The organism is Muricoccus vinaceus (genome assembly GCF_042433125.1).
GTDB lineage: Bacteria > Pseudomonadota > Alphaproteobacteria > Acetobacterales > Acetobacteraceae > Roseomonas > Roseomonas vinacea.
In genome coordinates, this window is record NZ_JBHLVZ010000003.1 from 1 (window position 1) to 56216 (window position 56216).

At 65.8% G+C, this 56216-nt stretch carries 52 protein-coding genes and 4 pseudogenes; 29 read left to right on the top strand and 27 right to left on the bottom strand.

Annotated features, from left to right (window positions below):
- The 3 genes from ACFFIC_RS06150 to ACFFIC_RS06160 all read left to right on the top strand — a co-directional run.
- A partial coding sequence (locus tag ACFFIC_RS06150) for a hypothetical protein (RefSeq protein ID WP_377049290.1) occupies positions 1 to 1018 on the top strand: 1018 nt, incomplete at its 5' end.
- Between the two features lie 1181 nt (positions 1019 to 2199).
- Positions 2200 to 3651 (top strand): hypothetical protein, encoded by a 1452-nt coding sequence (locus tag ACFFIC_RS06155; protein ID WP_377049291.1) that lies wholly within the window; start codon positions 2200 to 2202, stop codon positions 3649 to 3651.
- A gap of 375 nt (positions 3652 to 4026) precedes the next feature.
- On the top strand, positions 4027 to 4644 hold the full coding sequence (locus tag ACFFIC_RS06160) for a DUF4145 domain-containing protein (RefSeq protein ID WP_377049292.1): 618 nt from the start codon (positions 4027 to 4029) through the stop codon (positions 4642 to 4644).
- A gap of 82 nt (positions 4645 to 4726) precedes the next feature.
- Here ACFFIC_RS06160 and ACFFIC_RS06165 read toward each other — a convergent pair whose 3' ends face one another.
- The gene (locus ACFFIC_RS06165; RefSeq protein ID WP_377049293.1) at positions 4727 to 5437 is read right to left on the bottom strand and encodes a recombinase family protein; all 711 of its coding nucleotides are present in this window, start codon (positions 5435 to 5437) and stop codon (positions 4727 to 4729) included.
- Positions 5438 to 5640: 203 nt separating this feature from the next.
- On the opposite strand from ACFFIC_RS06165, the pseudogene ACFFIC_RS06170 reads away from it, so the two are divergent.
- From ACFFIC_RS06170 to ACFFIC_RS06190, 5 genes and pseudogenes are all read left to right on the top strand, one after another.
- Positions 5641 to 6645, top strand: a pseudogene (locus ACFFIC_RS06170) (DNA-binding protein); the annotation flags it as partial.
- A 1322-nt stretch (positions 6646 to 7967) separates the two neighbouring features.
- Positions 7968 to 8408, top strand: coding sequence for a hypothetical protein (locus ACFFIC_RS06175; protein WP_377049294.1), 441 nt, complete (start codon positions 7968 to 7970; stop codon positions 8406 to 8408).
- A 124-nt stretch (positions 8409 to 8532) separates the two neighbouring features.
- Positions 8533 to 9579: a hypothetical protein gene (locus ACFFIC_RS06180; RefSeq protein WP_377049295.1), complete on the top strand. Its 1047-nt coding sequence runs from the start codon at positions 8533 to 8535 to the stop codon at positions 9577 to 9579.
- Entirely contained in the window at positions 9579 to 9857 is a 279-nt protein-coding gene (locus ACFFIC_RS06185; RefSeq protein ID WP_377049296.1) for a helix-turn-helix transcriptional regulator, read from the top strand. Before ACFFIC_RS06180 ends, ACFFIC_RS06185 begins: the two co-directional genes overlap by 1 nt.
- Before the next feature lie 432 nt (positions 9858 to 10289).
- Positions 10290 to 11366, top strand: coding sequence for a hypothetical protein (locus tag ACFFIC_RS06190; RefSeq protein WP_377049297.1), 1077 nt, complete (start codon positions 10290 to 10292; stop codon positions 11364 to 11366).
- A gap of 178 nt (positions 11367 to 11544) precedes the next feature.
- Here the strand turns inward: ACFFIC_RS06190 and ACFFIC_RS06195 are convergent, their stop codons facing one another.
- On the bottom strand, positions 11545 to 12273 hold the full coding sequence (locus ACFFIC_RS06195; protein ID WP_377049298.1) for an AAA family ATPase: 729 nt from the start codon (positions 12271 to 12273) through the stop codon (positions 11545 to 11547).
- 1366 nt (positions 12274 to 13639) lie between these two features.
- On the opposite strand from ACFFIC_RS06195, the gene ACFFIC_RS06200 reads away from it, so the two are divergent.
- Both ACFFIC_RS06200 and ACFFIC_RS06205 read left to right on the top strand, forming a co-directional pair.
- Positions 13640 to 14101 (top strand): hypothetical protein, encoded by a 462-nt coding sequence (locus ACFFIC_RS06200; protein ID WP_377049299.1) that lies wholly within the window; start codon positions 13640 to 13642, stop codon positions 14099 to 14101.
- Between the two features lie 325 nt (positions 14102 to 14426).
- Entirely contained in the window at positions 14427 to 15083 is a 657-nt protein-coding gene (locus ACFFIC_RS06205) for a hypothetical protein (RefSeq protein ID WP_377049300.1), read from the top strand.
- A gap of 344 nt (positions 15084 to 15427) precedes the next feature.
- On the opposite strand, the gene ACFFIC_RS06210 is transcribed toward ACFFIC_RS06205, so the two are convergent.
- The gene (locus tag ACFFIC_RS06210) at positions 15428 to 17011 is read right to left on the bottom strand and encodes a hypothetical protein (RefSeq protein ID WP_377049301.1); all 1584 of its coding nucleotides are present in this window, start codon (positions 17009 to 17011) and stop codon (positions 15428 to 15430) included.
- A gap of 298 nt (positions 17012 to 17309) precedes the next feature.
- On the opposite strand from ACFFIC_RS06210, the gene ACFFIC_RS06215 reads away from it, so the two are divergent.
- Positions 17310 to 17573: a helix-turn-helix domain-containing protein gene (locus ACFFIC_RS06215; protein ID WP_377049350.1), complete on the top strand. Its 264-nt coding sequence runs from the start codon at positions 17310 to 17312 to the stop codon at positions 17571 to 17573.
- Positions 17574 to 17609: 36 nt separating this feature from the next.
- Here the strand turns inward: ACFFIC_RS06215 and ACFFIC_RS06220 are convergent, their stop codons facing one another.
- Positions 17610 to 17894 carry a hypothetical protein gene (locus ACFFIC_RS06220; RefSeq protein WP_377049302.1) on the bottom strand — a complete coding sequence of 95 codons (285 nt, stop codon included), beginning with the start codon at positions 17892 to 17894 and terminating at the stop codon, positions 17610 to 17612.
- A 373-nt stretch (positions 17895 to 18267) separates the two neighbouring features.
- Here ACFFIC_RS06220 and ACFFIC_RS06225 point away from each other — a divergent pair, with 373 nt between their 5' ends.
- From ACFFIC_RS06225 to ACFFIC_RS06235, 3 genes are read left to right on the top strand one after another with little or no spacing between them, the layout of a single operon-like run.
- Positions 18268 to 18588, top strand: coding sequence for a nitrile hydratase (locus tag ACFFIC_RS06225; protein ID WP_377049303.1), 321 nt, complete (start codon positions 18268 to 18270; stop codon positions 18586 to 18588).
- Complete coding sequence (locus ACFFIC_RS06230; protein ID WP_377049304.1) at positions 18585 to 18953, top strand: SH3-like domain-containing protein; 369 nt, start codon at positions 18585 to 18587, stop codon at positions 18951 to 18953. The genes ACFFIC_RS06225 and ACFFIC_RS06230 overlap by 4 nt, the downstream gene beginning before the upstream one ends.
- Positions 18954 to 19556, top strand: coding sequence for a nitrile hydratase subunit alpha (locus ACFFIC_RS06235; protein ID WP_377049305.1), 603 nt, complete (start codon positions 18954 to 18956; stop codon positions 19554 to 19556). It abuts the gene before it with no gap.
- Between the two features lie 497 nt (positions 19557 to 20053).
- Here the strand turns inward: ACFFIC_RS06235 and ACFFIC_RS06240 are convergent, their stop codons facing one another.
- Positions 20054 to 20896 carry an IclR family transcriptional regulator gene (locus tag ACFFIC_RS06240; RefSeq protein WP_377049306.1) on the bottom strand — a complete coding sequence of 281 codons (843 nt, stop codon included), beginning with the start codon at positions 20894 to 20896 and terminating at the stop codon, positions 20054 to 20056.
- Positions 20897 to 21527: 631 nt separating this feature from the next.
- On the opposite strand from ACFFIC_RS06240, the gene ACFFIC_RS06245 reads away from it, so the two are divergent.
- The 3 genes from ACFFIC_RS06245 (at position 21528) to ACFFIC_RS06255 (ending at position 25590) form a co-directional block, all read left to right on the top strand.
- The gene (locus ACFFIC_RS06245) at positions 21528 to 23345 is read left to right on the top strand and encodes an NAD(P)-binding domain-containing protein (protein ID WP_377049307.1); all 1818 of its coding nucleotides are present in this window, start codon (positions 21528 to 21530) and stop codon (positions 23343 to 23345) included.
- A 70-nt stretch (positions 23346 to 23415) separates the two neighbouring features.
- Positions 23416 to 24402, top strand: a complete 987-nt coding sequence (locus ACFFIC_RS06250; RefSeq protein ID WP_377049308.1) for a Bug family tripartite tricarboxylate transporter substrate binding protein — start codon at positions 23416 to 23418, stop codon at positions 24400 to 24402.
- A 231-nt stretch (positions 24403 to 24633) separates the two neighbouring features.
- Positions 24634 to 25590, top strand: coding sequence for a Bug family tripartite tricarboxylate transporter substrate binding protein (locus tag ACFFIC_RS06255; protein ID WP_377049309.1), 957 nt, complete (start codon positions 24634 to 24636; stop codon positions 25588 to 25590).
- 488 nt (positions 25591 to 26078) lie between these two features.
- Here ACFFIC_RS06255 and ACFFIC_RS06260 read toward each other — a convergent pair whose 3' ends face one another.
- The 4 genes and pseudogenes from ACFFIC_RS06260 to ACFFIC_RS06275 all read right to left on the bottom strand — a co-directional run.
- Positions 26079 to 27275, bottom strand: a complete 1197-nt coding sequence (locus ACFFIC_RS06260) for an IS91 family transposase (protein WP_377049310.1) — start codon at positions 27273 to 27275, stop codon at positions 26079 to 26081.
- 5 nt (positions 27276 to 27280) lie between these two features.
- Positions 27281 to 28204, bottom strand: a complete 924-nt coding sequence (locus tag ACFFIC_RS06265; protein WP_377049311.1) for a tyrosine-type recombinase/integrase — start codon at positions 28202 to 28204, stop codon at positions 27281 to 27283.
- A gap of 144 nt (positions 28205 to 28348) precedes the next feature.
- Positions 28349 to 29099 (bottom strand): IS5 family transposase gene (locus ACFFIC_RS06270; RefSeq protein WP_377049312.1). Its coding sequence is split into 2 segments (ribosomal slippage): positions 28349 to 28816 and positions 28818 to 29099, totalling 750 coding nucleotides; the frame shifts between segments, so codons are not numbered across the junction.
- A pseudogene (locus ACFFIC_RS06275) lies at positions 29008 to 29628 on the bottom strand (MFS transporter); the annotation flags it as partial. The gene ACFFIC_RS06270 and the pseudogene ACFFIC_RS06275, both read right to left, overlap by 92 nt.
- A 117-nt stretch (positions 29629 to 29745) precedes the next feature.
- Here ACFFIC_RS06275 and ACFFIC_RS06280 point away from each other — a divergent pair.
- Positions 29746 to 30651, top strand: a complete 906-nt coding sequence (locus tag ACFFIC_RS06280) for a LysR family transcriptional regulator (protein ID WP_377049313.1) — start codon at positions 29746 to 29748, stop codon at positions 30649 to 30651.
- Positions 30652 to 30701: 50 nt separating this feature from the next.
- Here ACFFIC_RS06280 and ACFFIC_RS06285 read toward each other — a convergent pair whose 3' ends face one another.
- The 13 genes from ACFFIC_RS06285 to ACFFIC_RS06345 all read right to left on the bottom strand — a co-directional run bounded on the left by ACFFIC_RS06285 (position 30702) and on the right by ACFFIC_RS06345 (position 42518).
- Positions 30702 to 31649, bottom strand: a complete 948-nt coding sequence (locus ACFFIC_RS06285; protein ID WP_377049314.1) for a Bug family tripartite tricarboxylate transporter substrate binding protein — start codon at positions 31647 to 31649, stop codon at positions 30702 to 30704.
- A gap of 56 nt (positions 31650 to 31705) precedes the next feature.
- Positions 31706 to 32152 (bottom strand): PaaI family thioesterase, encoded by a 447-nt coding sequence (locus ACFFIC_RS06290; protein ID WP_377049315.1) that lies wholly within the window; start codon positions 32150 to 32152, stop codon positions 31706 to 31708.
- 30 nt (positions 32153 to 32182) lie between these two features.
- A complete protein-coding gene (locus tag ACFFIC_RS06295; RefSeq protein WP_377049316.1) occupies positions 32183 to 33232 on the bottom strand; it encodes a zinc-dependent alcohol dehydrogenase family protein in 1050 nt (349 codons plus the stop codon).
- On the bottom strand, positions 33229 to 34419 hold the full coding sequence (locus tag ACFFIC_RS06300) for a CaiB/BaiF CoA transferase family protein (protein WP_377049317.1): 1191 nt from the start codon (positions 34417 to 34419) through the stop codon (positions 33229 to 33231). Before ACFFIC_RS06300 ends, ACFFIC_RS06295 begins: the two co-directional genes overlap by 4 nt.
- Positions 34406 to 35131 carry a haloacid dehalogenase type II gene (locus ACFFIC_RS06305; protein ID WP_377049318.1) on the bottom strand — a complete coding sequence of 242 codons (726 nt, stop codon included), beginning with the start codon at positions 35129 to 35131 and terminating at the stop codon, positions 34406 to 34408. The genes ACFFIC_RS06300 and ACFFIC_RS06305 overlap by 14 nt, the downstream gene beginning before the upstream one ends.
- Before the next feature lie 332 nt (positions 35132 to 35463).
- Positions 35464 to 36267: a hypothetical protein gene (locus ACFFIC_RS06310; RefSeq protein ID WP_377049319.1), complete on the bottom strand. Its 804-nt coding sequence runs from the start codon at positions 36265 to 36267 to the stop codon at positions 35464 to 35466.
- Complete coding sequence (locus ACFFIC_RS06315) at positions 36264 to 36947, bottom strand: haloacid dehalogenase type II (protein ID WP_377049320.1); 684 nt, start codon at positions 36945 to 36947, stop codon at positions 36264 to 36266. Before ACFFIC_RS06315 ends, ACFFIC_RS06310 begins: the two co-directional genes overlap by 4 nt.
- A 578-nt stretch (positions 36948 to 37525) precedes the next feature.
- Positions 37526 to 38074: a transposase gene (locus tag ACFFIC_RS06320; protein WP_377049321.1), complete on the bottom strand. Its 549-nt coding sequence runs from the start codon at positions 38072 to 38074 to the stop codon at positions 37526 to 37528.
- 116 nt (positions 38075 to 38190) lie between these two features.
- The gene (locus ACFFIC_RS06325) at positions 38191 to 39000 is read right to left on the bottom strand and encodes an enoyl-CoA hydratase/isomerase family protein (RefSeq protein ID WP_377049322.1); all 810 of its coding nucleotides are present in this window, start codon (positions 38998 to 39000) and stop codon (positions 38191 to 38193) included.
- 10 nt (positions 39001 to 39010) lie between these two features.
- Positions 39011 to 40015: a tripartite tricarboxylate transporter substrate binding protein gene (locus ACFFIC_RS06330; protein ID WP_377049323.1), complete on the bottom strand. Its 1005-nt coding sequence runs from the start codon at positions 40013 to 40015 to the stop codon at positions 39011 to 39013.
- A gap of 63 nt (positions 40016 to 40078) precedes the next feature.
- Entirely contained in the window at positions 40079 to 40657 is a 579-nt protein-coding gene (locus ACFFIC_RS06335; RefSeq protein ID WP_377049324.1) for a cupin domain-containing protein, read from the bottom strand.
- A gap of 11 nt (positions 40658 to 40668) precedes the next feature.
- Entirely contained in the window at positions 40669 to 41634 is a 966-nt protein-coding gene (locus tag ACFFIC_RS06340; protein ID WP_377049325.1) for a tripartite tricarboxylate transporter substrate binding protein, read from the bottom strand.
- Positions 41631 to 42518: an amidohydrolase family protein gene (locus tag ACFFIC_RS06345; protein WP_377049326.1), complete on the bottom strand. Its 888-nt coding sequence runs from the start codon at positions 42516 to 42518 to the stop codon at positions 41631 to 41633. The genes ACFFIC_RS06340 and ACFFIC_RS06345 overlap by 4 nt, the downstream gene beginning before the upstream one ends.
- A gap of 96 nt (positions 42519 to 42614) precedes the next feature.
- On the opposite strand from ACFFIC_RS06345, the gene ACFFIC_RS06350 reads away from it, so the two are divergent.
- From ACFFIC_RS06350 to ACFFIC_RS06400, 11 genes and pseudogenes are all read left to right on the top strand, one after another.
- Positions 42615 to 43523, top strand: coding sequence for a LysR family transcriptional regulator (locus tag ACFFIC_RS06350; protein WP_377049327.1), 909 nt, complete (start codon positions 42615 to 42617; stop codon positions 43521 to 43523).
- A 46-nt stretch (positions 43524 to 43569) separates the two neighbouring features.
- Positions 43570 to 44235: a TetR/AcrR family transcriptional regulator gene (locus tag ACFFIC_RS06355; protein WP_377049328.1), complete on the top strand. Its 666-nt coding sequence runs from the start codon at positions 43570 to 43572 to the stop codon at positions 44233 to 44235.
- A gap of 327 nt (positions 44236 to 44562) precedes the next feature.
- Positions 44563 to 45720, top strand: coding sequence for an alpha/beta hydrolase family protein (locus ACFFIC_RS06360; protein ID WP_377049329.1), 1158 nt, complete (start codon positions 44563 to 44565; stop codon positions 45718 to 45720).
- Entirely contained in the window at positions 45717 to 46028 is a 312-nt protein-coding gene (locus tag ACFFIC_RS06365) for a hypothetical protein (RefSeq protein ID WP_377049330.1), read from the top strand. Before ACFFIC_RS06360 ends, ACFFIC_RS06365 begins: the two co-directional genes overlap by 4 nt.
- Positions 46016 to 46858: a DODA-type extradiol aromatic ring-opening family dioxygenase gene (locus ACFFIC_RS06370; protein ID WP_377049331.1), complete on the top strand. Its 843-nt coding sequence runs from the start codon at positions 46016 to 46018 to the stop codon at positions 46856 to 46858. The genes ACFFIC_RS06365 and ACFFIC_RS06370 overlap by 13 nt, the downstream gene beginning before the upstream one ends.
- Positions 46851 to 47990, top strand: a complete 1140-nt coding sequence (locus ACFFIC_RS06375; RefSeq protein WP_377049332.1) for an FAD-dependent oxidoreductase — start codon at positions 46851 to 46853, stop codon at positions 47988 to 47990. Before ACFFIC_RS06370 ends, ACFFIC_RS06375 begins: the two co-directional genes overlap by 8 nt.
- A gap of 6 nt (positions 47991 to 47996) precedes the next feature.
- Positions 47997 to 48779, top strand: a complete 783-nt coding sequence (locus tag ACFFIC_RS06380) for an alpha/beta fold hydrolase (protein ID WP_377049333.1) — start codon at positions 47997 to 47999, stop codon at positions 48777 to 48779.
- Positions 48780 to 48834: 55 nt separating this feature from the next.
- The gene (locus ACFFIC_RS06385) at positions 48835 to 49836 is read left to right on the top strand and encodes a tripartite tricarboxylate transporter substrate-binding protein (protein ID WP_377049334.1); all 1002 of its coding nucleotides are present in this window, start codon (positions 48835 to 48837) and stop codon (positions 49834 to 49836) included.
- Complete coding sequence (locus tag ACFFIC_RS06390) at positions 49833 to 50843, top strand: Bug family tripartite tricarboxylate transporter substrate binding protein (RefSeq protein ID WP_377049335.1); 1011 nt, start codon at positions 49833 to 49835, stop codon at positions 50841 to 50843. The genes ACFFIC_RS06385 and ACFFIC_RS06390 overlap by 4 nt, the downstream gene beginning before the upstream one ends.
- Positions 50844 to 50943: 100 nt before the next feature.
- Positions 50944 to 51489, top strand: coding sequence for an aspartate/glutamate racemase family protein (locus ACFFIC_RS06395; protein WP_377049336.1), 546 nt, complete (start codon positions 50944 to 50946; stop codon positions 51487 to 51489).
- Between the two features lie 155 nt (positions 51490 to 51644).
- Positions 51645 to 51860 (top strand): annotated as a pseudogene (locus ACFFIC_RS06400) (transposase); the annotation flags it as partial.
- 72 nt (positions 51861 to 51932) lie between these two features.
- On the opposite strand, the pseudogene ACFFIC_RS06405 reads toward ACFFIC_RS06400, so the two are convergent.
- From ACFFIC_RS06405 to ACFFIC_RS06425, 5 genes and pseudogenes are all read right to left on the bottom strand, one after another.
- Positions 51933 to 52196 (bottom strand): annotated as a pseudogene (locus ACFFIC_RS06405) (IS6 family transposase); the annotation flags it as partial.
- Between the two features lie 69 nt (positions 52197 to 52265).
- On the bottom strand, positions 52266 to 53240 hold the full coding sequence (locus ACFFIC_RS06410) for a Bug family tripartite tricarboxylate transporter substrate binding protein (RefSeq protein WP_377049337.1): 975 nt from the start codon (positions 53238 to 53240) through the stop codon (positions 52266 to 52268).
- 27 nt (positions 53241 to 53267) lie between these two features.
- Positions 53268 to 53687 carry a VOC family protein gene (locus tag ACFFIC_RS06415; protein WP_377049338.1) on the bottom strand — a complete coding sequence of 140 codons (420 nt, stop codon included), beginning with the start codon at positions 53685 to 53687 and terminating at the stop codon, positions 53268 to 53270.
- Positions 53688 to 53696: 9 nt separating this feature from the next.
- Positions 53697 to 55394 carry a thiamine pyrophosphate-binding protein gene (locus ACFFIC_RS06420; protein WP_377049339.1) on the bottom strand — a complete coding sequence of 566 codons (1698 nt, stop codon included), beginning with the start codon at positions 55392 to 55394 and terminating at the stop codon, positions 53697 to 53699.
- Between the two features lie 9 nt (positions 55395 to 55403).
- Positions 55404 to 56171: an SDR family oxidoreductase gene (locus ACFFIC_RS06425; RefSeq protein WP_377049340.1), complete on the bottom strand. Its 768-nt coding sequence runs from the start codon at positions 56169 to 56171 to the stop codon at positions 55404 to 55406.
- Positions 56172 to 56216: the final 45 nt, after the last annotated feature.

The window sequence follows — 56216 nt, forward strand, 5'->3', positions numbered from 1 at the left end:
TTTCACCCGCGGCTCTCGCCGCATAGGCTTCACTCAGGTGTCTCAGAAACTGCGGGCGGTACAGCTGATCGGCCGGCAGGAACGCACCTTGCACGCCGGCCGCATCGACCTGCTGGCCATCGCCCCCGACGGCAGCCTCATCCTCATTGAAATCAAGCGCGATCGTACCCCGCGCGACGTAGTTGCTCAGGCGCTCGACTACGCAAGCTGGGTAGAGGGCCTGCAGCCCGACGAGATCGCCGCCATCTATGGCCGGTTTACCTCTGGCCGCAGCCTCGCCGCCGATTTCCAGGCGCGCTTCGGCGAGCCGCTGGACGAGGACCAGCTGAACAGCGACCACCAGATCGTCATCGTCGCTGCGGCGCTTGACGCTGATTCAGAGCGGATCGTCGAGTACCTAGCTAGGCGCGGCATCGACATAAACGTGCTCTGCTTCCAGGTCTTCAGCCAGGGGGGGCAGCAGTTGCTCAGCCGCGCTTGGCTGAGGGATCCCACAGCTGAAATCGCCGTGGACGCAAAGCCAGCCCCTGGTACCCCAGCGGAACCCTGGAACGGCGAGTTCTACGCTTCTTTCGGAACCGGCCCCGAGCGGTCTTGGGATGATGCCGTCAAGTACAGCTTCATCAGTGCAGGCGGCGAAAGTTGGTACAGCAAGACGCTCAACCTCCTGCATCCTGGCGACCGCATCTGGGTGAAGGCGCCGGCTCATGGCTTTGTTGGCGTCGGCATGGTGATGGGCACTCCGGAGCCTGCCAAGAGCTTTAAGGTAAAGACTTCCGAGGGAGTCGAGGTGCCTGTCCTCGATGTCGCCAAGGGCGGCCACTATCACCGGGATCGGGTGGATGACCCGGAGCGCTGTGACTACTTTGTGCCGGTGAAGTGGCTGCACACGGTACCTGTTGACCAAGCTGTCAAGGAAATCGGTCTCTTTGGCAATCAGAACACGGTTTGTCGCCCGACAACGCCGAAGTGGCGCTCCACGGTGGAGAAACTGAAGGAGCGGTTCCCGCTCCCCTGATCGTTTTCGAGTTCGGCTGGTTATTTTTTCGCGGCCGGTCCTCCCGAATTGAGCCAGATCGAGGAGGGGCGGATCTTAGCAAGGGTGGCCCGATCCCTCCTTTCTTTCTTCCGCTGCTAAGGGGTTGCACATGCGCCAGATTGCAGTGTTCCCGGTGCTTATGCTGGTGGCATGCGGCAGCGGGCCAAATACGTCTGCAACGCCGTACACGTCTCGGACGTATGATGCGCCTAGCGATACGAGCCCGGAAACCATGGCTTCTATCCGGCGCGCTATGGCCGAGAACGAAGCTAGGCGCGAGGGGTATCGCTACCGCCAGAAGACCCCGCTGACCTTGATCGACGGTCGGCCCACACAGCCCAGGAGCGTGAACTCCTCGAGCGTGCCCTGACCAACTCCCCCGACTATCCTCAGGCCGTTCGGCGAGCCGCCATCGCAAACGTTGACGCCGAGCCTCCCTCACCGGTTCCTGGCCGTCGGTCCCGCCCTGAATTCGTCGAGGCTAGAGAACAACGGATTGCTGTTGAGGAGGCCCGCATTTCGGACCTGATCGAGAAAAGGCGCCGGGAGCGGTTGGGAAGCCTTGCAGTACAAGATCAGGCTGCCCGGCTTTCGGCTGCCCGTGCGGCTTGCGATGCGCAAGCTTCGGCTGTTGGAGCGGGGGTGTACACGCCCTACTCCCCACGCGCAGGGATTCTAGGCTCTGCTCTAGTGGGTGCAATCAACTCGAGCGCCGCGGAGGAGCAAGCGAGAGCGGGCTGCTATCGCGCTATGGGACTCTAGTTCTTGCAAATGACCCGATAAAAGAATGGTTATTCGAGCCACGACCTGCGCGCTTGCTTCTACACTGGCAATGGCCAGTGGCTCGAGCAGTTGCCATGCGGCCGAAGAGTTCCGGCTCCATTGTGTCGGTGCCATACCAGGCAACCCGGCCACCGACCTGATTGTAGAAGAGGCTGTTGTCCCCTTTCGGAAGCCAACCATCCGGCACGTCGACAGCACACGAATTGGCAGCACCCGTGACGCCGAGGTTCAAACCTATACCCGTGACCGAATTACCGTGAACCTGCCCGTTGCGTACGGCCCTGAAAACAGTCCAGGCCGCTGGCAAATCGACATCGACAGGAACACGGGACGAGCAGAGATTTCCCTGACGGCCCAAGAGAGAGAAATGCCGCAAGGTGTCCGATACCGGCCCATTATTGACACTTGGTCAGCCCAATGTCGGCGCGAGGCGGGAAAGCTATAGCAGTGGAGTGGTCAGAGCTGTCTGGACAGTCGCTCCCGCATTTGCGGTAGCTGCGAGACCACAAGATTTAGTCAGACGTCCCGACGAGCCGCTTTGGAGTTCAGTTAGGACACCCGAAACACCTCTAGGATGGATAGAAGTGCAATCCTCTCGTCGACGTGCGCTCAGAGCCATAATAGTAAAGCTTCATCGATTGCAGAACGATGTGTGGGGAGAAAAATACCTAGCCCTTGAAATTCAGGAAGAACTTCTATGCCGGATTACACGTGCTGAGCGTGTAATTCAGTCGAAACGCGCGCAGGTTAAACAACTCAAAAACGAATTGAAAGCTCGCAATCATGATCGCCAAAAAGTGCTAGTAATCCGTAGCGCGATGGCTGACCAAGAGAAAATTGTACTATCCGAGAAAGGCTGGATAGTAACCCTCAAGTCAATTGGCGATGGAATCGCATTTATCTACGCAGATCGCTTCGACCTAAAGAATTTCGCATTCCATCCTGCACCGGGCTTTATTACCGGCAAACGGGGTGCCCGACTAGAACGCTCAATTCTTCGCCACACTTTTCATTTGGGCTTGGTCGCAGTTCTCCATGATCTCACGCACACTCTACGTCATGCCGATCTGACAGTGTTTCACCCAAACAGGCCTCCTATGATGATTGAAGCCAAGTCTGGCCGAGGCGGGAATTTTGCTCGACTGCAGCGGCAAATGGAGGCCATGACAAAAATTTCTGATTACCTGAGGACTGATGAGCTAATTGAGGAACACGGCATTCGCCGGCGGGTAGAAGCCCACAATGATATTGTGGACCATGGGTCTAAGGTGACCCGCTTGGCTGCATCGTTGGAACCTGGAAGCTCGATTATCGAGGAGGTTGAGCCCGGTTTGCACTATTGGCTTACTGATTGGTACTGTCCGAACAGTTCGATAGAATCAACTATGCGAGAATTTACTGGCCGTCGCATCATGTTTTTTCAGGTCAACCAGATGAAGCAAGTACATCAAGGTTATTTGCCTTTCGTGCTCACTTTGGTAGATGCTGATGTTGCTACCCGCTTCTATGCTGGCGAACTTTTCATCACTATCATTCTTGATCTGGATTTAGTTACTGAAATAATGCGAAAGAATGGACTTGATTTCAGCGTAATAGAAGATTCTGCCACTTTCTGGACTGTTCGTCCGCTAGAAAAACCCGGTGCAACAAACGAGGGACTAAGTTATATACCATACCATCCAATCGGTCGAATCGCCGCTGAGTTTGTGACATTGGATTGGCTGCTGAAGAGCATTATTCATCTGCACCGATCCACCACTCAACTTTATGATGACATTAAAGCTTCGCCACCGTCTATCGATGTCATGCGCAAAATTTTTGGTTTGTAAAATTCTATAAAATTCGCTTGTTCTTACTTGTTTTTGCGTAAAGCGTAAGATCTCTCGCCGGCGCTCGCCATGCTCGCTTCGCTGAGTGTGGCTCTGCGCCGCCTGCAGGACTCATTAGTACGTCTATCACTGTCTGGGGTAGACCCGAGACCCGGAGCCTGGTTGTACGAGGGGCAGCAATGAGCGGCTTCGATGGCTGCTTGGGAATGCAGTCTAGGCCCCCTGGTAGATCGGCTGGTGCTTTGGTAACACTGAGGAATGCACGAATCGTCATCAGAAGTTGGAAATAGCCGAAAGGCCCAATGTTCTCGGTGTGGAGGACAACGAAACTGCGATGTCCGAGGCCATTATCGTACCAGCTACTCAGAGGATGGCATGTGGGGGCGCACCGACTGGTACATTCTTCAATGTAAGGAGTGCGACTATGTTTTTGCTCAGACTGACGACACATGGTCGGAAGCTTACAGTCATCATGACGAAGACGGCCAGGAGCACTATGAACTGGAGCATATGTACGACTACTGGCCCGCTCTTTCCAAACGCGATAAGCCTGAGTGGATAGGAGATAATAGCATCAGCGGCGTGAAAGATGTAGACGCGCTTCACACCGCGATGATGGAATTATACGGCGCCTTGAACAGCAATCTTCCTATGCTCTCAGCTATTGGCATCCGGACGTGCTTCGACGTGGCCTCAGAATTGTTGGAAGTTGATCCGGCTCTAACGTTCGTTGAAAAGCTCGACGCGCTTATGGAAGCCAAGCACATTCGAGAAGTCGATCGCAAGCGCCTGGAAGTAGCCGTTGAGGCAGGAAACGCATCCGCTCATCGCGGCTGGAAACCTACTGCCAACGATCTTGCTACTACCATGACCATTCTAGAGCACTTCATCTTTGATGCGTTCGTACAGCCAAATCGCCGAAAGAAGCTTGACGAGGACGCTTTAAAAATGAAAGGTACTGTGCCCCCTAAGCCATTCAGACGGAAAAAATAAAGGGGTCGGAAACCAATTAAGAGTAATTAGTTTGCATGAATCAGATAATTTTTGTGTTTACGCTACCTCTGAAGAAAATTAATCATATTTCTACCTTGTCTTTCGCGGTTCCATGCCGCCTGAGCACCCTGCGCACCTGCTCTGGCCGCCAGGTCGGCGACACTCTGCTTGGCGTGGGGACGCCGCGTGCCGTCAACGCATTCGCTATCTCCTGAAGAGTGGTCGCCCCTGCGCGCTGTGCGGCGGCTACATAGGGGAGTACCTCTGCCGATCTCTGGATTATCTTCTTCGCGTAAGCGTTGCGCGCCGCTGCGGCTCCGACCGCATTGCCTGGGCGAAGTTGCGGGTTCCCAAGTTTGATGCTCCGCGCCTTCGCTGCTGTCAGCGCCGCCTTTGTACGCGCCGAGGCCATCCGGGCCTCTTCCTCTGCCACAAGAGCCATGACACCAATGGTGAGGCGGTTGGCAAACGGCATGTCGGCCGCGATGAATTCGACGCCAGCTTTCTTCAGCCCAAGCAGAAAATGAGCGTCGCGAGCCAAACGATCTAGTTTCGCAATCAGCAACATGCAGTTCCGAAGCCGACACTCGGCCATGGCTAGGCTGAGTTGAAGACGATCGTTCTTCCGGCCGCTCTCGACCTCTTCGAAGGTCGCGATGACCACACCCCCAGCTGAGCTTGCGTACCGCGCGACCGCTTCACGTTGGGCCTCCAAGCCCAGTCCGGAGCGCCCTTGCTTGTCGGTAGAGACTCTAAAGTAGGCGACGAACCGAGGTCCAGCAGCGGCATTCATGGGTCGAGGATACCTCCTGCACGCCGTTTTCACACTTCCAAACGCTCGTTTGAAGAGACGTGAAACCGTCTCTCGGCCTCAAAATAATATGGGCATAATATTATCAGGCTAGTAATATTACATCATCCTTCATGTGGTATTATCTTGATAGCATCGAGGAAGACCCGTGATGGCGTCAGACGACGAGAGAGGCAGAAGTTGACACCGCGTGCGTGGCAATCGCTGTTCGTGGCGAACGACCTACCGTTGATCGCGTACGCGAACTTCTCGGAGGCGGGTCTCCCAACAAGCTCACGCCCCTGGTGCGAGGCTGGAAGGAGCGTCAACGCAATGCAGCCGCAGCTAAGTCACCGTCGTTGGACACGGCTCAACAAGCAGACGACATGCCCATAGCCGCTAGGCCGCTCATGACAACGCTGACCAATGCAATCGGAGCGTTGCAGACTGCCCTTGATCGGCTGCCAGAAATGTTCGTCGAGGCTGCAGCCTCCGCTGTGGAGACAGGGCGCCGCCGATCGAACTTGGAGATTCAATCGATCCAGGCGGGCGAGGAGGCGCAGGTAAGGGACGCCGTAAACGAGACTGCGGAAGAACGCGCGCTTGTAGACCTGCTCCGCCAGGAGGTCGCCAGCAAGGGTAGTGAGATTTCCGGACTGGCCGGGAGGCTGTCGGCAGCGTCTACCGAGGCCCAGGACCTACGGACTAGACTCGATACAGAGATCTCCCAAGCGGCGGCCCTCCAATTTTCTGTTACCCAAGCCACAGCAAGGATCGTGGAGCTTGAAGACCAGTTGCAAGCTGCGAAGGCCGAAGCTGCGGTAGCTTCGGAAACTGCTGAGGTGCTGCGATCTGAACTGAAGGATGGTGTTCAGAAGATGGAGGGACTGCAGTTACAGCTCACCCGCCGCGCAGAAGAAGTCGCAGACTCACAAACCAAGGTTGCGCTTGCAGAGCAAGCAAGAGCGAGTGCTAACGCCGCGGCCGTCGCAGCCGAGGCAGGCCGCGATACAGCCATTCAGCAGGCCCGTGCAGACGCTGAGCGTGCGGGCGCCGCGGAGGCGCGGGCTACCGCTCTTGAGGAGCCTTTGGCACGGCCTCCGACCACTCAGGGTGCGGCGGTGGATCCCGATGGCTCCGCCGCCGCAGCCAAGGCAACACCGGTCCGATCCACTACTCGCAGGAGGGAACCCGTCCGTGGGTCCGTTTGATTACGATTTGGGCTTTGACGCGCTTGAGCGTCAGGGCTGGAATGTTCGCCAGTCCATAGTCCACAGCCCGCCGCGCGACGGCGGCCCCTCGCTAGACGGCCACTTGGCGACCAAACGTGTCAACGCTGCTCGGCTAGAGATCTACCAAGGCTGCGAGGCATCTTACGAGCTCCGTGGTCAGGGACGTGGAAGGCCGAAGATCTGGGTTGTGACCAGTTACGAATGGTTCCCGCTTCTCAGTTGGACCCTCCGTGTTGGAGGGAAGATTGTCGCGGAGGGTGTGGCGGATGATGCCACTGCTGCAGCTGCGGCCCTTTATCAGCACCTTCAATCATGCTGTCCGGCGCCGATTGACGGTGTCGCTTCGTGCTTGCCGCATTCCGCAAAGCCAGGGAGAGATCCAAAGGATGATGGCGTTGCTTGAACATTTCGACCGAGCTTGGCCGACGCTGAGTTAGCGATTGGCTCATGGCAGATTGCTCCAGCCTTTACCGTTCTGAGGTGCCGTCATCATCAGCATCAGCGCTCAGCCGTCCTGGTGCGCCCGACGTGCGGCTTGACCGGCGCCTTGTGTGGTTGGTTTGTTCGCTGCGCTGAGCAGCTTGCTGGATCTTTTCGCCTTGCTGGCGCAGTACCTTCCAGCGGCTGTCGGGCGCCAGCTTCTGCCCATCCGGCCTCCCGCTCCCTCCATGCTTTGCCTCGGCCCCCCCACGCTCTGCCATTCTCTGAGCCGCGACGAGTTTGTCGGTGACATCCTTCATCTCTGCCCGGCGATACACCATGGGCAGTCCCACGAGCATTGCCGGCATCCCGGGCGAGAAGATTACCGCTTCATCGTCGCCGAACTCGCGGTCAAAGCGTTTTCAGGGGGTCTACAGCCTCGTAGGCTAGGCGGGGTGTGGTCTTCCCGTGCGGAGCACCCTTCGGGGCTCCTGCGTGCTCCTAGCCCCCTTATCTGCACTTTCCTTTTCCCGCCATGCACCCCCACCCCTACCATCGTCACTGCCGACTGCAGGTTCGTTGCTCTTTTCAGCGTCTCCCCTCAAGGCCCTTCTTTTTTTATACTTCTGCTTATGTGTTCCCCTCACCTGTCGGAATGACACTTCGATGATGGGTTCAGCAAAGTTTCGCGAATGTAGGGCCAGAATACTTATCCAGAGCGGGGTACACCATTATCCACCAGATAAGCGTGCACTCCCACCCAGACGGCAGCTGCCCTCTCAGTCGGCGCCCTGGAGGCACAACCCTCGGACAGTTCCCGGGTTAAGAAACCGATGGTACAAAATGCTGGGTTTTGGTTCGTGGCAAGGGATTCTGGCGGCATGAGGGCTCACGCGCAGTTCGACCGACGTGCTCTGGCCACCCTTCGCCGTCAGGTGGGAAATCGGCCGCGCAGCGCCGCCTTTGCTATAGCGCTGTCGATCACAACATCCATTGAGCGTCGCTTCCAACTGCGCGGCCCCGACATGACTGCATCCTTGGGGCAGCTCGCCAGGGAGCTGCAGCTACCCAGCGATACGGTCGCCAACTACCTCGCCATGCTCCTCGAAATCGGGATCGTCTGGGCGCGTCGTGACGCTGCAGGCAGGCAGCATTTCCTGCCAGAGCCGGACGCCTTGTGCTGGTTTGCTTCGGCTGGCAATTCCGAGGACCCGGAACCGGGCGAGCCGGCGGCGGTAGCGCATAGTGGGGACAACGTGGTGGTCCTGCCCGTCCAGCGGCCCGTTTCCGCCCAGGCTGAGTCCGCCCGCCACCACGCCTGAGCAATTAGGAGTGTTTTCAAGCGAAAAATTTCAGATTTTTTGCGCACGGGATTTGAGTTTTCTTGATGTCCGGGTATATGATTGTTCCTGAGACAGCGGTTCGGCCGCTCCAGGGGGGCGGCAGGTGCCAATTTTTTCGAAGTCGGAACGCCAACGTTTTCACGTAACTCGCACCGAATTTAACCAGCTGCGCCAGATTTTCCGGGAGGACCCGGATCTGGGCGAGCTGCACCAGCTGCAGATTGAGGCCGAGGCCAAGCAGCACGGCGTGAATCGCCGGAAGGTCTGGCACATCACGCAGGGCGTTGCGCGCCCGGAGCCTCGGAAGGCCTTCGGCATGCGAGGCCTTTCTGAGATTGCTGCGACGGCTGAGCAGAAGCGCGCCCAGAGCGAGGGCCGGCTCAATATCCTGTCGCTCGAATTGCACCAGCTTTCAGCCAAAACGGCCCGGGCCGCCCGGCTAGCACCGAACGAGCATGCCGGTGAGGTAATTGCTGGTCATGCCCGCGGCCTGCGCCTCGCCGCGCCCGTTCAGCGACCGGTTATCCAGTATCGCCTGATGGCCGCCTTCAAGCTGCTGGGCGACGCATATCAGGATGCGATGCACGACCGGGTCCTCGAAATCTGCCCGACGCCAGCGCAAGCCGGGTTGGCAACAATGGTTCTGCTGCGGCTAATTCGGCATGTCGGCCTGAGCGGAGATCACACCAGTTCTCTGTCCGAGGTCGGCATGGATGCCCTCGCGACGCAGTGCAAAATTACCGCGCCCCAGCTGTCTAAAAGTTTGCGCTACCTGGAGGCCGCCGGCGCGATCTCTCGCCAGAGGATTGGGCGCAGGGCGGCGATCCATCTGACCCCGGAGGGGGTTTACCGCGGCACACGCACCGCCCACGCCGGAGCGGTCTTGCGGTTCCACCAGTTGGTGAACGGCATAGATGACGACAGCGACGTGGCTGAGGCTTGGGACCCTGACGCTGACCGCGATGATATATGCGCCAGCGATGTGCCCGCAGCGCAGCCCGTGAGGCAGCCTTTCATTCCGCATGTAGTTGACCGAAGGACTGAGGAGGTCAACCGGCGTCTGCGAAACGTGTCGCCCAGTATGCAGGACGCGGAGGAGGACAGAATCCGACGCTCCATGGCGCGTGGTTACAATAGGAGGTCCGACTGATGAGGGCAGATATCGCCTACACGTCAGCAATCCGGGCACTGACTGCCGCCCCGATGCCTGCCGGAAAATACAGGGATGCACGCCTCGCGCTTTCGATCCTGCGTGAACATTGCACGCAAGACGGCCTGTGCGAGATTGGTGCGCCAGAGTTGGCCGAGGAGCTGAAGGTGGATTCAGCCCGGATCAGTCGGATCTTGTCAGCCCTGGAAGAGGTTGGCGCGATCCGCCGCGAGCTCACGGGGCGGCGCAAGGAAATCCGGTTGCCGGTGCGGGCTTAGATCACACAGCCGGGCGGCTACCCTGTACCACCACCGACACGGATCACTTCACCAAGCACGACCTGCACCGACCTGCACAATGGCCTGCAAGAGCCCCTCCATCTGGCCGGAGAGGAGTGGTCCCCGGCGCCACTAGGGACAACCCTGCTGTCGGTGGACGACTGCTCGCGAGCCGCGGCTACTCAGGTCCAGCTGGAATGCCCCAGAAAGACGGGCCGGCTTGCGTCAGAAGCTTCGCTTGGCGTTCGTCGGAATGCGCAGTTCTGCCTCGTTCGAGGAATGTCCCACGCCGACGAGCCGCAGTTCAGACGGTGGCGTTGTTCATGGCGGCCGTGGAAGAGTCGGTTCGGTCTCAGGGATCTGCCATCCTGTACTGATGATCTCCGCAGCAGTTTGCGGGTCGGGCGCCCTAAGTCCAGCGACCATGCCCTCATGCAGCCCACGCGCAACGCGTCGTACCGCCTCATCGGGATGCTCTATCAGATGGTCGTGGAGGACTTGCCGGGCTGCAGAGAACACGCTGGCCATAAGCTCGCCGGCTCGCCGAAGGCGCACTTCCGCCTCCGCGACCCCATCCTCGCGCGCTTTGAGGCGGTGCTCGCGCTGGTTCAGCGCACCGCCCCGCTGAGCGAGTTCCTCGGCAGCTCTGGTGAGGAGCACTCGCTGACGGTCCGCTCGAGTCTGCAGTTGCGCAGCTTCGGCTTGGGCTGCACCGGCCCTCGCACACCGCTCGTTGGCCTCGGCGAACGTCGCCTCAGCGCGGCGGAGCCCGTCGGCGACGGCTCCCAGCGCCTGCTGCTCCGCGTGCCAGCCGGCGCGCGTCAGGCGTCGCCGCCGAGGCCCGACCCGGGCGAGCCCACACATCGCCGACACCCCCCGGTAGACTTCGTCCTGCCATGCCCGCATGGCAGCGCGATAGGCGCGTGCCTGGCCCCTTCTGTCCTCCCCCTTGCTCCTTGCTTCCGCTTGCACCCGGCGGCCGTCATGCAGCAGGTCAGCGCGGAGTTGCGGATCGTCTCGCGCTACCGCGGCGAGGTGGACGTGGATGTACGGCTCGTCGACGTGCCGCCAAACCCCGAGCACCTGCCCCCCTCGCGCCCGGACTGCTTCCACCCGGCTTGCAGTGATCCGCCGCAGCCAATCCTGGACGTCCGGGCGGTCCACCTCGGATGGCGGTCGAGGATGCGAATGCACCTCGGTGTAGAGGGTCCGCTGGTCGGTCCGGATGCGGTGGCCCGCTGGTGTACGCGCCTCGGCAGCGAGCCGGTCGTGCTCGGCCTCAGCCTGCTCGGGTGGCATGCCGTACAGTACGACCGGGCGGGACGGGTCGAGCACGTGCTCGCAATGTGCTGGCTCCCGCCCAACTTCCGCGAAGATCTGACGCGTGGTACGCGCCCCAGAACCAGCGAGGCGCGAGATCCGGCGAGCGTATGTCTCGGTGTGTGCAAACTGATATCCCATGTGCCCATGGTCGCACCTCTGGGGGAAACCTTAGTGAAAACCGACTAAGGGATCGTCCTGGCAGCCATCGACGCGAGGGCGGACAGGGCCGAACCGTAGGGACATCATGGTACCACCATGGCTCCATGGTGGTACCATCCAGGGCGCCGGCGATAGGCGTCCTGACCGCTCTTGCGAGCCACGGCCAGCCGCATCCTCCCGAGCGGCTTGCCCCAAACAAGACGCATCAGTTCAGCACGAGAGGACACCGCGCCGCGGCGGCGCCGAGCAGGCGCTCGGTGAGCTTGCGCAGGATGCGTGGGCTCCGTGACGCACGCCACCTGCCCTCCAGCCAGTCGAGATCGGCGTCCTCAAGCCGGGGCAGGAACTCCGGTGGGCAGCCGAGTTCCTCGGCAAGGTCGCCCTGGATGGCCGCAAGGATTGTCCTGAACGCCCCCGCGGGCGGTGGCTCCACCTCGACCACGCGCAGGCGCGACAGCAGCGCACCGGGCAACCGAGTGGCGTCATTGGCGGTCAGGATCCAGGAGATGACCGACAGGTCGCAGGGTGCTCCGAGCACAGGGTCACGGTGCACCGCAGCCGAGCCGGGTTCCAGGAACCCCAGCAGCACGGCGAGAGGATCGCCGTTGCGGCCGTCACGCCCGCACTTATCCACCTCGTCGACGCATAGGAGAGGGTTGCCAACCCTGAGCGTCGCAATCTCCTCCAATGGCCAGCAGGGATGCGCCGAGCCCCAGCCCTTGGCCGTGCCCTCGAGCGCTCGGGAGTCGCTCACCCCCGCCAAGCTCATGCCGGCGAAGCGAAGGTCGAGGGCGGAGGCCAGCCGGCGTGCGAACCGCGTCTTACCGACGCCAGGTGGCCCCACAAGCAGCAGCGGCCGCAGCGAGAGGGCCGGCGTACCCGTCGCGATGCGCAGGCGCACCTCGTCGCGCAGGCGAGCGATGGCGGCCGACATGTTCGGGAATTCCGCCCCGAGGGCATCCAGGCGTGCCTCAAGGCCGGCGCGGACTGGCGTGAGTGGCAGGGGCTCCGCCAGCACTTCCAGATAGCCGAGACGTGCCCGATCCTGCCTGTCGAGCCGCGCGATGGCGTCTCGCGCCTGCGGTGCTACGGCCCTCTCCGGGGGTTCCGTGCACCCGAGACCCTCCAGGGCGGGCTCTTCCCATCCCGGTGGCGCAGCCGGCAGGGTAGCGAATGGGGCTTGCTCCCGCTGCGCAGGCTGCCCGTCGTGCCCGCCACCTTCTCCGACCCCACCTGCCTTTGCTGCAGGGTCCTCCCCCAGACCAGCAGGGGCGTCCACGATGGGACCGAACAGATCGGGCACCTTCATCCCGGCGCCTGATCGGAGCGTCGTTGCAAGGGCCCAGAGCGCAGCCCGCAGGCCACGATGGGCGCGCTGCCGCTCCCCAGACGCAACCCGACTTCGCGGCCTGCTACGTGCCCGCACCGCCCGATCGACGGCAGCCGCCGCAAGTTCGAGGACGGTCGCGAGTTCACTACTTGCCCCTGGTGTCGCCGGAGAGGCACCCGGCGCGGGCACCACTGCCCGCACGGCGCGCCAGGTGAGCCAGAGGCAGCAAGGGGCATGGTCGCCACCTGGATGCGCGATGTCGAGCTGACGCGCGAGGAAGCGGCCAGCTGCAGCGTCGTGGTGGAGGAGCAATCGGCGTGCGGCCGTCGCCTCCCCTGAACCCAGCCATTCGGCCGCCGTCTGCAGAGCCGCCCATGCTTCCACTTCACCGGACTGCCAGCGATGTGGTTGCCGCCAGGTTGCCAGGGCGGCTGCCTGGGAAGCTGGGAGCATCTCAGGCCATACAGGCTTGCCACTCATGCCTGTACGGCTCCGATGCCGGCGCTCGGGCCAAGGCCCTGCCCGCTGGCTGCCACAGCGGCGGGCAGACCAGGGCTGCGCGGGTCGAGCAGCGGAGCGTTCCTCGCGCCCGTGATCAGGTGAGTGGAAAGGCTGGGGTGATGATCCATCCGGGAGCTGCCCTCGTGGCGGCCCCGGTGCAAAGCGGGGCTGCTAGTTTGTCGTCATATCCTCGGTGCGCAGGACCGCGGCTGCGCGTGTGATGGGCGCCGTCTCGGAGCATGATATTGAGATGTGCGCTGCGGAGTTCATGCAGTGAGTGTAACCTCAAACCGACTCGGACGCGATCACAAGACGCTCAGTTCGATGCTGCCTACTCCGTCGCAGCGGATGTCTGCGGGACGCAGAAGCATTATTCAGCCTGCAGATCACCTTGTCCCCGAGAGCAAGATTGATGCGCCCCAAGCGTCATCTTCGGCGATGGTTTCATGCAACCGCGGTAGGCTGAAGTATGGAAAACAAAACCTCCCCCACGGTGTCGCACGCCGTCGCCCCGCCCTCTCTTGACGCCGTCTATCAGGAGTTCGCCGACGCCCTTCTAAAGGGCTGGCGTGCAGATTTGCCTGTCGGCCAGTGGTTGGCCAGTCGCTGGGATCTCTTTGTCGCCTTGCGCGACACGCACGAGCAAAACTGGTTCCAGATGGCCGAGCGGCTGGGGGCCCTGGGCGTGGGCCGCAACCACCACCTGGCGCTTACCGGCGCCTGGCTCCGACGCCATCACCTCGGAGCGGTGCTGTACGCCGTTGATGCCCGTACCCGTGCACAAACCCGCGAATGGGGACTCGCGGGTACCGGCGGAGTTGGCACTGCCGAGGTGAATAGCGAGGAAACGGGGCATCCCGAATGGTTCCCACCAGGCCAGTTGCTGGGCGGCCCGGGCCGGCGTGAAGCCGGACGGAGGGCACGAAAATAACGCGGCTGACGTTGCCATCTGTGACGATCGTCGCGGGCCAGACTGGGCAAGGGCCTCCTCGCGCGCCACCGGACGGGTGGTCTGCCGCACCAAGCCCGTGAGTGAGGTGGGACGGTTCCTCAGTCACTCCGTTCAAGTGAGTTGCACGAGGCCTGCAAGAGAGTTGCGGCTGGGTAACCGGATCGGGTCCTCGGCTCCGCGCTTGGACGAGCCTGTTTAGTCCGAATGCGAAAGATTCTGCGTTGTACACTGCACGTTAACCATTCGGGCCGGATGACCCTTCGCGCTGCAGGGCAGGACGTCGGACGCAGCATGGAGGTTCGGTATGGAACAAGATGTACTCAGCGGCGACACGATCGCGGATAGTGGCAGGTCTCCCCAACGGCGCCACCTCGCTTGGCCGGAAGACCTGGATCACGTGGCGCTATCAGGTGGCGGCGCGGGCGGAGCGGCAGCCTGTCCGAGCTACAAGGCCTTGGCGCGCCGCTTTGCCGGCACAGCGGCCGAGCAGTTTGCCTACACCCTAGTTTGGATCGCTGGGACGGAGCCGACTCGGCGTGCGCGACGCCGCTATCACTCAACGTACGAGTTCCTGCTGCGCGAGGGTCAGCACTACGAGCTGAAAGACCGCCCATCGAGTTTAGATGCCGGCATCCCTGGGCGTTGCTACGCCAATTGCTACAAGGTCGCCATGCGCGCTCCGGAACGCTACGCGTACTGCGAGGGCATGGCAGAGGCGGATGGAATCCCGTTTGAGCATGCGTGGCTGCTCGATCTCCAAGACGGCCGCATCGTGGATCCCACGTGGCTCGACGACACGGCGGGGGCTTACATCGGTGTGGCAGTGGCGCGTAGCTATCTGGCGACAGCGTTCCGCCGCTCCGGCCGCGTCTTTTTAGAACAGGGCTCGCGGAACCCGATCCTGACTGGAGAGGCGGGCGAAACCTGGCGCCACGGCCAGCACAGCCATGCCTCGTGCTGACACACTCGGCGTTAACGCGGCCATTGGCCCGAGACCTTCCTGTCAGGAAGTTTACGCGAGACCTGTTCGCGCCCACCCGTTAACCCGTGGCACAGAGGTTGAACCCGCGGCAGACGTCGTCCCCTTTGCTCTGCTTCGGATGTCAGGCTCGCGAGGAGGCATACAGAACCGCCAAGAGCGGTGCGCTTGGGTTACATCGCGAGCGGCAGGTCCGAACAGCACACCTGGATCGGAGCACCGCCGTCGGAGGTCCCTGCAGCCAGAACCGGCCGGTTCTCGGGAGGGCTTCAAGCCTGACACTCCCAGTGAGCAGCAATGTGGATCGTGGCACCATGATCCAGGAGCTACAACTGGACTGCTCCCACCAGCACACATGCAGCGGCCGCCGCCACGAGCCAGACGAACGGCCTCGCTCCCTGCTGTGGCAGCCTGGTCGCTCGCGCATGCGCTGAGGCCCGTGCCTCGATGAGGCCCGCAAGGGCGGCAAGGAGCCAGGCAGCCCCGATCGGGACTGCTACCGATCCAGTCAACACTGCTGCACGCCATACCGCGGCAGAACCGGCAAGGTTTGGTTGGTTCAGTACTCTGGTGGCGAGTTCTGGCGTGACCAAAGTGGACGCGGTCGCAGCCATGGCAACGGCGGTGGGTCCGAGCCACCGCCAGACCCGTGCGGCGGCGGCACGGGTGATCTCATCGTACGCGCGACCTAAGCGCTCCCGCCACTCGCGGATGCAGCCGGTGCTGGCCGCTCCCTCAAATTCTTTCGCGATCGCTTCGTCTGGCGTGCTCCTGCTGGTTGAGGCTTCCGCGAGAAGGCGGCGTCCAAGCCGCGAGCGTCGCGCTGCTGCAAGCATATCGGTAGGCGAGCATCCCACAGGGTTCCGGTCCACTGCCAACACGCAATCAAGAAAGGGCGGAGGGGTGTGCACGTGCCCGGCTGCTCCGATCGCCTCCAGAGACACTCGGTGGCTACCGAGCCCGACCTCCAGACAGATGTGCGGCACTCGGCACGAGAGATCGATCCAGGCGGCCGACGGTGCACTCTCGGCCGCTGTCAGTCTGACCTCAAGCGCGTGCTCGCGGGCTAGCTGGGCCATAGGCGTGCCCACCAAGGCGGCCCGGAGCGAACCAGTGATCTCGGCGCCGAACAACCACGATCGTTCGGCCTCCATCGTGAGCGACCCGCGAAAGAGGCGGGTGAAATAGCCGGAGGCCTCGCAGGGCTCACAGTCGTGCCAAGCCGACCCGCCACAGCCCGGGCAGTACCACCAGCCGTCCCCATCACAGGAATTGCAGGGCGCCCAGCCGCTGCCGCAGCACAGGCCGCAGGTGATTTTGTAGTATGAGGTAAAGCCGCCGTATCCGACGTGCTCGTACTCGGTATAGCCCTTGGCGCTGCAGGGCCAGCAGTACACCTGACCGCTGGCGGCGCAATGCCGGCAGTCGACCTTTCCGTCTCCGCAGGCGCATGGCGTCCCCTTCTCGCTTCGGCAATGGAGGCAGATCTCGTGGCAGTAGAGCCTGGTACGTAACGGCTGCTCGCGTCGGACCGCGGTGCTGAAGGTTTCCAATGCGCCGACCGGGTCGGCGCGTAACGTGGCGAGGAGATGGGCGCTCTCAACGGGGTCGCTGGCCGCCGCGCGGCCTTCACGCTCCATCACCACCCGCGCCGTCGCGTCGTCCCTCACTTCCCGGTATCCGTCATTAGGCTCGAGGCGACCCGGTACGACTTCGTCGCTCCAGCACCAGCCAAGTTGGACCCGGAGGCGTAGCCGAACTTCGCGATCGATCCGGCTGGTACGCAGCGCGCGGATATCGGCGGCAGCGACGCCATTGCCGTCAGCGATGCGCCGAACCCTCTCGAACAGCGCCGCTACGAGCGGATCACTGGCCGCGCTGCTCGCTCTGTCCAGCCTGTCGTCCGGCATGCTTCTTCCTCTATCTCCCGCACGGCGGCGACCCGGCGCGGTATGGGTTGCAGGGTCGATTGCTGTTGCGCCCGCTACCTCCAGGCAGCAGCTACCCCCGCGAGCGAGGCCGTACCTGCACTCGGCTTGATCCGCGTGGAGCCCTTACGGCTCAGGCTTAGGACCCGCGCCGGCCAGTGGCCTGTTCCTCTGCCTGCTTGCCCGCGATCATACAGCAGCACAGGGCAGGCAGCCGGCAGATTACATATTATAGTTGATAAACTTTTCGGGCGTACTGTGTCGCCTTACGCGCATGGTGATGGAGGACATACGCCGGCTGGTCGGGCGCAACTTTGGGCGCCTTCGCCGGGAAAAGGGGCTGACGCAGGAGGAGGTCGCGGAGCGTTCCGGCCTCTCGCAGCAGTACTTGAGCGGCCTTGAGCGAGGAGGACGAAATCCGACGGTGGTGACGCTACAGGAGATCGCCACCGCCCTGGAGGTTTCCTTTCTCGAACTCCTGCGTCCTCAGGATGACGAGTGCAAAGAGGGTGGTTGCCCTTCACCGGTCGCCCCAATTCGATAGCCGAAGGCCGCGGGGACTTCTTCCCCCCTCTCCCCACTACCCCTTCTGAAGTTTCCTCGCATTCGCTCGCACACGATGGCGGGCGGGTGCCATGGCGGCTTTTGCGATGGCTTCCGGCTTTGCCCCACGCATGGCGGCGGCGCTGGCCTTCATCGCGCCTTCAGCGAAGGCTTTTTGCTTTTCGGCTCCCAGGGCGGCCAAGCGTGCACTGGCCTTGGCGGGGTTGGCCCAGAGCTGAGCGCTGTGCATTGCGAAGACCCAACCGGCCTCCGCAAGCCAGGCATAAGCGGCGAAGGGGTTAGTGGTGTTTTTGCGGGCCATGCGTTCCAGATGGGCATAGCTGCGCGGGGAGACGAGGGGCGCTTCGGTGTCCCTCGCGGCCGTAGGTACCGAGCAAGGCGGCAGAGGCTTCCTGGCGTGACCAGCATCCGGCGCGGCATCCTCGCCCCCTTGGGCGCCGTTACGGGTCGGGGCATCGGCGTTTGTATGCGGTACGACGGGCGCGCACCATCAGGTGCTGGCCAGCGAGGTCCGGCGTGGTGTCCCCTCTTCCGTACACTCGAAGCAGCCTCGCCGCTGACGGCCATCAGCGGCCCGCCTGCAGGGCCACAGCCGCTGTACCGCGGAGCTGGGCGAGCAGTCCCTTTGAGACGGACAAGTGGACGCCCTTGCCCCTCCGTCCTAGCCTTCCACGATGAGCGACCCCGACATCAACACCCGGTCCCCAGCTGGGTCGCCCATCCCCGCCACGCACGACATGGGTGGCGCCTCGCGCTTCCGCTGCACAGCCGTGGAGCGCGATGAGGCGCCGCCGGATGACTTCGGCAAGCGCGTGGATGCCCTTCGCCAGCTTCTTGCACAGAAGGAGCTGATGACCGTGGACGAGCTCCGGCGCGGGATCGAGGCCATCCCGAAAGACGAGTACCTGACACTCACCTATTACGAGCGCTGGCTGCGCTCCATGACCACGTTGATGGTGGAGAAGGGCGTCGTCGGGGTGGAGGATCTGCGATGACCCCCGCCGAGGGCACCAGCGCCGCCGCTTCCGATCCGCCCGGCGAGCCCACCCCTGCCATGCCACGTTTCCCGCCCGGCACTCGGGTTCAGGTTCGGGACGACTGGCCAGAGCGCCGCGGGCCCTGCCACATCCGTACGCCACATTACCTGCGAGGGCGTACCGGCACGGTGCACCGCCTTCTCGGCTGCTTCGCGAACCCAGAGGATCTGGCCTTCGCACGTCCGGCCTCGAAGCGGGCGCTCTACCACGTTCTGTTTGAGCAGAAGCCGATCTGGCAAGAAGGACGCCCCGGCGACGACGTGCTGGTCGAGATCTTCGAGCACTGGCTTGAACCTGCTGAGCCCACAAAGGAGGCGGTCTGAATGAGCGCGCCCGCTCGCCCCGACTCTCCTGCCCGGCTGGAGGCGCTAATCGGCGCCTTGAAGGCAAAGGGCATCCTGACCGAGGAGGAGCTGACCGCCCGCCAAGCGCAGACCGATCGCGCGAGCCCCGAGATCGGCGCCCGCATGGTGGCCCGGGCCTGGCTCGACCCAGAGTGGCGCCGCCTTCTGCTCTCGGATGGCTCCGCCGCCGCAGAGGTGATGGGCGTCTCCATGGCTGGTGCGCCCCCGCTCGGCGTGCTCGAGGACACGCCGGGGCGGCACCACCTGGTCGTCTGCACCCTCTGCAGCTGCTACCCGCGCGCGGTGCTCGGCTACCCGCCGCACTGGTACAAGAGCTTCGCCTACCGCGCCCGAGCCGTGCGCGACCCGCGCGGCGTGCTGGCCGAGTGGGGCACGGCCCTGCCCGAAGGGGTGGAGCTCCGTGTGGTGGACAGCACCGCCGATTACCGTTGGATGGTGTTGCCGCTGCGCCCCATCGGAACCGACGGTTGGTCGGAGGATCGTCTCACGTCCATCATCACGCGAGACGTGCTCGTTGGCGTCGCACTGCCGCAAACGCCGCCGTCTGCCGAAGCTGCCTAGCAACAGAATGGCGCCACGGTGGGCGGCGCTTAGGTTTACCGGCTTATTGCCGTCCCTCTGTTTTGGCCAGCTTCGGTCATGGCAGCATTGCTCCCGCCCACACCAGCCGGCGACGACACAGGACGCGGAAAAGCGGTCATGGATCTCTAACTGCGAATAGCTGGGATGGGTGGAAAGCAGACATAGGCGTGCATCGCCTCAATGGCGGCTTTGCGCCCAATACGGACTTCTTGCGCCGTCGCAGGGGTGCCTTGAAGCGGACGTGACACCGCCCGTCCCGCTTGGCTACCTCGGCAGTATCATTGCGCGACAAGCCGATAAGGAAGGTCAGGTCATTCCGACGGCCCGCGTCAGGGTAGATTGCGGCGGGTGGTCGGCCCTGGGTTGGTAGGCACGCCCCCGAAACCGTCCAATAAGGCGGCAGCGTCCTCAATCCAAAAGGGGCGCTTCCAGCTGGCCGCAGGCCACGTCCCGCACCAGCAGAACAGTCCTTCCCGTCATTCCGATTTCCCGGCCCCAAAGAGCGTGTCGGTCAGCCGGCCGGCCATGTCGCATGTCGCTCTCCGGACGAGATCGAGAGTACCGCCCGTCAGCCGATGAGCGGGACCGAAGCTGATGACTATACCGACGAGGTCACCGACCCTACCCGGAACCGGCACAGCCACGGCGTTCACGCCGTCGATCCATTCGCCTTCCACGACCGCGTACCCATCGCGTCTGACCGCCTGAACGCGGGCGACCTGCTCGTCGATAAAGGCGGCTGGGCGGCCGAGATCGCGGCCGATCGCCTCTAGTGAACGCCGAACCTCGGCCTCCGGTCGGAAGGCGTAGGCGACCTGCTGGAACGCGCCCACGCCACGACCGGATTTCACGATCTGGTCGAGGGGGTGAGAGTCGCCCACGGAGAAATACACGCGAACGGTATGCCGCGTCTCCACTTGGTCGATCCAGATGACGGTGTTTTCTTCGACGATCGCGAACGAAGCGGTCTCGCCCGTCACGGTCACCAGTTCGCTCAGCAGCGGGCGGACCGACGCGGCGAGGGTATCGTGCGGGCGCTGCAAGCGCGACAGACGCCACAGCTTCGAGGTCAGAATGTAGCGGTCGCTCCCGGCCTCCCGTGAAACAAAGCCGCTGGAGATCAACGTTTGAAGAAGCCGGTGGACGTTGCTCTTCGTGAGCGAAAGCTCGCTCGCGAGATCCGAGACACCGCGCGACCGAGGGCTACGGCAGAGTGCCTCAATGAGCAGCAAGCCCTTCGTCAGGGTCTTGTCTACGCCGGGCGCTGGGTCCGTGCCGGTGCGCGCTTGTGCGACAGATGGTTCAGAGGGGTGCTTCATCGGAACAGCATTCGCGATTCTCACAGGATATGATCAGGTCCCGAGCTGCGCAGTCGCGTGGAAGGCTTGCGACACGGAGCGACTGGCCCGTTTGGGCATTGCCGGCAGAAAGTTCTCCGTGGCCTGCTGGATCGGTTCACCACGACGCCGACACCTACACCAGTTCGCGACCGCCGGCGCGGCTGCCAACGACGGACCGCGGTATGACGCACAGCCCGGCGGTGTTCGTGAAAAACCTTGACGACAGACGCGGCGTCCTGGATATTGGAGTTAAGTTCTATATTTCAGAACAACGAGGAACGCAAGCGCTTGCTTAGAGGGAAACGCTCCCCGCCGGGCTCTGCCACTATGACAACTGCGACGGTTATGGATGGCTCGACGGTTGAGCAGGCCCGGCGGGTTGCCCTGGTTCCGTGTGGGTCGGGCTCATCCTCGCATACGCGCTTGCCGTCATTACCGGTCCATACAGGCTTCAGGGCTGACCGAAGGCTGCATACCGACGAAGCGCCTCCCCCTTCCGCGCGAGATAGGGGTGTCGAAGGGTTCGGCGGACCGAGTGATAGGCGGGGCCGCTGTGAGCAGCCCGCCACCGCCTGGAAAAGGTGAGACGACCTTGGAGAGTGCACCGCACATGACCATCACCGGGATGACCGCGGACGATCGCGATCGCGTCGTCACGACCTGGCTCGCAGAGTTAGAAGCCATGCTCGCCGGGGGCGGCGCGGCGACGCCCGCTCACCTGTTCCATCCCGATGGCTACTGGCGCGATCTTCTCGCCCTGACCTGGGCGCTCAGGACGTTTCACGGCCATGCCGAAGTGCAGGACGGCCTTCGGGGCATCGGGCCAGCCATGCGTCCGCGAACCATCCGCCCGCAGGGGCAGGCGATGGCGGGCGTCCTCGGGGAGTTCGGCCCGACGGTCGAGGCCTTCTTCACCTTCGAAACCGACCTTGCCACCGCGCGCGGGCACCTGCGGCTCGTCGAGGAACCGGGCCGGCCTGGTCTCCGGGCGGCGACCTTCCTGACCGCCATGGTCACGCTGAAGGGCTTCCCCGAACGGTCGCGCGGCAACCGCGATGAGACGTTCATGAGGCCGGTGGATGAGGGGACGGACAACTGGCTCGACCGCCGCCGCGCGGACCTCGCCTATCGCGATCGGGATCCGCAGGTTCTCATCGTCGGGGCCGGTCAGGCCGGCCTCATGCTGGCGGCACGGCTACGGCACCTCGACGTCGACGCACTGGTGGTGGACCGGGACGAACGGGTCGGCGACGTCTGGCGCAAGCGGTACCACTCGCTCACGCTCCACAACGAGATCGCCAGCAATCACTTCCCCTACCTGTCCTTCCCTGAAAGCTGGCCCGTCTTTCTGCCGAAGGACAAGCTTGCGAACTGGATGGAGTTCTATGCCGACGCAATGGAACTCAACATCTGGATGAGTACGGAATTCCTCGGCGGCCACTACGACGATGCTGAGGGGCGGTGGACCGTGCGGCTCAGGACGATCGACGGGGGCGTGCGGGTCATGCGGCCCCGCCACCTGGTGATGGCGATCGGTGTCAGCGGCCTGCCGAACATCCCGGAGATTGAAGGCCTTGAGACCTTCGAGGGCACCGTCATCCATTCGAGCGGCCGGACGGACGACGTGGCGACCCAGGGCCGGTCGGCGCTCGTGATCGGCGCCGGCACGAGCGCCCACGACATCGCGCAGGACCTCTACATGCGGGGCGCCGAGGTCACCATGCTTCAGCGCTCCTCGACAACAGTTGCCAGCATCGTGCCGAGCGCGATGAAGGCCACCCAGATCTTCCGTGCGAACGAGGGCGTCCGCCCGATCGAGGACGTTGATCTCATGGCGGCGTCGGTGCCTTACGACCTCGTACGCCGGCTGCACGGACCCTTGAGCCGGCAGATGGCATCCGACGATCGTGACCTGCACGAACGGCTGCGGAAGGTCGGCTTCAAGCTCGACAACGGCGAGGACGACACCGGCTTCTTCCTGAAGCTCCTGCGGCGCCTCAGCGGCTACTACCTGAACGTCGGCGCTTCCGACCTCATCGCCGACGGCCGCATCGGGCTGAAGTCTAGCGTTGAACTCGATCGCCTCGAAGGCAAGCAGGCCGTCTTCTCCGATGGCTCGCGCATGGACGTGGACCTGCTCGTTCTGGCGACAGGCTGGAAGCCGCTGCAGGAGGCCGTGCGCGGGATGCTTGGGGACGAGATCGCCGAGCGTGTCGGACCGATATGGGGGCTCGGCACGGATGGCGAGCTCCGCAACATGTTCGGCGCCACGCACCAGCCCGGCTTCTACGTTGCCGGCGGGACGATCACGATGTGCCGCTCCCTCTCACGTTATACGGCGCTGCTGATCAAGGCCGAGCTCGAAGGGGTCACCGGGAAGCTCCCGGCCCTGCAGGGTGCGAGCGACCACGCGAGGATTGATGCGTAGCCGTCGTCCCGCCGGCGACCCTGCGCCGTCTGAGGGTGGGGACATGGTCCAACAGGGTCCGGGAGAGAACATGAATACGAACAGACGGATCATGGCGGCGGCCACGGTTGCCGCCCTCGCCGCATGGCCCAGCAGGGGACGTGCGCAGCAAACCTGGCCCAGTCGGCCCCTGCGCTGGATCGTCGCTTACCCGCCCGGCGGCGGCAGCGACTTCATGGCGAGGCTCCTGGCGCAGGAGCTCTCCGCCTCCCTTCGCCAGCCGGTCGTCGTCGAGAACCGCCCCGGCGCATCCGGCGTGATCGGTGCGGATGCGGCCGCGAAGGCCCCAGGAGACGGCTACACGGTCCTCTCCGGCGACAGCGGTACGCTGGCGTTGAACGCCGCCCTGTTTCGGCAGCTCCCCTATGATCCGGAGCGCGATTTCGCGCCAATCGGCACCATCGGCCGCCTCGACCTGGCGCTCGTCGTGCGGCCCGATCTGCCGGTTCGCTCCGTCCGGGAGCTGCTCGACCGTGCCCGTGCCGACCCCGGGCGGATGACCTTCGCCTCCGTTGGTATCGGGACGCCGCATCACCTCGCAGCCGAGTTGTTCCTGCAACGGGCAGGGGCGACCGGCGTGCATGTGGCGTATCGTGGCGCCGCGCCGGCAGTGAACGACCTCCTGGCGGGGCGGGTCGACATGATGTTCCTCGATCTGCCGCCGGGCCGAGAGTTCATCCTCAGCGGACGAATTCGCGCGTTGGCCGTAGCCGCACTCGAACCCTTGCCGCTGCTGCCCGGTGTTCCGACGGTGGCGGCTGAGGCCGGGTTGCCGGGCTTCGAAGCCTATGCCTGGCAAGCCCTGGTCGCGCCCGCATCCACGCCGGAAGCCATCATGACGCCGATGCGCGAGCGTCTGCTCGAGGTGACGGGTTCCGCATCCGTCCAGCAGCGGCTTGCCGCCGCGGGCATCACGCCCCTCTCCAGTGGTGCCGATGAGGTGCGCGAACTCTCCCGGCGTACTCGGGAGGTGTGGGTGCCGCTGGTACGGCAGCTCGGCATTTCCTTGGATAGCTGAGGGCGCGAGCGGCGCAGGTCGCGCCGGCGAATGATTCCCGGCCTTGCCCCGCGCCTCGTGGGATCTGGCATGGAGGGAATGGTTCGGAACATGTGGACGCGGGTGCCGACCGGACGCCCGCCCCGCGAAGCGAAGCATAAGGGTCGGCAACCAGCCGCAGGCCCAGCAGGGGAGGAAGCATAAATGATAAGACGAATTGGACGCCGAGGCCTGCTTACGGGGCTGTTCCTGATGGCGGCCCTGACCGGACCGGTCCGTGCTCAGGCGCCGGCAACGACCGGGGCTGCCTGGGCCCCCGACCGGCCGGTCCGCGTGATTGTGCCCGGCGCACCCGGCAGTGGCGCCGACATCTACACTCGCGCGGTGGCGCAGCGCATGGTCGAGATCACCGGCGCGACCATCGTCGTGGAGAACCAGGCCGGCGGTGGCGGCATCGCCGGGATCCTGGCGGCCGCGCGGGCCAAGCCGGACGGCACGACGCTTCTGGCCGCCATATCAGGCATTCTTCTTGGGCCGCTTATCGACCGGAGCCAGCCCTACAACGTGTTTACGGATTTTGTGCCGGTTTCGCAGTTCCATCGCACCGCGATCGTCCTCTTGGTGACGGACGCCACACCGGCCCGCAACCTCGCGGAGTTCACCGAACTCGTCCGCGCCTCGCCCGGACGGTTCAACATGGGCAACTTCGGCTACGGGTCGTCGAGCCACCTCGTCAGCGAGATGCTGGCGAAGCGGGCCGGTGGTCTGCAATGGCAAGCCGTCCCGTTCCAGAGCAGCCCGCCCCTGATCCGCGACATGCTCGCGGGTCATATCTGCTGCGGCATGTCCGACATCGGCTCGGCACGGGAGATGGTCCTGAATGGGAGGCTTCGTCCCCTAGCCGTGAGCGGGTCGAGCCGCTCGCCGACCCTCCCCGACGTGCCGACCTTCGGCGAGCAGGGCGTATCGGGATTGGAGGCCGCGATCTGGCAGGGCATGTTCGCGCCTGCGGGGACGCCGGACAACATCGTCGCTTACTGGGGCCGCACCGTCGCCGAGGCGATCCGCAGGCCGGAAATCGCCAAGCTCTTCGGCGAACTCGGCGCTGAGCCGGTCGGCAACACGCCGGCGGAGTTCACGGCTTTCCTCCGGGCGGAGCGGGACCGCTGGGGGGCGATCGTCGAGGAGACCGGCATCCGGATCCAGTAACGAGACACGCCCCTAGATCATTGGGCGAGGACACAGGGCAAAGCCGGCTTCATCGTAAGCAGGCTGGAAGCATGTGACCTCGTCGTCATCGCATCAGGGACGCCATCCTGGCGGTGCGTAGCGGATGGGTGGTGGAAACAAGCGAACGGCGGCTTTGGCCCATCGACGGCGCGAAAGCCGCCATTCCGCTTTCGTGAAGGGTTTCGGATGCCGTAGGCGTCCGAAAGTCTCCGAGGAACGAACCCGCGGGCCGGTGGCACCTGGTATGGGGGTTTAGCGGATGGCCCGGGCTGGACAGGTCAGCTGCGGGAGGGTGACGGGCGGATTTCGGCGGCGACGCCGGTGCCCGATGTTGCGCTCGGCACCGGATGCTGGTGCGGGATTACCGCCGCGACGCGCATGTCCAGGTCTTTCTGGCGGGTGAGGGTCGTGGGTCACCGTTGACCGCAGCAGGGCTGCGATCCTGGGGTTGAGCGGGCCGTGCCGGGTCACGGCGAACCTCGTCCGGGTGAGCATGCGGGCCGCGGCGGTGCGCGTGGCTGGGCGGTGCGCTCGAAGGTCTCGAGGATGAGCATGCGGCCGCCACAGCAGGGACACGGCGGCCGATGGTCCGAGGGCTCGGACGTCACGTCCGGCTCAGGAGGTCGCGGCGGTGCGGCGAGGAGCTCGCGGGCCTGGGCGAGGTTGTCGCGACGACCACTGCTGGCGAGCAGGCCGTCGTGGCGAATGCGGTGAAAGCCCCGTGGCAGGACGTGCAGCAGGAACCGGCGGATGAACTCGTCGGCCCCGAGTGTCATGACCTGGTAGCGCTCGGCGCCCTCGCGGCGGTAGTCCTTGTAGCGGAAGGTCACCCCGCGCTCGTCGAGCGCAAGCAGCCGGCGGTTGGAGATGGCGACCCGGTGCGTGTAGCGCGACAGGTAGGCGAGCACCGCCGCGGGTCCCGCGAACGGAGGCTTGGCGTAGACGATCCAGGGCTTCCTGCGGGTCGGCGCCAGGTGGCGCAGGAATGCCGGCCGTTCGGCGAGGCCGGCCTGCGTGCCGAGGAACCGCAGCCGGCCTGCGTCGAACAGCTCGACCAGCCGGGTCAGGAACAGGCGGCGGAACAGCTTGCCGAGCACGCGCACGGGCAGCAGGAACGCGGGCCGGGACGACACCCAGCGCAGCCCGTCGGGCGAGATGCCGCCGCCGGGCACGATCATATGGACGTGCGGGTGGTGGGTCAGCGCCGAGCCCCAGCTGTGCAGCACGGCGGTGATGCCGATGCGGGCGCCGAGGTGGCGCGGGTCGGCGGCGATGGTGAGCATGGTCTCGGACGCGGCGCGGAACAGCAGGTCGTAGACCGCCGCCTTGTTCTGGGCCGCGATGTCAGCGACCTCGGCGGGTAGGCTGAACACGACATGAAAGTAGCCGACCGGCAGCAGGTCGGCCTCTCGGGCGGCCAACCACTCGCGTGCGGCGGCACCCTGGCACTTCGGACAATGCCGGTTGCGGCAGCTGTTGTAGGCAATCCGGCGGTGGCCGCAGTCCTGGCAGCCCTCGACGTGGCCGCCCAGCGCGGCGGTGCGGCAGGCCTCGATGGCCGCCATGACCTTGAGCTGGCCGAGGCTGAGATGGCCGGCATAGGCCGCCCGAAAGGCGGGGCCGTGTCGGCGGAGGATGTCGGCGACCTCGAGCGGGGTGCGCACGGCGGTCAGCCGCCGGGACTGGCTCCGGCTCCGGCGGTCTCACCAGGCTCGAGGCGTGCCATGATCTTGTCGAACGGGCTGGTGACGGTGCGGACCGTCCTGGTCGCGACGCGGGTGTAGAGGGCGGTGTTGTCCAGCTTGGCATGGCCGAGCAGGGCCTGGATGACGCGGATGTCGACGCCGTCCTCAAGCAGGTGGGTGGCGAAGCTGTGCCGCAGCGTGTGCGGGCTGACGTGCTTGGTCAGCTCCGCCGCGACCGCCGCCGCCTCGACCACGCGGCCGAGCTGGCGGGTGGTGATAGGCCTGGCCGGGTCCTGACCGGGGAACAGCCATCCGCTGGGCCGCATAACGCCCTCTCGCCGGCCCTCCTGCCACCAGGACCGGAGCAGGGCGAGCAGGCCCGGCGAGAGCATGGCGTGGCGACCCCGGCCGCCCTTGCCGCGCACAACGACGATCAGCATGCGCTGGCTGTCGATGTCGCCGACCTTGAGCGACGCCACCTCGGCCACGCGCAGGCCGGCACCATACGCCACCGAGAGCGCAGCCCGGTGCTTGAGGCAGGTCGTGGCCGCGATCAGGCGCGCGGCCTCGTCAGGGCTGAGCACGACCGGGAGCTTGCGCGGGTAGCGCAGGCGGATCAGCTTGCGGGCCAGGTCCGGCCGGTCGGTCGTGTGGTTGAAGAAGAAGCGCAGGGCCGCCACGGTGCTGTTCATGGCCGGTGCATTCATGCCCTGCCCGGACTGCCGGATCTGGAACCGGCGGATGTCCTCGGCCGTCGCCGTGCCGGGCGAACGCTCCAGGAAGGCGGCAAAGCCCGCGACGGTACGGAGGTAGTCCTTGCAGGTCTTCTCGGTGAACCCGCGCACGGCCATGTCAGCGGCGAAGCGCTCACGCAGGGTGCCGGAGGTTGCAGGAGGGAGATGGGTCATCGGGAGCTCCTCGGGTTAGGGGAGCTCCCAGCGTCGGCTCGGGCCTGGGCCCGCTCAATTCATGCGCTTAATCCCGCGATAGCGGGTTCGTTCCTCGGCCAAACCTGGCTGTTCGGGTAAGCGTCGGGAAAATCCGCTAAGAACTTATCCCGGTAGGGCGTGACGCCATGTGATGATGCCGCAGGCGAGGTGAAGCAGGGCGAAGTAGTTGTTTGGCTTTTTGGTCCATCGGATCAGGATGGAGCGGAAGCGGTTCAGCCAGGAATGCGTGCGCTCCACCACCCAGCGCCTGGCCTTGGCTCTGGCGTGACGCTTGGCCCTGACCTCCTCGCGGCGTGTCCGCAGATGCAGGGTGAAGCCGAACTCCTTGGCCAAGGCGCGGGGCTCGTCATAGTCGAAGCCCTTGTCGAGGCAGAGGTGCTGGGGATGGCGGCGCGTCGGCTTGGGTCGCCGAACTGGGATGGCCTGCAGGGTCTCGCGCATCAGCTTGTGGTCGTTCCGGTTGGCCCCGTCGATCACCGTGCCGAGGGGGACGCCGCGTCCGTCGGTCAGCACCGACCGCTTGACCCCGCGCTTGCCGCGATCCGTGGGATTGGGCCCGGTTTTTCCCCCCACCCAGCGGCGCCTTGCCCATGGCGCCGTCGAGTGCCAACCAATCCCAGTCGATGCCCCGCAGTCTGTCGTAGGCCAGCAGGCCCTTGCGCCAGAACGCCTCGAACACCCCGGCCTCTGTCCATTCCTGGAAGCGGCGGTGAGCCGAGGAAGACGAGCAGAGCTTCGTCTCCCGCAGCGCGTTCCACTGGCACGTTCGCGAGGAACAGCCACGGCCAGTTGGCAAGCGCCAGGACGGCGGAGGCGACGGTCGGACCGGCTGTGAAGGCAATCCCGACCACAAGCGCGTAGATGCCGAGGCCCTGCCCGAGCCGCTCGGGTGGGTAGATGTAGCGTATGAGGGCTGGGGTCACCGCAGCGATGGCCGCTGCGCCAAGGCCCAGCAGGGTCCGGGCTCCGACCAGCGTGGGCAACGACGAGACTAGCCCGCATGCGAGCGACCCGGCCATGAAGACGGCGATCCCGGCGCCGAAGACCCGTCGATGCCCGTAGATTTCTCCGAGCGCCGCGAAGGGCAGCAAGGCGGCCACCACCACGAGGTAATAGGCATTGACCACCCAGATCGAGGTCGCGCTCGCCGCGCCGATCTCCCGCGCGATGGTCGGGAGGGCGGTGTTGGTGAGAGAAATGTCGATGGTCGAGATGGAGACCGGGACGAGCACGGCCAGCAGGGCTGGAAGGCTTACTCCGGCGCGAGCGGTTGCCAGCGTCGCTTCGGGTACGGTCACGGTGATGTCCTGGAATTCGATTTCGACACAGGCGCCCAGAAGGGGAACGGACCTGATCACGGAGATCACCGTGGCCGCTTCCACGGTGTGGCCACGCCCGGGTCTCCGGTGACCATTCAACGCCTCGAATTGTACTCCACCTTCTGGTATGGCCAAAATGGATACCTACTCTAGCGCTATTCAGAAGATGAATGATTGTCGATGAACCTTCGGACCGTCGACCTGAACCTCCTGGTCATCTTCGATGCCCTTATGGCTGAGCGCCACGTGAGCCGCGCGGCCACCCACATCGGCATGAGCCAGCCCGCAGTCAGTAATGCCCTCTCGCGCCTGCGCCACCTCTTCCAAGACGAGCTCTTCATCCGCGCGGCTGGCCGGATGGAGCCGACCCCCCGGGCCCTGGAACTCGGCCGATCGGTGGAGGTGATCCTACGCCAGGCAGAACGCCTGCTGGTGAGCGACCTCACCTTCGATCCTTGCGTCTCGGACCGCCACTTCACCCTGCGGATGTCGGACCTTGTCGGCTACCTCGCCCTACCTCGGATTACCGCCCACCTGCGGGATGCGGCGCCGGGAGTGAGCCTGGAGATCCTGCACATCTCGCCCGAGGACACGCTGAAGGCCCTGGAAGCCGATACGCTCGACCTCGCCCTCAGCATGGCGCTGAACACATCACGCCTGATCCGCTCCGCTCCCCTGTTTCAGGACCGGATGTGCTGCGTCATGAGCGCCAGCCACCCGCTAGCCAAGGGCCGCCTGAGCTTGGAGCGGTTCCTGGGCCACCCGCACATGCGCGTGGCCATGAGCCCGACGGACACACGCTTCGTCGACAGCGTGCTTGTAGAGCAGGGCCTGCAGCGGCAAGTGATGCTGACCGTCCCTCACTGGCTTTTGGTGCCACGCACCCTGGCCGGAACGGACCTGCTGGCGGTGGTCTCCCGAAAGATGGCGGACCTGTTCACAGGGGATGGCGGGATCGTTGCGCGTCCCCTGCCGTTTGAGTCCGCGCCCTTCGATTGGAGCCTGTACTGGCACCGCCGCCACGATGGCAGCGCGGCGCATCTCTGGCTCCGCGAGACTATCACCGCGCTCTGCCGCACCATCTGACCTAGCCGCTCCGACATGCCGGAGAACCAGGCCTTCCAGTGTCACGCTGGCTACTCCGCCCGCAGGCCCAGTGCCTTCACCTCGCCCGTCCAACGGGCTGTCTCCTCCCGCATGAAGGCATCCAGCCGGTCATCCGGGACATTGCCCGGCTCGGCGCCCTGCTGTGCCCATAGGCGCGCCGTCTCAGGTGCTGCGACGGCACGCCGCACCTCGGCACGAAGGCGCTCGACGATGGCCGGAGGCGTCCCAGCTGGGGCCCAAAGCGCGTACCAGGTGCCCGCGTCCATCTCCGGACCACCCGCCTCCTTCATGGTCGGGATTTCCGGAAAAAGCGGGGACCGGCGCGCGCTGGTCAGGGCCAGGGCACGGAGCCGCCCGCCATGGAGCTGCGAGGCGGAGGTTCCCATCCCGTCAAACATCATGGGGCAGACCCCGGCAACGAGGTCGTTCATCGCCGGCGCGGTGCTGCGGTAGGGCACGTGGACGATTTTCAGTCCCGTATCGCGGAGGAAGATCTCGGCGATGATGTGCTGTGACGTGCCATTTCCCGAGGAGCAGTAGGTCAGCTCACCGGGCTTTTCCCGGGCACGACGCAGCAGGGTGGGCAGATCCGTCAGCCCCGCGCTCGGGTTCACCACCAGCACGTTGGGAACCACGGCGGTAATACCGATCGGGATGAAGTCCGTATCAATGCGATAGCCCCGCTGCGGGTACAGGGCTTCCGCCATCGGCTGGTGCACGCCGCCCGCGAGCAGGGTGTAGCCGTCCGGCGCAGCGCGCGCCGCGTTGAGGACGCCGATGGTGCCGCCCGCTCCAGCGCGGTTGTCGATCACAAAGCTCTGGCCGGTCTGTTCAGTCAGGCGCTGCGCAATCGGCCGGGCGAAGGAGTCAACGCCGCCTCCCGGACCGTAGGGGACCACGATGCGTACCGGGCGGTCAGGCCAGTCGGCGCGCGCTGGCACGACCAACGCCAGCAGGCTGGCCGCCAGGGTGGCCAAGGACAGAAGCTTCATCGACGTTCCTCCGTTGTTGCTGCTTCGGCCTGCCGCGGCCGCTAGGGCTTCTTCGGCAGGAGCTTCCAGGTCGAGGTGGCATGGGCGACCGGCTCGCCGGATGCGTCGCGGGCCTCGGCGCGGAGGAAGCAGATGCTGCGCCCCGCCCGGAGCATCTCGCCCCGGCACGTCACGCGGCCCTCCCGAACGGCACCGAGGAACTGCACCTTGAACTCCAGGGTGGCGCCCGGTCCGAGCCGATGTTCCAGGTGGTGCCCCATGGCAATGTCGAGGGCCGTCGCGATGATCCCGCCGTGCAGCGTTCCCTGCGGGTTGGTCAGGAAGTCCTCCGCCTGAAAGGCAACAGTGCAGGCGTCGGGCGCGCGCTCGATCTCCAAGCCGAGAAAGCGGCTGATGAAGAAGTCGCCGAACACCTGTCGGTCGCTCCCCGCGGCGCGCTCAAAGGCAAGGCGCGCGGCGGCACCGGCTGCGGCATGTCGTCCGCTCATGGCATTGGCCCCTCTGGGCTCGGGTTCGGTTCAGATCGGGACAAGGAGGCCCTTTCCCATCGTCTGGGTGTCGAAGAGCCGGTAGGCCTCCTCTGCCTGCTCCAGCGGCCATTCGTGGGTGAAGAGGCTGTCCACATCGAGGCCCCTCTCCACGACAAAGCGAGCGCAGTCCGCTTGGCCGTTCCGGCTGAAGGTCCAGCTCCCGAAGATCGAAAGCTGCTTGCGGTTCATCTCGTTGCTGACGTCGATCGTGACGGTCCCGCCTTCCCCGAGGAAGACGACCCGCCCCCATTTTCGGGCGGAGCGGATGGCGGCGGAGCGCGCTTCGGCAGCCCCCGTGCAGTCCATCGTGCAGTCCGCGCCATGACCGCCGGTCAGGTCGCGGATGGCCTCCACGACGTCGTTCCGGCGGGCGTCGACCGTGGCGTCCGCGCCGAACTCAGCAGCGCGGGCGAGACGGCCCGGGTCGATATCGAGGGCGATGACACGGGCGCCCATGGCCGACGCAAGCTGGGTGCCGCTGAGCCCCACCGGCCCCTGGCCGAAGATGGCGATGGTCTCGGAGCCACGCAGGCCGAGCCGGTCCAGCCCGCCCCAGGCCGTCCCGGTGCCGCAGGAGATCGCCGCCCCAGCCCGAAAGGAGAGAGCATCGGGCAGGGGGATGAGGGACTCTGCTGGTACCTTCATGTACCGCGCGTGGGCGCCGTCTCCGTTGGCGCCGAAGGTCGTCGAGCCATCGTCGCACATCTGCGTCCACCCGCTCCGGCAGGGGGAGCAGCAGCCACAGCCGGCATAATGGTGGTTCATCACCCGGGCGCCGATCCGGGCCACGGGACTGGACACGCCCGGGCCGAGGGCGGCGACAATCCCGCAAGGCTCATGCCCGGCAATGACCGGCTCGTCGGAGCGGCGGCCCAGCCCCATGGAGGCGGCGCCATCTGCCGCGCGGTAGTATTTCAGGTCGCTGCCGCACATGCCGGACGCCCTGATCTCGAGGATGACCTCTCCAGGGCCCGGCGTTGGGTCCGGCACATCCCGAAGCTCGAGTTGGCGATTGCCGAGGAAGTAGACCGCCTTCACTCCGCAGCCTCCCGGTCTGTCCGGCCAAGCCAGTCTGCCATGATGTCGGCTGCGTGCTGCCCCAGCAGAGGCGGCGGGGCGGCCGGAGGAAGGGGCTGGCCATCGAAGCGCGCGGGCGACGCGATGTAGCGGACCGGGCCAGCGGCGGGGTGCTCAACCGTCGAGATCATGCCGCGCTCGAGAAGCTGGGGCGCTTCGCAGACCTCGCCCACGGAGCGTATGAGGCCGCAGGGAACTCCGGCTTTCGAGAGAAGGGAGAGCCATTCCTGTCCCGTTCGAACGCCGATAACCGGCGCGAGCGCGCTGATGAGGGCATCCCGGTTGGTCACCCGGTCCGGTGCCGTCGCGAAGCGGGGATCCGCCTCCAAGGACTGGCACTCGGCCGCGGCGCAGAAGAGGCGCCAGAATTTGTCGTTCGCGACGGCGATGTTGATCCAGCCGTCCGACGCCTCGAAGGTCTCGTAGGGCGCGATGGTCGCGTGCGCGTTTCCGCGCCGGGCCGGGCTGCGGCCAGTGGTGAAGTAGATCCCGGCGTTGAAGGTCAGGAGCGAAGCCAGGGCGTCGAGCATGGACACCTCGACCCGGCCGCCCCTGCCCGCCGCGTCCCGCCGCCGCAGTGCGGCCAGCACGGCCTGGGATGCGTAGAGCCCCGTCACGAGGTCCGCGACCGAGGTGCCCACCTTGGTCGGCGGCCCGTCCGGCAGGCCGGTGATGCCCATCAGCCCGCTCTCGCCCTGGATGATGAGGTCGTATCCAGGTCGCTGCGCGTCCGGCCCTTCACCGCCGAAGCCGGTGATGGAGCAGAGGACGAGCCTCGGGTTGGCCGCGCTCAGGACGTCCCAGCCCAGGCCCAGCCGGTCCAGCGCGCCGGGACGGAAGTTCTCCACCACGACGTCGGCCTGGCCAGCGAGCGAGAGGGCCGTCTCGCGGCCTTCCTTGCTCTTGAGGTCCAGGGCGATGCTGCGCTTGTTGCGGTTGACCGAGAGGAAGTAGCTGCTTTCGCCGCCCTGGAAGGGCGGGCCGTACCGACGGCTCTCGTCCCCGTTGCCCGGTTCCTCGACCTTGACCACGTCGGCCCCAAGGTCGCCCAGCAGCATGGTGCAGAAGGGGCCGGAGACAACGCGGGTGAGGTCAAGCACCCTCACCCCGCCGAGCGGAGCCGGGCCGTTCGCCTCAGGCCACCGCATCCGCCCGCTCCACCAGCAGGTCGACCAGCTCGGTCATGCTCCCGACGATCAGATCAGGCTGATATGGCCACTTGGCGAAGGGGCGCCGGCGCCGGTCAATGAAGGCGGCGCGCATCCCGGCGGCCTTGGCGCCAACGCAGTCAAACTCATGGTTCGCGACGAATAGGATCTCGTCCATCGCCACGCCGCAGATCTCCGCCGCCTTGGTGTAGGTCGAAACATGCGGCTTGAAGGCACCGGCGGCGGCCACCGAAATCACCTGATCGAAGGGGATGCCGTGATGCTTCTTGGCCTCCTCCAACATGTCCGGATCGCCGTTGGAAAGGACCACGAGCTTGAAGCTCTGGTGCAGCCGGGCGAGCGCCTCCGGCACCTCGGGGAAGCACTTCAGCCGCTCGATGTGAGAAACGAGGGTCTCCACCTCCTCCTGGCTGTGCTCGATGCCGGCGCGGTTCAGGACCTGGTCCACCGAGAGGTGGCCAATGTCGCGGTAGCGCATGTGCTCGCGGTGGAGCAGCGCATCGATCATAGAATTTTCGAAGTGGGTGCGACGCCACCAGGTGACGAAGGAGTTCGGATTGCCCATCCACCCCTTCGACTGAAGGTATGGCGTGGCCGCCTCGCGCAGCCCGCCCTGCATGTCCACGACCGTACCGTACTGGTCGAACATGCAGATCTTGATCCGGCTCCTCAGCGTCGCGACGTCGGCCATCTTCCTGCTCCTGGCTATTCCCTGACAGGACCATGCAGAAGCTTATTCAACTCGTGAAATGGATAAACCGACTGACACTATTGACTTTTATGATAATATAGGCAAACTGCGCACCTCCTCGAACATGTCGTGCTGCCGTGAGCGCCGCCGAAGGCCGCATCGACGGCTACGTTAGGCAACGGCTCGACCGGACACCGCAGTTCCACTGGCGTTGCGACGGCGGCATTTATGCATGCTCAAGATCCTTGTCCGGAGCGGCTCAATCCTTGGACTACGGAGCGGACGGTGCAGTCCATGGCCAAGGACGCGAACAGTGCTTGCCTTCGGCTCACTCATGGAGAACGGCACAGTCGTCCGAGGCTGAGGCAGACCGGCAGTAGATCAGGAATAACCTTACCGGTGAACTCGTCGAGTACGCTTCGAACCGCGTTCTGAGTGCTAGCGAGCAGGACAAACTCGCCCGGCAGCAACAAGGCGGCTTCCTGCTCCGCCAGTTGTCGCACTGCGTTGCGAGCGTCTTCCAGGTCACCCGGCGCGAAGAGCGGGCCGAGCCAGTCCGGCATGGCACGCAACACGCCAGGCCAGTGCGCCAGGTGCAGGTAGAGGCTCGGGATGACGCCGTCCGGAACGCCGTGCCGCGCAGCCAGAGCACGCACATCGGCAGCGGTCCGCGGCGGCAGATCGGCAAGGCTTGGCAGGACATCGAGCGCGGTTGACGCGTCCGGAACGGGCCCGGGCTGGAGCAGTGGGGCTGCAGGGGCCTCCGGCTTGGTCAGGCGCATGCGCAGGGCTGTCAGCGCCAGGAGGTTTGTAAGATTTCCACGCGTGTAAGCACCCAGGATTGCCCTGATCCGCTCCAGGTCTGCCTCGCTGCAGCCGGCCGACCGCCAGTCGGCCGTGCCGCCGGCAGGAAGGGGAATGGCCGCCGCCAGCCTACCGCGCGCGGCGTCCATGGCTGCTGAGGCGACGAGCGGCCGCACCGCGCTCCAGACCGGGGGCAGCACCCCAGGGAGCGCGGCGAGATGACGCCAGATCAGGTTGACTAGCGGGAGGCCAGAAACAGTCCTGATTTCGGTATAGATGGCAGCAACCTCGGGCGAAGCCTCGCTCTCGCGGACCTCGGGCAGACCCATCATCGTGCCAGCAGGGCGGGCAGTTCGGTCAAGCTTCGGATCTCCCGCACCGGGGTTCCTGGAAGGCGCTCACGCCGCTGCTCGTAGCGGTTGCACCAGACCACGCGCATTCCGAAGGCGGCTGCCGCATGGGCATCCCAGGCATTGGAGGACTGGAAGGCAATTGCCTCCGCCGGGACACCAAGACGGTCGACGGCGAGCTGATAGACGCGCGGATCGGGCTTGTAGGTGCGCAGCTCATCGACTGACAGTACGGCATCAAGGTGCTCGCCAATCCCGGCGCTCTGCACGGCACTGCCCAGCATGTCCGGCGAGCCGTTGGAGAGGATCGCGGTGACGAAGCCGGCCTCGCGTAGCTTGTGCAGCACCACCGGGACCTCTGGGAAGGTATGCAGCTGGCGATAGAGGCTCATTAGCTGCTCCCGTAACGCCGGGTCAGTAAGGCCGAGCGTCTCGAGCGCGAAGTCAAGGCTGTCGCCGGTCACCTGCCAGAAGTCGACATAGCGGCCCTGCAGGCCACGAAGCCAACTGTATTGCAACTGCTTGTCCCGCCAGAGTGTGGTGAGCGGCCCGGCCTGCGCACCCAGCACATCCGCGCAACCTGCCGCAGCGCTGGCAAAGTCAAAAAGTGTCCCATAGGCGTCGAAGACGCAGGCACGGATGCCGGTCAGAGGCTCGATCATCGTGTAGTGCGTCCGGATGTTGAGATAGCCTGCTGCGCCGTTCAGGCGGCCAAGGGTAGGTTGGCTGACAGGCGATGAGCAAGGCGGCGTTGCTTGGCAAGGGTCTGGTTTGGGGTACGGTAGCCGTGCCGGGCGACGAGCTAGGTGGATCGCGGCTTGCAGCCGTGCCTCACTGGTACGGGGTGCCTCGCGCTGTGCGTGCTCCTCGGTGACCTCCTTGCAGATTGCCAGGACGCCGCCCACGCCACTTGGTACGGTGGGCTCATCGATCGGGCTGAGACCGTAATCCCACCGGGCCTCCAGCCGGCGGCCGTGACGAAACACCGGGACTATTGCGCTCTCATGCCAGGTCGCCTCCCCACCCGCCATGATCGTCTCGATCTCCGGGCCGATGGCCGCGCACAGGGCGCTCGGCTCGCTCCGCGCGCTTACGCCCAGAACGTGCGGATGCCGTTCTGACCCGAGGATGGGAAGACAAGGAAGCGGAAATATAGCTACACCGACTGGCTGATGACCTCGGCTGGGAAGCGGTATCCGGCGAAGTTGGGGCAGGCGGCGGGGGCAGTCATCCCACCCGCCTACCCGGGGGTGAGCCGCTCGGGCGAGCCGGCGTGCCGCCAACTTGACGATGCCGGGACGATGATCTCCGCCTCAAGGTGACAGGCCATAATCCCGGCATGGACGTCGTCGCGGTCGTAAGCTCCATCAGCGGTGAAGGACGCGACAGGTCCGTCCACTCTCTCGAGCCGCGGGCCGACTTGCCCACCATCATCGGCATCGTGGCCCGTCAGCACCGAGGCGACGATCCGCCCCGCGTCGGCGTCAGTGGCGAGATGCAGTTTGCGCCACGACCGGCGTCGTCGGGTTCCGTGCTTCTCCATCAGCCACTCGCCGGGCCCGCAGAGCTTCAACCCCGTGCTGTCCACCAGCAGGTGCACGGGTTCCCTCCCGCCACGCGGCGGTGGCAGTCCAAGCGTGCCCGCCCTGCGGCTCATGGTCGAGTGATCCGGTACGGCGAGGTCAAGGCCGAGCAGGTCGAGGATCGATCTGATCAGGCCCTCGGTCTGGCGCAGCGCGAGGCAAAACACAGCCGGCAGTATCTGACCCTTCCTCGCAATGGTGGACACTTCGGATAAGCTCCTGAGGGAGCGAGGTGCCCTGATGATGCTCGTTGAACAACTTGCCAATGCCCTTGCCGCTTGCCTATTTACGCACAGTGCGCACGCCGCTTGCTGCGCTGACGTTACCGTCCGTTGAAGGTCGGCGGGCGGCCTTCGTGATGTGCTGCGATGCCCTCGGCCACGTCCTCGCTCCATTCAAGCGCGCGCCGAAGGCTGTCCGACAGATCTCGCGCGGCGCGGAAGCCGGGCTCTGTCCGCGCCGCAACGATGCGCTTCGCACCACGGATGGCGAGCGGCCCGCTGGCCGCGATCGCAGCAGCCATAGCCTGTGTCGCGACAGCGAGCTGATCGCCGTCTAGTACCGCCTGGACGAGGCCGAGGCGCTCCATCTCAGCGGCATCGACCTCTCGACCCGTGCAGATCAGCTCGATTGCCCGTGCACGGCCTACGGTCAGCGGCAGGCGGACCGGGGCACCTGCGCCGGGGAACCCCCCCCAGCGCGCCTCGGGCATTGCGAGGTTCGCATGACGCGCTGCAAGCCGGATGTCGCAGGCCAAAGCCAGTTCCACTGCCCCGGCTCGCAGGATGCCGTTGATGCTGGCGATGACAATCTGCGGCAGCGCCTCGATGGCGTCGAACACCGCGTTGGCGAGAAAGACGATTTCGAGAACTGCCTCCTTGCTCAGGCTGCCGCGTAGTTCGGGGTTCAGCATACCCATCGAGAAGATTTTCGATCCGCTTCCTGTAATGACGAAGACCTGGATATCCGTGCGCGTCGCGAGGTGGTCCGTAATTGCTTGGAGCGCCCGCAGCGCCGCGACGTCCAGCCGGTTCAGGTCTGTAGCGCGATCAATAGCAACGGTCGCAATGCCTCCTGCCTCCTCGTAGAGGAGGCCGGCCGCGCTCCAGTCAGAGGGGGCAGGATGTGTCATAATGCAGCTCCTAATTCACCTGGATGTTCGCGGCACGGATGAGGGCCTGCCAACGGGCCCGGTCCTCCCGTAGGAAGCGGCCAAGCGCCTCGGGATCCATGAAAGCGACCTCCGCGCCAGAAGCCGCCAAGCGGCGGCGGACCTCGTCTCGGCCGAGAATGGTTCGGAGGCGCTCTGCCAAGCCCCGTGTGACCTCCGCCGATGTCCCGGCGGGCGCAAAAACAGCCTGCCAGGAGCCGCGGACGAAATCGGGCGTTCCCAGTTCCGCGAAGGTCGGCACGTTCGGCATTGACGCGAGGCGGCGCTCGGCCGCGACGGCGATCGGGCGCAGGCGACCGTCCGCGACATAAGGAACGGCGGCGAAGGCGGCCAGGAGGAAGCCATCCACGTGGCGGCCGATCACGGCGTTGATCGCCTCACTGCCGCTGCGGAAGGGAACGTGCTGCCAAGTTGTGCCGAGCCGGCGTTGCAGCTCCTCCGCCGCAAGGTGACCCATGCTGCCGTTCCCGGCGGAAGCAAGGTTCAACCGCCCTGCCTGTGCCACGAGGTCGGGCAGCCCGGTGATGGAGACAGCTGGGTGCATGGCAAGGAGAAGCGGGCCAAAAGCGATCATGGCAATCGGCGCGAAATCTTTCTCCGGATCGTAGGAAACGTGGGCGAGTGACGGCGTGACCGAAAGAGCGGACAGCTCGGTGACGAGAAGAAGCTGCCCATCGGGCGCGGCACGTGCAGCGAGTTCCGCCCCCAGTGCCCCACCGGCCCCAGCCCGGTTCTCCACAATAAAGACCTGGCCGGTCTGATCGCGCAGGCTGTCAGCGACGATTCGGCCGATAGAGTCCGTGATCCCGCCCGCACCGTAAGGCACGACGATCCGCTGGGGTCGTCCTGAGGGCTGCTGCGCTGCGGCGGGCGCAGCGGCCAGGCTGGCCAGCAGCCCCGACAGGTTCCTTCGCGTGACGGCTACCGGCTGCCGCTCCCGAACAGGCTGTATCCCCGCCATTTCGTTCGGCGTCATTGCCATTCTCCCTTCCCATTCCGGCAGGGCCTCGCAGCCGGGGTGCGACCCGCAACCGCGGGACTAAGCGCCGGCTTCCGCCATATTTTGCGCAAGCTCCGCGTTGTACCGCCCGTCAAGGAGGATGAAGGCCAGCACACAGGGGGCACCCGAGCGGTTGCTCCAGGCGTGATTCGTGCCGCACTGGACCACCACATCGCCGGCGCGCACCAACGTCTCGCCGGTGTCCAGCACAAGGTAGATCTCGCCCGACAGCACGATGGCATAGTCGATCGTTTCCGTCCGGTGCATCATCGGGTGCCGGCCCGATCGCCTGTGCGTCGAGGCCGCCGCATTTCCAAGCGCTGCGAACTCGCGCGCGATCGCGCCGGCGTCGAGCAGCCCGCTCTCGGGCGGGATGTGGTTAATGCGGATCACGCTCCCGCCCGCCGCCGGCAGCTGTCGGCGGGGTCCGAGCGTCGGCTCCTCCGGCTGCGGAATGACCAGAGCTGGCGTCTCCGACGTCCGCCAGATGTCGTTCGACCAGAACCCTGGCCGTCCCGGAGATTCGTGGAGGAACGGTGCCGGTCCGTCCATCACCACCACTGCCCGGCCGGCCTCGTCATGGCCCGTCACAATCCGGCGCACCTTTCCGCTGCTCATGCTTGTCCTCCCTACTCAGCCTGGATGCCACGAGCGCGGGCCACAGTCCGCCACCGGCTGATTTCGGCGGAGATCCGCGTCCCCATCTCGCCCGGCGTGCCCCCCACGGGCTCGCCACCAAGCTCGCCGAGGCGAGCGCGTATCCCGGGCTGTTCGAGCACCTGGCGGATGGCCGCGTTCAGGCGGCCTACAACGGCCGGCAGCATTCCCGCTGGGCCGGCGACGCCGAGGAAGGAGTTGGCCTCGTAGCCCGGGAACGTCTCCGCCACGGCGGGGACGTCCGGCAGCTGAGGCATCCGCGCGGCGGAGGTTACCGCGAGCGCGCGCAGCGTCCCGGCCCGAAGCTGCGGCTGGACGACTGAGAAGGTGTCGAACATCACGTCTAGTCGCCCGGCCAGGATCTCGTTCAGCTGCTGCGAGCCGCCGCGGAACGGCACGTGGGTCATCTCGATCCCTGCGAGCGTCTCAAACACCTCGACGGCGAGGTGGAAAAGCGACCCGTTGCCCGGGGAGGGATAGGTAAGCTGCCTCGGCCGGTTTCGGGCCTCGCGCAGCAGTCCGTCCAGGCTTTGGACCGGCGAAGCCGAGGGAACCACCACGACCAGGGGGTAGGACACCAGCATCGAGACCGGCGTGAAGTCTCGCTCGGGATCGAAGGGCAGGCGGGGGAGCGTTGCCGCCTGGGTCGGGAAGGCACCGCTGACGAGCAGCAGCCGGTACCCGTCAGGCGCGGCCCGCGCGACGTTCTCGCTCGCCAGCAGGCCGCCGGCGCCACCGCGGTTCTCGACGAGGACCGTCTGGCCAAGCATCTCGCCGAGCTGCTGCGCGACGAGCCGCGCGACGAGGTCGGCGTTGCCACCGGGGGCGAAGCCCACGACGAGCGTCACGGGACGGGCCGGATAGTCCTGGGCCAGTGCCGGGGCGCCGGCCGACAGTCCCCCCAGTCCGGCGAGCAGCAGCGCGGCCCGGCGCCTCACGATTGGTCCTCCCCAGGCAGGGGAAAGCGGTAAAGCGTGGCCGGGTTCTCCACGAGGATGCGATGCATCAGCGCATCGTCCCCCACCCAGCCCGAGAGCGCGTCGAGCAGGTCGCCGTCGTTCTGCATGGCGTCATACTGGTTCACGTGCGGCCAGTCCGTTCCCCAGACCACGCGGTCCGGCCGGAGCCGCAGCACGCCCTCGACCAGCGGCCGCATGTCGTCCCACGGAAGCCCCTGCCCAGAGGTACGGTGGAGGGCCGACAGCTTCACCCAGCAGCGGTCGCTCCGCAGCAGTTCCAGCAGCGCCGCGTAGCCGGCGGAGCCGACCCCCTCCTCGGCCCGCACGCGCCCGACGTGGTCGACCACGATCGTGTTTCCGGTAGCGAGCAGGCGCGGCGCCAGCGCGACGAGCTCCTCCGAGCGGTTGACGTGGACGGCCACGTGCCAGCCGAAGGGCCTGATCCGCCCGGCGATCGGCTCCAGCGCGTCGAAGCCCAGCGTGCCCCGGACCACGGTGCTCAGCCGGCTGCCACTGAACCCTGCCGCGTCCAGCCGCTCCAGGTCGGCGAAGGGTGTGTCCTGCGCCGTCACTGCGACGCCGCGCAGGCGGTCGGGCGCGCTCCGGACGGCGGCCTCGGAGACGCGCGTGTCGGTGCCGTAGGCGCTGGAGTGCACGACGACCGCGCGCTCAATGCCAAGGGCGCCGAGCATCCGCAGCAGATCGCCGACGGGGGCCTCCGGCGGCGTGAAGGAGCGGTTGGGGGAGAGCGGATAGCGGTCGTAGTCGTCGAAGATGTGGACGTGAGCGTCGCAGGAACCCGGCGGTGGCGGTGAGCGAGGAGGGCGCGTGCCCCGGTCGGGGCCGAGGCATGGACGTGTCATGGCGTCGCCTTTCTTTGACCCGAACAGTAGGCGACGCCGCTCCCGCCTCCCATAGTCGAAACCGCACAACGTTTGTTCCTTTCCGGAAAGAGCGGCATGGACCGGCTGACCGCCCTCAAGACCTTCGTCGAGATCGTGGAAGCCGGCAGCTTCACGGCGGCCGCCGCCCGGCTCTCCTCGGGGCCGTCAGCGGTCACGAAGCGTCTTCTGGCGCTGGAGGGATCGCTCGGCGTGCGCCTGCTACACCGCACGACGCACGGCGTGGCGCTGACCGATGAGGGCGAGATCTGCCTCGAGCGCGCCCGCCGGGTGCTCGAGGAGATGGATGGGATTGAGCAGCAGCTCGCCGGACGGCACGAGAGGGCGTCGGGCGAGCTGCGCGTTGCCGTCCCCGCAGCGATGGGCCAAGTCTACCTGCTGCCCCACCTCTCCCGCTTCCTGAGCGCTCACCCGGCCGTCAGCCTGCGACTGGAGTACGAGGACGGCACGCCGGACCTCGTCAGGGGGCGGTTCGACCTCGCGATCCGGATCGGCGAGCCGCAGGATGGGCGCCTCGTTGCGCGGCGGCTGGCCCGCTCGTGGCGCGTGACCTGCGCCACGCCCGCCTACTTGGCCCGGCATGCCGAGCCCACCGATCTAGCGCAGCTCCGCGGGCACGCCTGCATTACCCTGCTGCGCGACGGTCGCCGGCGAGTCTGGCGGTTCCGGAGAGGAGAGGACGAGGTTCGGTTCCTGCCGCCCGCCGGGCTGACCGTGAACAGCGGCGTGGCGCTGCGCGGATGCGTGCTCGACGGGCTGGGCGTCGTGCAGTGCAACTCGATCCTGGTGGCGCCGGAGCTTGGAAACGGCGTGTTGCGCGCAGTTCTGCCGGACCTAGCGGTGCCCAGCGACGACCTCTACGTCGTTTACCCCAGCAACCGCCACGCGGTACCCCGCGTCGGAGCCTTCCTCCGGTTCCTCTTAGACGTGTTCAGGCCCTATGGAAGGCAGGATGGGGCGGCGTGACGGCGAACAGGATACGACCATGGGGTCGGGCCAAGATGGAGACAGCATGCGGGAACGCCACACCGGCAAAAGCCGGCGCGAGCTCAACAAGGAGGACAAGCTGGAGCGCATCAAGGAAGCCGCGTTCCACCTTTTCTCTACCAGGGGCTACGACGATACGACGACACGCGAGATCGCGGCCCGGGCGGGGGTTGGTATGGGCACCGTCTTCGTTTACGCCGAGACGAAACGAGACCTGCTCTTCCTTATCGTCAACGACGATCTGGAGGCCTGCGTCGACGTGGCCCGCCATGTGCGGAACGCGGGCCTGTCGCTCTACGACACGCTGATCGCCATCCTGAGGATCCACTACGAGTACTTCCACCGGACCCCCACGGTTTCTCGGGCCGCGCTGCGCGAGATGTATTTCTACCAGACCGGCAAACAGTCCGAGCGGTTCATCCGCCGGCGCGACTCGCTCGGCCAACTTCTGGAGGACCTTGTAGCGAGTGCTATGGAGGCGCGGCTAATCCACACCGTGGAGACAGCCGGGTGCGTCGCGGCTACGATTTTTGCCGTCTACCAAGTCCATGTCCGGCGCTGGCTGGCCGAGGAGACAACCTCCATCGACGCGGCGCTCGAGGATCTCGGCCGCCAGATCCAGGTCGTGATGAACGGCCTCTCGCCGCATCCGGACGTCTTCCGGAGCGAGCAGAGCCTGGCGCGGCCTTGAAGGGCGCGGCACGAAAAACGAAGCGCGGTCAATTTTTCCCGAGTTCCTCGCTTAGCCTAGTGGGAGCGTGACGTCGGGCTTGACCACTGGCTGGGTGGGTAGGTCTGGATACTTTGCAGCATTTCAGGCATCTAAGCCCAAAACCTCTGTTAGGGCGTCATCCTACCTCTCATAAATCTCGGTTCACGATCCGCAGCAAGGCGCGTGTACCGACCTATTTTTGAGCTTGATCATTTTTCAGGCCATTGGTAAGGCTTTCGCGTGATCCCAGGGCTGGCGCAGCCGGTGCGCGGCCAGAAAAGACGGGACAGGAGGAAGGCCTAGCCCATGGCACAGCAGCAAACGGCGGAACTGCCCGGACCGCGATCGCTGGACAACGCCAAGGCGTGGATGCTGGACCGCTTAGCGAAGCGGACGCATCCGTTGGGGTTAACAGAACCCGACACGACGCGGCGTACGATCGAGGCGTTGCAAGGCCTGGACGGCGAGAACTGGGCTGCGGCCTGGATGGAGACGGGCGACGCCTTCTTAGCGGCAGCCGAAGCACATGATGCCTCCGGCCGACGGGAAGAAGCCCGCGACGCCTACTACCAGGCATACGGCTTCTACTTCCTCGGCCGCTTTCCCTGCCCGAACCATCCGGCCAAGGAGCGAAGCTATCGCCGTGAACTCGAAGCTTACGTGAAGTTCGGAGCGCTCCTCGACGAACCGATTGTACCGGTCTCAATCCCCTTCCAAGCCGAGGGTGCGCTCTCCAACACAATCCGCTTCTACCTGCGCCGGCCGCGCGGCGCCACGCGCCCGCCGGTTGTGATCATGTGGGGCGGAGTCGATGCCTGGAAGGAGGAGATGACCGAGCTGTCCGACCAGCTTCTGGCGGCGGGGATCGCGACGGTCGCGCTCGACAACGTCGGAACCGGAGAGTCGCCAATCAAAGCGCGCCAGGACGGCGAGATCCAGTTCCTGCCGGTGATCGACTGGGTGCGCGCGCAGCCCGACCTCGACGGGGACCGCCTGGTCGTCCTCGGGCGCTCCTTCGGCGGGCATTGGGCGACGAAGCTGGCCCATCAGATGCCCGATGTGCTGCGCGGTGCGGTGAACTGGGGCGGCGGCGTCCACTACATGTTCCAGCCAGACTGGGTGGAGCAGTCCCGCTACCCCGACAGCTACCTGATGGAGCTGGTGGAGACGCGCAGCCGCATGCTCGGCGCGGCGGACGACGCCGCCTATGTGGAAGGGTTCCGCGTTCTGTCGCTGCTCGACCAGGGTCTCCTTTCGCGTCCCTGCGCCCCCCTTTTGCTGGTCAACGGCAAGGAGGACCGGCAGTGCCCGATCGCCGACATCCACCTCCTGCTCGAGCACGGCAGCCCGAAGACGGTCCGTCTCTTCCCGGGCGGGCACATGGGCTTCGGGCCGCACACTGTGCCGACCATCGTCGCCTGGATCGGGAAACGGTTAACGGTGCAGGAAGGAGGCCGCCCGTGAGCAACTGGCGCCAGATGATGCCGACGACGGAGGCCTACCTCCTCGACAAGGTCTTGTACCAGCTGCACCACAACGCGGAGGACCTCGCCGCCTACAACGCCGACAAGGCGGCTTACCTCGCGCGCTTCCGGCTGACGCCGGACATGGCGGCCAAGATCAGCGGCAACGACGTTGCCGGGCTCTACGAGGCCGGCGTCAACCCGTACCTGCTGCGGGCGCACTGCATTGGGGTCCGCATCCCCGAAGACGTTTCCCTCGCAGCGCTCCGGAGCCTCATGAAGGAAGGAGACGACAAGTGGCTCAGCTGACAGGCATCTACTGCGCGAGCCACACGCCGGTGATGCTGAACTTCCCTGACCGCATTCCGGCGGAGCTGCGTGGCGAGATCTTCGGCGCCTACGAGGCGATGGGGCGCGACTTCGCGGCAGGGCGGCCGGACGTCCTGGTCGTGCTCTCTAACGATCACCTGCACAACTTCTTCCTCGACAACTTTCCCGCCCTTTGCATCGGTACCGGCGAGAGCTACGAGAGCCCGATCGAGCACTGGCTAAAGGCGACGCGCCGCACCTTTGCGGGCGACCAAGCCTTCGGCGCCTACCTGCTGCAGGCGGCGCTGGAGGCCGATTTCGATCCGGCCTTCTCGATGGAGATGGTGCTCGACCACGGGTCTCTGACGCCGCTGGAGCTAGCTGGACTCGACCCCGACCTGCCCATCGTGCCGGTTCTCTTCAACTGCGTGCAGCCGCCAATGCCGACGATGCGCCGCTGCCACAGCTTCGGCCGCTTCCTCAGCCGCGCCATCCGCGCCTACGTGGGGGTGGAGCGCGTGGCAATCCTCGCCACGGGCGGCATCAGCCACGATATCGCCACACCGCGCATGGGCATGGTGAACCGTGACTTCGACGAGATGCTCCTCCGCCTGATGGAAGCGGGCGACACGGAGGCCGTGCTGCGCCACGCGACCGAGCAGGTGCACACCGCCGGCAACGGCGCTGAGGAGATCCGCATGTGGATGGCGGCGATGGGCGCGGCCGACGGGCTACCCTTCACCCGCACCTACTACCGCGCGGTCAACGACTGGTACACGGGCATCGGGATCGGATGCTTCTCCGGGAGCGAGGCCTCCGTCGATGGTTGAGGCGCCGGATGCTGGATACCGTCGGGCCCTCGTCATCGGTGGCGGGATCGCGGGCATGTCCGCCACGATCGCGCTCCACCGCGCCGGCTTCGCCGTGACCCTATGCGAGCGCGATCCGGAATGGCGGGTCTACGGTGCCGGCATCACCATCACCGGCCCGACGCTGAGGGCGATGGGTCGGCTCGGCATTCTGCCGGAGGTGCTGGAGCAGGGCTACGCCGCTGACGGCATCGACATCTGCGGGGCCGACGGGCGCCTCCTATTCGAGGTGGACACACGCGACGGCGCGCTGGACGGTATCCCCAGTGCGGGCGGCATCCTGCGCCCGGTGCTGCACCGCATCCTCTCGCGCCACGTCCTGGCGCTGGAGCCGGAGCTGTTGCTCGGCGTCACTGTTGAGGCGCTGGAGGTGACGGAGGACGGCGCCACGGCCCAGTTTAGCGACGGCCGGACGGCGCGTTACGACCTTGTTGTCGGGGCAGACGGCATCTACTCGCAGCTCCGCCGGCGCTTCTTTCCGGAGACGCCGTCGCCGCGCTACGCTGGCCAGCTATGCTGGCGCCTGATGACCGCGCGGCATCCGGCCATCGAGCGCCGCACCTTCTTCCTCGGCGGGCCCGTCAAGGTCGGGCTGAACCCGGTCGCGCCGGACCGGATGTACATGTTCCTCTTGGAGCCGCAGCCCGAACCCCTGCGCCGCCCCGAGGAGGGACAGCACCACCTTCTCGCCCAGCTGCTGGAAGGCTTTGGTGGGGTGCTGCAGGAGGTGCGGGATGGCCTTGGCCCCGACGCCGAGATTGTCTGCCGTCCGCTGGAGACCGTCTTCCTGGAAGGCGAGTGGGTCCGCGGCCGGCTCGTCTTGATCGGCGACGCCGCCCACGCCACCACGCCCCAGCTCGCCTCGGGCGCCGGCATGGGGATCGAGGACGCGCTCGTGCTGGGCGAAGAGCTGACCAGCGGGGTGGAAATTGCCGAGGGCCTTGGCCGCTTCATGAGGCGGCGTCACGAGCGCTGCCGCCTCGTCGTGGACGCCTCGCTGGAGATCGGCCGGCTGGAGCGCACCTGCTCCCCTCTGGAGGACCAGACCGCCGTTCTCCGCCAGGCCTTGGCCGTCCTCAACCAGGAATTCTAAGCGGCCATGCTCGCCCTCATCGATGACCACATCCTCCACGCCGCGCTGCACGGCGACGAGGCACGGTCGGCCGTTGTTCTCCTCCACTCGCTCGGCACCTGCGGAGCGGCCTGGGCAATGCAGACCCAGGCCCTCGCCAGGGCGCACTTCGTGATTTGTCCGGACTTCCGCGGCCACGGGCTGAGCGAGATCTCGCAGAGGGCGGTCACGGTGGAGCGTCTGGCCGAGGATGTCGGCGCCGTGCTCGATCACCTCGGCGTCGAGGCCTTCCACCTCGCCGGTATCTCCCTCGGTGGGCTCGTTGCGCAGCGCCTCGCAGGGCAGCGGGGTAGTGCCGTCCGCAGCCTGACCCTCCTCGACTCCAACGTTGTGAGCCTGAACCCGCCGATGTGGCGAGACCGGGCCGCGCAAGCACGGGCCGAGGGGCTGGACGCCCTGGCTGACGGGATCATGGAGCGATGGATGCCCGCTCCAGAGCGCGGGACGCCGGGCGGCCGCGCTCTGCGGACGATGCTCGGGCGCACCCCGCCCGAGGGCTACGCCGCGGCCTGCGAGGCTCTGGCAATGGCGGATTGCCGCGCCGATGCCGCCGCGATCCGCGCGCCCGCCACGGTCGCGGTCGGCGAGTTCGACCAGGCGACGCCGCGCACGGCGGCGGAGGCACTGGCCGGTGCCATCGCGGGATCGGTCCTGCGGGTGATCGAGGGGGCGGCGCACATCCCCCTGTTCGGCCGGGCCGAGGTTGTCACGGCCCTCCTGCGCGAGACCATCGCGCGGGCCGGAGAGTAGTGCCGAAGGCGTGGGCCTGGAGGCACTGCGCCGTCAACGAGAGGGAACGAAAACCATGAGAGACATCCTGACGGACCGGCCGCCCGGATGCGTGGCGCAACTCACCCGGCGGGCCCTCGGCGCCGCCCTGCTGCTGCCCGCCGCGGCGCGCGCCCAGGGCCCGAATGGGGGCTCGTCAACGCGGCCCGTCACGATCATCGCGCCTTTTGGCCCAGGCACGCCGCCCGACCTCGTAGCACGGATGCTGGCGGAGGCGCTGCAGCGTCAGCGGGCACAGCCCTTCGTGGTGGACAACCGCCCGGGCGCGAGCGGCACCATCGGCGCCGCCGCCGTGGCGCGCGCCGCGCCCGACGGCCAGACGCTGCTGATCGCCACCGGCACGGCGGCGATGAACGTCTCGCTCTTCCGCAGCCTTCCCTACGATCCTGTCGGTAGCTTTGCGCCGGTCGTATTGCTCGCCTCTGTGCCCTTCGCCATCATCGCGCACCCCGCGGCCGGCGCGACGCTGCCCGAAGTGGTGGCGCGCGCCCGGGCCAACCCCGGGCGCGTCAACTACGCCACCCCCGGGGTGGGCACGCCGCACCACGTCGCGACGGAGATGTTGAGGCAGCGCACAGGCATCCAGATCGAGCACGTGCCGTACCGGGCTGCCGGGGGCGCGGTGGCGGACATCCTGAACGGGACCGTCAGCCTCATGTTCCTTCCCGCCCCCCAGGCGGTGGAGCTGTCGCGGGACGGCCGCGTGCGCGTTCTGGCCGTGGCGACGGAAGCGCGCCTGCCCGAGCTTCCCGCCGTGCCCACCACCGCCGAGGCCGGCGTGCCCGACATGCTGATGAGCGACTGGTACGGCCTTTTCGCACCCGGCGCCACGCCGCCCGACACGGTCCTGCGCCTGAACGAGGCCGTCAACGCCGTGCTTCCCGCGATGACCCAGCCGCTCGCCGCTCAGGGCATGACGTCGCTCGGCGGCCCGCCGGAGCGGCTGCGCGCTCTCTTCGCCGCGGAGATCGCCCGCTGGGCCGCGGTGATCCGCACGGGCGGGATTTCCGCGGAATGACGCGCGTCACCATGACCATCCCGCACCGAACCCGCAGGTTGATGCCCGCGCTCGCGGCGGTGCTGGCGGCCGGCGGGATCGCGGTCGCGCCCCCTGCTGCGGCGCAGGAGGACTGGCCGCGCCGGCCGATCCGGATCATCGTGCCCTTCGCGGCCGGCGGGACGAGCGACATCATGGCCCGCCTTGTCTCGCCCCTGCTCTCGGCATCGCTGGGCCAGCCCCTCGTCGTCGACAACCGCTCAGGCGCGGGCGGCAACATCGGGGCCGAGGCCTGCGCGAAGGCCCCGGCCGACGGCTATACTTGGTGCATCGGCACGATCTCCAGCCACGCGATCAATGCCGCCGTCTACCCGCGCCTGCCCTACGACATCCTGCGGGACTTCGCGCCCGTGGCCTTGCTGGGCAGCCAGGCGAACGCGCTCGTCGTTGGCGTCGCCGCCCCGGAGAAAAGTGTCGCGGACCTCGTCGCGGCGATGCGCGCGCGGCCCGGCGGGATTGCCTACGGCTCGCCGGGGATCGGCACCTCGGCCCACCTCGCCGGCGAGCTTCTTGCCCAGACGATCGGGGCCGGCGCGGTCCACGTCCCGTATCGTGGCAGCGCCCAGCTCCTGAGCGACCTCCTCTCGGGCAACCTGTCCGTCGCCTTCGACAACTTTGCGCCTCTCTGGCCGACGGCACGGGAGGGCCGCGTCCGCGTCCTCGGCGTCGGCAGCCCGGAACGCCTCCCGCAGGCGCCGGAGGTTCCGACCATCGCGGAAACCCTGCCCGGCTTCGTGAGCCTCTCCTGGAGCGGCCTCTTCGCGCCGGCCGGCACGCCGGGGACGATCGTACGACGCCTGAACGAGGAGGTGTTGCGCGTCCTGAACGATCCCGCGGTGGTCCGCCGCTATGAGGAGCTCGGGCTCACCTTCACCCCTTTCGATCCGGCAGGCTTCGCCGCCTTCGTGGAGGATGAGGTTCGCAAGTGGGGCGAGGTCGCGCGGCGAGCGAACATCCGCGCCGATTGAGGAGAAAGCTCTCATTCGTATCGCTCTCATTCACGCCCTGCGGCACTCTCCGCTCCCGGTGGAGGCGTCCTTCGCACGTCTCTGGCCCGAGGCGCGGCTGATGAACCTGCTGGACGACAGCCTTTCCGCCGATCTCGCGAGCGAGGGAAGGCTGACGCCCGTCATGACGGAACGTTTCCTGTCTCTGGCGCGGTATGCTGTGGGGACGGGCGCGAACGCCATCCTCTTCACCTGCTCCGCCTTCGGGCCCTGTATCGAGGCCGTGGCAGCCGCGCTCGCACCCATGCCGGTTCTCAAGCCGAACGAGGCTATGATTGAAGAGGCCGTGGCCCTCGGCCAGCGCATTGGGCTGTTAGCGAGCTTCGCGCCGACGCTCGCCTCCATGCCGGGGGAATTTCCGACCGGCACGACCTTGGAGATGAAGCTGGCGGAGGGAGCGCTCCACGCGCTTGACCGGGGTGATGCCTCCGAGCACGACAGGCTTGTCGCCGAGGCCGCAGTGGAGCTCTCCTCCTGCGACGTGATTGCCCTGGCCCAGTTCTCCCTCTCATCTGCAGCAGGAGCCGTGGCGGACCGGACAGGCCGTCCCGTACTTACGACACCTGATAGCGCCGTTCGCAAACTTCGTCGGCTCCTCAACGGTTGAGAGCCTCCTTCACGACGGCTAGCTCAGCCGTCGTGAAGGAAGTGTACCGGTGACCATAGTCAGAGGAGTGCCTGCTTACTTTGGGTACGCACCAAATCGAAGGGTGACTTAAATCGGCGGCCAATCCCGCCGGCGCCCCCAGGCCCGTTATCCGGCCGCCCAGGCAGGTGCCTCGCACCACCATTTTAGAAGATGCCAAAGCCCTTTACGCCCGCCGCAAGCAGACCGTCGAACCCGTCTTCGGCATCATCAAGGCGGCGCTCGGCTTCACTCGTTTCCACCTCCGCGGGCTCGCCAAGGTCACCAGCGAGTGGACTCTGATCGCACTCGCCTACAACTGCCGCAGGCTGCACCGCCTGCGGCAGGCGTGATCAAGCCTCTCCGCGTCAGACAGCCTCAACCGCAGACGCAAAGCCGACAGGCTGCTAGAGATAAAGGAGCTCGCCGTTGATCCTCAGGTACACCTCATCCATGTGCCAAGTGTCGCCCGGTCTTGGCCGCCGCTTGCGCAGCTTGGCCGCGAACTCCGCGCCGAAGCGGAGCCACCAGCGACGGATACTCTCGTAGCTGACCACTATGCCTCGCTCGGCCAGGATCAGCTCGATGTCGCGCAGGCTCAGGCTGAACAGGTGGTAGAGCCAGACAGCATGCTGGATGACCTCGGCCGGGAAGCGGTAGCCGGGGTAGGTGGTGGGCTCGGAAGGCATCCCGCCAGCTTCACCCGACCATTCCGTTTCAGCCAGAGTTGAACAACGTGTCAATGCCCGTCTTAGCCATCAATCCGCTCCGGCCCCCGCCTCGCGCGCAAGTGCAACCCAGAATGGCAATTCGCGAGCAACGTGCGCGGCGAAGTCGGCGGCGCTACCTGATTGTGGTACGGCGCCACGCTGGATGAGCGTATCACGGACGTCCGTGGCCTCTAATGCCGCATTGAACGCCGCGTTCAGCGTGCGAACTCGCTCGGCCGGTGTGCCCAGCGGCGCAAAGATGCCGTCCCACGCCTGCAACTCGAAACCCGGCAGGCCTGCCTCGGCAAGAGTGGGTACCTCGGGCGCAGAAGGCATCCGTGTGGAGGTGGTGACACCGAACGCCTTGAGGCGGCCTGCCTGGACTTGAGGATACACTGTCACAACGAGGTCAATGAACATTTGGACTTGGCCGGCGAGTAGCGCCGTCAACGCCGGCGCGGCGCCCCGATAGGGAACATGCGTCATCTCTGTACCGGTCGCATTGCGGAACATGACGCCAGCCAGATGCGAACTCACGCCGTTGCCTGCAGATGCGAAGGAGACTTCTCCAGGATGCGTCCGCACAAACGCGATCCACTCCGCCAGGTTAGTCGCCGGCTGTGAGGAATTTACAACCAGCATGAGCGGAATCGAGCTTAGTCGTGCGACCGGGACGAAATCGCGGATCGGATCGAAGCCGGGGTTGCGGTAAATAGCGTGATTGATGCCGTGGGTGCCATTATGCCCGTAGAGCAAGGTGTAGCCATCTGGTGCGGCCCGCGCGACTTCGCCGGCCCCAATGTTGCCTCCCGCGCCCGGCCGGTTGTCGACGACAATGGGCTGTCCGAGGGCCTGCGCCACGCGGCCGACTACCAGCCGCGCGAGGATGTCTGCACCGCCAGCGGGCGGGAACGGGACCACGAGGCGAACCGGCCTCGACGGAAATGAGGCTTGGGCGACAGCCAGTCCAGGGAGGGCCGTTCCCCCTAACGTTCCAATGATTCCGCGCCGTGTGATGTTCATGGCTGCATCCCTGTCTTTCGCGGCTCCTCAGCCGTCGGACGTTAGGCCGAACTCCCGCAGGTCGGGCCAGTCGGTACGATGGATCAGCTCAATCCGGAGGCCGTCAGGGGCCTCTATAAAGGCAGCCGAGGTGGTAGGATTGATGCTTTGTGGCGGCATGGAGAACCTCACGCCTTTCGCCGCAAGGCTGCGGCAGAAAGCCTCAAAATGTGTGCCTACGCGCAAGGCGAAATGGTCCACCGTGCCACGGGAGCTTGCCTGTCCGGGAGCATCGCCGGGGCGCACACCGCGCAAGATGACCAATCCGCCGGCTACGGCCACGTAGACCTGCAGCGCTCCGAGCATCTCGATCTCACTGAGGATGCGCCCGCCCAAAATCTCCGCATACCAAGCCGCCGAGCGGCGCGGGTCCGCGCTGATCAGATGGACGTGGTCGAAGGTCAGCATGGCCGTCGCCTAGCGCCGAGTCCAATCGATATAGTAGTCAACGGCGCCGGGATCAGTGTTCACCTCTATCAACATCGGGCAGGCGGCATCCCGGGCCGCCTGCAGAGCCGGCGCCAGATCTTCGACCCTCTCGACACGCAGGCCCGCCACGCCGAGGCTTCGCGCAAAGCCGACATAGTCCACTGGCGGATCCGCGAGCCACCCGAACGACGAGAGCTCCGCCTCCGTCCAGCCGCGGTTGGCGCGCGCGCCTTGCGCAACGTCGTGCCAACCGCCATTGCGCAAGACGATCACCACCACTGGCGCCTTCCACAGCGCCGCGGCGTGAAGGCTGTTGCCGGTGAACATGAAGCCGCCGTCGCCGACGACGACGACGACGCGCCGGTCCGGGACCGCTAGCTGGATGCCGATGGCAGCCGGTAGGCCCCAACCCTGCGCGCTCGCGCGGGCGGAGATGCCGAAGTAGCGCGATGGATCGCCAAGCCGGCAGAGATCAAGCATATACGCCGTGCCGGTTGTCGAATGGTCCACAAGAATGGCGTCATCGCCAAAAGCCGCTTGCACCTCGTCGATCAGCCGCGGCACGCGGACTGGCGTTTCCTCCCGTCCTTGCCGAGCGACTTTGCCCAGGCGGACTTGGCGCGCACTGCCGTGCTCCGCCGCCCAGGACAGGCGCTCAGGGCTCCGTCCGTCCGCCGCCAGGGATTCGGCTAGCGCGCGTAACGTGGCCGCCGGATGGCCGAGCAAGCCGACATCCGCCCAGATCTGCTTCCCAAAGTCGAGAAGATCGGGCGAGAGGAAGATCACCTTTGCGGTCTCGGGCGGAAGCGTCGATGTGGGCGTCGAGGCTGTGAATTCGGCACCCGCCACAAGCACAACGTCGGCCTCCTGCACCACTGGCGAGGCCGGTGAGAAGCGGCCAGCGTAGAGCGGGTGGTCGTTCGGAAAGCCTAGATAGGCAACATAAGGTTCAGACATCACCGGTGCGCTAAGCGCTTCCGCCAGCGCGACCAGGGCTGGCACAGCGCGCAGCTGTGTGACGTCGCCGCCCGCGACGAGAAGAGGGCGGCGGGCCTCGCGGAGGAGGCCTACGGCCGCAGCGATGCCGGCGGGATCAGCAGGCGCCTCTCGGAACAGCCTTAGCCGGTCCGGCCGGGCCATCGGCGCCAAGGCGGCCACCACCTCTTCGTCTACCTCCTCGGTGTAGAGGTCCATCGGAAAGGCAAGGTGGACGGGTCCCATCGGTGGCGTGGAGGCAATCAGGGTGGCGCGGGCGATCGCCTCGGGTATGCGTTCAGCCATCGGCACCTCCCAGCTCCACTTTGTGAACTGGCGCGTTGCTTCGGTGATGTCACCGGGCACCGTTGCGTACTGATCACGGCGCTCGAGCCGGCGACTGCCAGTGGTCGTGGTGAACAGCATCGGGCTTCGATCCGCCCAGGCCGTGGTCAAGCCCATGAAGGCCAGCGCCGTGCCCGAGGCATGGTAAAGATTGACGAAGGCGGGACGGCCCGTCGCGCGCCCGAAGCCGTCTGCCATCAGCCCTACTGCCGTCTCGCTTGGCCCAGTCAGGTAGCGTATGCTGCCGTGATGGCGCTTCAGTGCGTCGAGCAGCGGATGGATGCCGACGCCCGGGACATTGAACGCATGCGTGATGCCGTTGGTGATGAGGCATCGCGCAATCAGCTCGGCGCCGGTGATAAGCATTCGAGCCTCCTAGAGTCCACCCATGACGTCGATGGTCGTACCAGTGACGTAGGACGCAGCAGGCGACAGCAGCCAACTGACTGCCGCCGCAACCTCGTCCGGCGTGCCCATGCGGGCCATGGGCACGCGCGCGAGCAGGTCTTTGACCCGGTCTTCGCCATGACCCTTGTGAACCTCGGTGTCGATGATGCCGCAGCGGACCGCGTTGACGCGAATCCCCTCTGACGCGAGTTCGCGAGAGAGGCCGAGCGTCATGGTTTCGATCGCGCCTTTGGACGCTGCGTAGTGGACCCAAACATCAGCGGAGCCCGTCCGCGTCGCGCCAGAGGAGATGTTTACGATGGCACCGCCCTGACCACTGCGCTGCGTAGACATTCGACGCGTCGCTTCTCTCGAACACAGGAAGGAACCGAAGACATTGGTGCGGAACGTTCGCTCCAGCTGGTCCTGGCGCAAGTCGCGCAGACGGGCACGCCCGCCATTGGTGGCTGCATTGTTCACCAGGGCACGCACGCCTCCGAAAACGCGGTCGACCTCCGCAAAGGCCGAGAGGATGTCAGATTCGATCGAAACGTCGGCCCGGATCGCAAGGCCCTCAACTCCTGTAGCCCGGATCTCCGAGAGGGTAGCTTCGGCCTCTGCGCCACGGTTCAGGTAGAAAAAAGCGACGGGCATCCCTGCACGGGCCGCCTGCACAGCGATGCGCGAACCGATCCCACGGCCACCACCAGTCACCACGAGCGCGCCCTGCGGCACGACGGAACCCTCTGCGGTCAATTTTTCCCCGCCTCTCATCGGAACATCGGACGATGCGCTCGTGCG

Excerpts from the sequence above, each read along its gene's own strand:
- ACFFIC_RS06160 (WP_377049292.1), top strand. The coding sequence starts at position 4,027 with ATGTGGGGGCGCACCGACTGGTACATTCTTCAATGTAAGGAGTGCGAC.
- ACFFIC_RS06165 (WP_377049293.1), bottom strand. The coding sequence starts at position 5,437 with ATGAATGCCGCTGCTGGACCTCGGTTCGTCGCCTACTTTAGAGTCTCT.
- ACFFIC_RS06175 (WP_377049294.1), top strand. The coding sequence starts at position 7,968 with ATGAGGGCTCACGCGCAGTTCGACCGACGTGCTCTGGCCACCCTTCGC.
- ACFFIC_RS06185 (WP_377049296.1), top strand. The coding sequence starts at position 9,579 with ATGAGGGCAGATATCGCCTACACGTCAGCAATCCGGGCACTGACTGCC.
- ACFFIC_RS06190 (WP_377049297.1), top strand. The coding sequence starts at position 10,290 with ATGCAGCCCACGCGCAACGCGTCGTACCGCCTCATCGGGATGCTCTAT.
- ACFFIC_RS06195 (WP_377049298.1), bottom strand. The coding sequence starts at position 12,273 with ATGTCGGCCGCCATCGCTCGCCTGCGCGACGAGGTGCGCCTGCGCATC.
- ACFFIC_RS06200 (WP_377049299.1), top strand. The coding sequence starts at position 13,640 with ATGGAAAACAAAACCTCCCCCACGGTGTCGCACGCCGTCGCCCCGCCC.
- ACFFIC_RS06205 (WP_377049300.1), top strand. The coding sequence starts at position 14,427 with ATGGAACAAGATGTACTCAGCGGCGACACGATCGCGGATAGTGGCAGG.
- ACFFIC_RS06210 (WP_377049301.1), bottom strand. The coding sequence starts at position 17,011 with ATGCCGGACGACAGGCTGGACAGAGCGAGCAGCGCGGCCAGTGATCCG.
- ACFFIC_RS06215 (WP_377049350.1), top strand. The coding sequence starts at position 17,310 with ATGGAGGACATACGCCGGCTGGTCGGGCGCAACTTTGGGCGCCTTCGC.
- ACFFIC_RS06220 (WP_377049302.1), bottom strand. The coding sequence starts at position 17,894 with ATGGCCCGCAAAAACACCACTAACCCCTTCGCCGCTTATGCCTGGCTT.
- ACFFIC_RS06225 (WP_377049303.1), top strand. The coding sequence starts at position 18,268 with ATGAGCGACCCCGACATCAACACCCGGTCCCCAGCTGGGTCGCCCATC.
- ACFFIC_RS06230 (WP_377049304.1), top strand. The coding sequence starts at position 18,585 with ATGACCCCCGCCGAGGGCACCAGCGCCGCCGCTTCCGATCCGCCCGGC.
- ACFFIC_RS06235 (WP_377049305.1), top strand. The coding sequence starts at position 18,954 with ATGAGCGCGCCCGCTCGCCCCGACTCTCCTGCCCGGCTGGAGGCGCTA.
- ACFFIC_RS06240 (WP_377049306.1), bottom strand. The coding sequence starts at position 20,896 with ATGAAGCACCCCTCTGAACCATCTGTCGCACAAGCGCGCACCGGCACG.
- ACFFIC_RS06245 (WP_377049307.1), top strand. The coding sequence starts at position 21,528 with ATGACCATCACCGGGATGACCGCGGACGATCGCGATCGCGTCGTCACG.
- ACFFIC_RS06250 (WP_377049308.1), top strand. The coding sequence starts at position 23,416 with ATGAATACGAACAGACGGATCATGGCGGCGGCCACGGTTGCCGCCCTC.
- ACFFIC_RS06255 (WP_377049309.1), top strand. The coding sequence starts at position 24,634 with ATGGCGGCCCTGACCGGACCGGTCCGTGCTCAGGCGCCGGCAACGACC.
- ACFFIC_RS06265 (WP_377049311.1), bottom strand. The coding sequence starts at position 28,204 with ATGACCCATCTCCCTCCTGCAACCTCCGGCACCCTGCGTGAGCGCTTC.
- ACFFIC_RS06280 (WP_377049313.1), top strand. The coding sequence starts at position 29,746 with ATGAACCTTCGGACCGTCGACCTGAACCTCCTGGTCATCTTCGATGCC.
- ACFFIC_RS06290 (WP_377049315.1), bottom strand. The coding sequence starts at position 32,152 with ATGAGCGGACGACATGCCGCAGCCGGTGCCGCCGCGCGCCTTGCCTTT.
- ACFFIC_RS06300 (WP_377049317.1), bottom strand. The coding sequence starts at position 34,419 with ATGCGGTGGCCTGAGGCGAACGGCCCGGCTCCGCTCGGCGGGGTGAGG.
- ACFFIC_RS06305 (WP_377049318.1), bottom strand. The coding sequence starts at position 35,131 with ATGGCCGACGTCGCGACGCTGAGGAGCCGGATCAAGATCTGCATGTTC.
- ACFFIC_RS06310 (WP_377049319.1), bottom strand. The coding sequence starts at position 36,267 with ATGATGGGTCTGCCCGAGGTCCGCGAGAGCGAGGCTTCGCCCGAGGTT.
- ACFFIC_RS06315 (WP_377049320.1), bottom strand. The coding sequence starts at position 36,947 with ATGATCGAGCCTCTGACCGGCATCCGTGCCTGCGTCTTCGACGCCTAT.
- ACFFIC_RS06325 (WP_377049322.1), bottom strand. The coding sequence starts at position 39,000 with ATGACACATCCTGCCCCCTCTGACTGGAGCGCGGCCGGCCTCCTCTAC.
- ACFFIC_RS06330 (WP_377049323.1), bottom strand. The coding sequence starts at position 40,015 with ATGACGCCGAACGAAATGGCGGGGATACAGCCTGTTCGGGAGCGGCAG.
- ACFFIC_RS06335 (WP_377049324.1), bottom strand. The coding sequence starts at position 40,657 with ATGAGCAGCGGAAAGGTGCGCCGGATTGTGACGGGCCATGACGAGGCC.
- ACFFIC_RS06345 (WP_377049326.1), bottom strand. The coding sequence starts at position 42,518 with ATGACACGTCCATGCCTCGGCCCCGACCGGGGCACGCGCCCTCCTCGC.
- ACFFIC_RS06350 (WP_377049327.1), top strand. The coding sequence starts at position 42,615 with ATGGACCGGCTGACCGCCCTCAAGACCTTCGTCGAGATCGTGGAAGCC.
- ACFFIC_RS06355 (WP_377049328.1), top strand. The coding sequence starts at position 43,570 with ATGCGGGAACGCCACACCGGCAAAAGCCGGCGCGAGCTCAACAAGGAG.
- ACFFIC_RS06360 (WP_377049329.1), top strand. The coding sequence starts at position 44,563 with ATGGCACAGCAGCAAACGGCGGAACTGCCCGGACCGCGATCGCTGGAC.
- ACFFIC_RS06375 (WP_377049332.1), top strand. The coding sequence starts at position 46,851 with ATGGTTGAGGCGCCGGATGCTGGATACCGTCGGGCCCTCGTCATCGGT.
- ACFFIC_RS06380 (WP_377049333.1), top strand. The coding sequence starts at position 47,997 with ATGCTCGCCCTCATCGATGACCACATCCTCCACGCCGCGCTGCACGGC.
- ACFFIC_RS06385 (WP_377049334.1), top strand. The coding sequence starts at position 48,835 with ATGAGAGACATCCTGACGGACCGGCCGCCCGGATGCGTGGCGCAACTC.
- ACFFIC_RS06390 (WP_377049335.1), top strand. The coding sequence starts at position 49,833 with ATGACGCGCGTCACCATGACCATCCCGCACCGAACCCGCAGGTTGATG.
- ACFFIC_RS06395 (WP_377049336.1), top strand. The coding sequence starts at position 50,944 with ATGAACCTGCTGGACGACAGCCTTTCCGCCGATCTCGCGAGCGAGGGA.
- ACFFIC_RS06410 (WP_377049337.1), bottom strand. The coding sequence starts at position 53,240 with ATGAACATCACACGGCGCGGAATCATTGGAACGTTAGGGGGAACGGCC.
- ACFFIC_RS06415 (WP_377049338.1), bottom strand. The coding sequence starts at position 53,687 with ATGCTGACCTTCGACCACGTCCATCTGATCAGCGCGGACCCGCGCCGC.
- ACFFIC_RS06420 (WP_377049339.1), bottom strand. The coding sequence starts at position 55,394 with ATGCTTATCACCGGCGCCGAGCTGATTGCGCGATGCCTCATCACCAAC.